This is a genomic window from Amycolatopsis mediterranei, assembly GCF_026017845.1.
Lineage (GTDB): Bacteria > Actinomycetota > Actinomycetes > Mycobacteriales > Pseudonocardiaceae > Amycolatopsis > Amycolatopsis mediterranei.
In genome coordinates this window covers 550,597-607,165 of record NZ_CP100416.1, presented here as the reverse complement: position 1 = coordinate 607,165, position 56,569 = coordinate 550,597, and the positions used below count along the sequence as shown (strand labels likewise).

Sequence of the window (56,569 nt, the reverse complement as noted above, 5' to 3'; positions counted from 1 at the left end):
CAGGTCCACCTTCGCGAACAGGTTGAAGTAGTCGCCCTTGACGCCGTTGACGGCCTGGTCGCTGAACGGGAAAGTCAGCAGGATCTCCAGCGCCTTCGGCAGGTCGTTGCCCGCCTCGCCGAGCTTCTGCAGCGTCGGCGTCAGCGCCTTCAGGTCGGCGACGAGGTCCTTCTGCGACTTGTTCACCGTGTCGGTGGCGACGCCGGAGAGGTTGTCCAGCGCCTGCAGCATGGTGACCAGCTGGCCGCGCTGCTGCTCCAGCACGCCGAGCCCGGGCCCGAGGTTGTCGACCGCGCCGACCAGCTTGTCCTTCTGGTCGTTGAGGGTCGAGGAGAGCCGGTTCAGCCCGTCGATGGCCCGGGTGATGTTCTTCGACTGCCGGTCGAGGTTCGTCACCAGCTGGTTCGCGTTGTCCAGCAACGCCTTGATGTCCGGCTCGCGGCCGGACGTGGCGTTGTTGAGCTCCTTGGTGATGGTGTTCAGCTGGTCGACGCCACCGCCGTTGAGCAGCAGGGACAGCGCCCCGAGCAGCTCTTCGACCTCGACGCTGCGGTTCGTGCGGGCCAGCGGGATGGTCGCGTTGTCGGCGAGCTTGCCGTGGGCCTGGTCGGCGCCGGGCGAGGCCAGCTCGACGTACTTCTCCCCGAGCAGGCTGGACTGCTTGACGTTGGCGATCGCGTTGGCCGGCAGCTTGACGTCGCCGTTGACCCGCAAGGTGACCAGCGCGTGCCAGCCGTCCTTGGTGAGCCCGACGTTCTCGACCCGGCCGACCGGCACCTCGTCGACCTTCACCCCCGCCTGCGGGGTCAGGTCGAGCACGTCCCGGAACTCGACGTTCACCGTGTACGGGTGGTCGCCGAGGTCGGCGCCACCGGGCAGCGGCAGGTCGTAGATGCCCTTGAAGGCACAGCCGGAGAGCGCCAGCGCGGACACGGTGGCCAGCACCCCGACGGTCAGGAGTTTCTTCACTGGCCACCTCCGTAGAGCTGCCCGGCGATGGGCAGCGGCAGCGGCGGCAGCTGACCGGACTGCAGGGCCTGCACGGTCTGCGCCACGGACGGCAGCGGGATCACCTTGTCGACCACGCCGGCGATGCTCTCGCAGGCGTTGCCGAGCACGTCCGGAATGCCCTTGCTGCCGACCTGCTTGAGCAGCCGGCAGATCATCACCAGCGGCGGCTGGGTCAGCTCGTTGAGGTTCGGCCGGGCGTCGAGCGTGCCCGCCGCGCCGTTGTAGGTGTTGACCAGGTTGCTCAGGCCGACCGGGGCGACGTCGAGGATCTCGGCGAGCGAGCTGCGCTGGTCGACGAGCACCTTGGTGATGCCGGCCAGCTTGTCCACATTGGACTTGAGCCGGTCGTGGTTGGCGTCGATGAACGCCTGCACCGCGGTCAGCGTCGTGCCGAGCTGCTGCACGGTCGCGGCCAGGTTGTCCTTTTCGGACGCCAGGTAGCCGCTGACGCCGGCGAGCTGGCTCTCGAAGCTGCGGACCTGCTTGTCGGAGTCGGCCAGCGTCTGCGAGAACTTGCCGAGGTTCTCGACGGTGGAGAACAGGTCGTCCTTGTTGCCCGACAGCGTGCCGGCCGCCTGGCCGAGCTTGGTGATCGTGTCGTGCAGGGCCTTGCCGTTGCCGTCGACGTTGGCCGCCGCGGTGTTCAGCAGGTTCGACAGCGACCCGGACTTGTTGGCGCCGTTCGGGCCGAGGGTCTCGCTGACCCGGGCCAGGCTGGCCGCCAGCTGGTCGACCTCCAGCGGCACCTCGGTGCGGTCGAGGCCGATGACCGCGCCGTCGGAGATCCGCGGGCCGCCGGTGTAGGCCGGGGCCAGCTGGACGTAGCGGTCGGACACCAGCGACGGCGCCACGATGAGCGCCTTCGCGTCCGCCGGGACGGCGACCGAGCGGTCGTACTCGAAGTCGACCTTCACCTGGTTGCCCATCGGGGTGATCTTGGTGACCGTGCCCATGTCGACGCCGAGCATCCGCACGCTGTTGCCCTCGTACAGGCCGACGGCGCCGGCGAAGTACGCGGTCAGGTGGTTGCGGCCGGCGTCCTTGAGGGTCCACCAGATCCCGCCGGCGACGACGAGCGCGAGGACGATCGCGATGGTGAAGCCCCGGGTCAGGGCCAGTCCGAAGCGGGTGTCACTCATTTCGTGTAGCACCCCTCTTCGTTGATCGGGCCGAACGACGGCAGCAGCAGGCCGCAGATGTAGTTGTCGAACCAGCGGCCGTTGCCGATGGTGTTGGTGAAGACGCGGATGAACGGCGCGAACTTCTTGAGCCCCTCGGCGAGGGAGTCCTGGTTGCGCTGCAGCATCGACGTCAGCTGGTCGAGCTGGGTCAGCACCGGGTCGAGCTGCTTTCCGTTGTCGTCGATCAGGCCCTGCAGCTGGGTGGCCAGCTCGCGGGAGCCGTCCAGCAGCGCGGTGATCGCGTCCTCGCGCTTGGCCAGCTCGGCGAGCAGGTCGTTGCCGTCGTCGAGCAGCTTCTGCACCTCGGCGTCGCGGTCGACCAGCGTCTGCGACACCTGGCGGGTGTTGGCCAGCAGGTTCGACAGCTGCTGGTCGCGCGAGGCGATCGTGTCCGACAGCTTCGACAGCCCCGACAGCGCGCCCTTCACGTCCTGCGGCGTGTTGGCGAAGGTCTGCGAGATCGTGTCGAAGCTCTGCGCCAGCTGCTTGGTGTCGATGTTGTCGACGGTCTGGGACAGCCCGCGGAAGGCGTCGAGCACGTCGTAGGGTGCCATCGTGCGGTCGCGCGGGATGCCGGTGCCCGGGTTCAGCGCGGTCTCACCCTGCGGGTCCAGCGACAGGTACTTCTGCCCGAGCAACGTCTTGATCTTGATCGCGGCACTGGTCCGGTCGCCCAGCCAGGCGTCCTTGACCTTGAAAGACACCTTCACCGACGCGCCGTCGAGCGCGATGTCGCTGACCTTGCCGACCTTGACGCCGGCGATCCGGACGTCGTTGTCCTTCTGCAGCCCGGAAGCCTCGCTGAACTCGGCGCTGTAGGTGGTGCCCCCGCCGATCACCGGCAGGTCGTCGGAGTTGAGCGCGGCGGTGAAGGCGAGCGCCAGCACGACGATCCCGACCAGCGCGATCGGCACGGGGTTGCGCTTCTGGAAGGACTTCATCCCTGGCACCTCGCCCGGTTCGCCGGGATCAGGGGCAGGGCGACGTCGTTGATCAGTGGCGGCAAGCTCACGCTCCCGGAGAACTCACAGGCGTAGAAGTTGAACCAGGAGCCGTAGTCCGCGGTGCGGGTCAGCGTGCTCACCTTGGTCGGCAGGAACTGGATGAAGTGCTCCAGCTCCGGCTCGTTCTTGTTGAGCGCGCTCGTCAGGTTCCCGAGCGCGTCGATGTCGTTCTTCAGCGGCTCGCGGACCTCGCCGAGCAGCCCGGACGTCGTCTGCGCCAGGTTGCCGAGGCTCTCGATCGCGTCGCCGATCGGCTTGCGGTCGGCGGCCAGCCCGGACACCAGCTGCTGCAGCTTCACGATCAGGTCGTTGAGCTGCGGCGTGTGCGCGTTGACCGTGTCGAGCACCGAGTTGAGGTTGTCGATGACCTCGCCGATCACCTGGTCCTTGTCGGCGATCGTGGTGGCCAGCGACGCCGTGTGCGAAAGCAGGCTTTCCACGGTGCCGCCCTCGCCCTGCAGGACCTGGATGACCTCGTAGGACAGCTTGTTGACGTCCTCGGGGTTGAGCGCGGTGAACAGCGGCTTGAAGCCGTTGAACAGCTCGGTCAGGTCCAGCGCCGGCGTGGTCCGCTCCAGCGGGATGGTGCCGCCGGGCGGCAGCGTCTTGCCGGCGCTGTCGTCGCCCTCGCCGAGCGAGACGTACCGCTGCCCGACCAGGTTGCGGAACTTGATCTGCGCGGTCACCCCGGCCGGCAGCGTCCGGCCGGCGTCGACCTCGAACTCGACCTCGGCTTGGCGCTTGTCGACGATGTGCACGTCCTTGACCTGCCCGACCCGGACGCCGGCGATGCGGACGTCGTCGTTGGGCAGCAGCAGCGTCGCGTCGGTGAAGCGCGCGTTGTAGGCGTTGGTGCTGGTGGTGTTGATGTTGGCGATGCTGATCCCGAGGATCGTCGTGAACAGCACGGTGACGACCACGAAGATGCCGAGCTTGATCAGCGGCGCGAGCAGGCCCCTCACTTGACCGTCACCTCCGCACCCCGGTACAGCGGGCCGACGAGCAGCGAGCTCCAGCCCGGGACGTCCGCGGCGCTCATGCCCAGCTGCGGGCCGAGCAGGTCGGCCAGGAAGCCCTGCTCCGCCGTCGAGTACGCCAGATCACCACCGCTGCCGCCGTTGCCGGCCGAGTCCGCCTTGAACTTGGCCGGGTTGAGGCCCTCGCCGACGCTCTTCGGCGCGGCCTGGTGCAGCGTGCCGTCCTTGAACGCGCCGTCCGGCGGCTCGGACGGGAACGGCTTCGGGATGTCCTTGATGTCGTAGCAGCGCGGGCCGCGCTTGTCGTCGAACCGCGGCTCTTCCTTGCCCGCCTGGTACGGCGCGCGCGGGACGATGATCTCGATGGTCGCGTGCAGGCCGGGCTGGTTGGTGCCCTTGCCGAGCGCCTGGTCGATCAGCGGCACGTTCTTGGCCATCTGGGAGATCACGCAGGGGTACTCCGGCGCGTACTTCGCCAGCAGTTCGGCCGTCGGCCGGGCGGTGTCGACGAGGGAGATGATGTTGTCCTTGTTGTTCTGCAGGAACGTCTGCAGGTCCACCGAGGCCTGGGTCAGGCTGCCGTAGAGGTTCGACAGGTTCTGCCGCTCGTCGACCACGGTGCGGGTTGTCGTGCTCAGGTTGTCCAGGCTCTGCACCAGGTCCGGGGCCGCGTCCTTGAGGTGGTCGGAGAACTCCGCGAGCGCCTTGAGGTTGTGCTGCAGCTCCGGCTCGTGCGGGTTCAGCTCGCCGATGTAGGTGCCCAGCTGCGAGAGCGTGTCGCCGAGCTGGTCGCCGCGGCCCTGCAGCGCGGTCGAGATCGCGGTGAGCGTCGCCGACAGCTTCTGCGGCTGCACCGCCTGCAGCACCGGCATCAGGTGCTCGAAGGCCTGGTCCAGCTCGATCGCGCTCGACGTGCGGTCCTGCGGGATGACGTCGCCGTCTGCGATCGTCTTGGCCGACGGGTCCTTCGGGATCTCCAGCGAGACGAACCGCTCGCCGAAGAGCGTCTTGGGCAGGAACCGCGCCGAGACGTTCTCCGGGATGAGCTTCGCGGACTCCGGCTGGAGCGCCAGGGTCAGCTCGGCGCCGTGGTCGGTGGCGACGATGTCCTGCACCGAGCCGACGATCAGGCCGCGCACCTTGACGTCGGACTGCTTGATCAGCTGGTTGCCGATCTTGTCGGCCTGCAGCCTGACCGTGACGACCGGGGTGAACGCCTTGTCGTAGAGCGCGATGGACAGCGCCACCCCGCCGACCATCACGGCGATGAGCAGCAGGCCGAGCAGCCTGCGTCGGAGCGTCCTCATCCCGCGATCCTTACCGTGACGTCGGTTCCCCAGATGGCGAACCCGATGAAGAAGTTCATGATCGACACCGTGACGATGGACAGCCGCACGGCCTTGCCGACCGCGACGCCGACCCCGGCCGGGCCACCGGTCGCCCGGTACCCGAAGTAGCAGTGCGACAGGATGATCAGGACGCTGAACAGCAGCACCTTGATGAACGAATACAGCACGTCCTGCGGGGGCAGGAACAGGTCGAAGTAGTGGTCGTAGGTACCGGCCGACTGGTGGTAGATGTAGATCACGACCAGTCTCGACGCGAGGTACGAGCTCAGCAGGCCGATGATGTAGAGCGGGATGACCGCGACGAACCCGGCGATGATCCGCGTCGTCACCAGGTACGGCAGGCTCGGCACACCCATGACTTCCAGTGCGTCGATCTCCTCCGAGATCCGCATGGCGCCCAGCTGCGCGGTGAACCCGGCGCCGACGGTGGCGCTCAGGGCGAGCCCGGCGACCAGCGGGGCGATCTCGCGCGTGTTGAAGAACGCGGTCAGGAAGCCGGTGAAGGCCGACGTCCCGATCGAGTTCAGCGCCGAATAGCCCTGGAGGCCGACGAGGACACCGGTGAACAGCGTCAGGCCGACCATCACGCCCACCGTGCCGCCGATGACCGCCAGCGAGCCGGACCCGAAGCTCACCTCGGCCAGCAGCCGGAGCACCTCTTTGGTGTAGCGGCGCAGCGTCCGCGGCGTCCACAGCAGCGCGCGGCCGTAGAACGACATCTGGTCACCCAAGGTGTCCAGTGTCTGGAGGGGTCGGTTGACGACGCGTTTCGCGCCCTGGAGGAACGTCATGGCGCTAGTCCAGCTTTCCGGGCACGATCTGCAGGTAGATCAGGGTGATCACGAAGTTCACGACGAACAGCAGCAGGAACGTGATGACCACCGACTGGTTCACCGCGTCCCCGACGCCCTTCGGGCCGCCGGAGGGGTTCAGGCCCCGGTAGGACGCGACGACGGCGGCGATGAACCCGAAGATCAGCGCCTTGAGCTCGCCGACCCAGAGGTCGGGCAGCTGCGCGAGGGCGGAGAAGCTCGCCAGGTACGCACCCGGCGTCCCGCCCTGCAGCACGACGTTGAAGAAGTAGCCGCCGAGCACGCCGATGACGCTGACCATGCCGTTGAGCAGGAGCGCGACCAGCATCATCGCGAGGGTGCGCGGCACGATCAGCCGCTGCACCGCGGAGACGCCGAGCACCTCCATCGCGGCGATCTCTTCGCGGATGGTCCGGGCGCCGATGTCGGCGCAGACGGCGGAGCCGCCCGCACCCGCCACCAGCAGCGCGGTGACCAGCGGACTGGCCTGCTGCACGGTGGCGAGCACGGAGCCCGCGCCGGTGTAGGACTGCGCGCCCAGCTGGCGGGCGAGCGACCCGAACTGCAGCGAGATGACGGCACCGAACGGGATGGCCACCAGGGCCGTCGGCAGGATCGTCACGCTCGCGATGAACCACGACTGCTGGATGAACTCCCGCAGCTGGAACGGGCGCTGGAACAGGCCGCGGACGATGTCCAGGCCGAGAGCGAACAGGTTCCCGGTCTCGCGGAGCATGCCGATCCCGGGGATCTTCGCCTGTGTTGCGGGAGAGCTCACCGGCCACCTGGCCCGTTGTTCGGTGGCATTCGGTGCGTGCCGGTTCTCGGCGGCTGGCCGCCGGGGATCCGCGCCACCTGGTCGGCGGGCAGCTGCCCGTGGTGCTGGTTCGGGACGCCGTCACCCTGCGGGCGGGCGCCGACCTGCTGCGGCTGCCCGCGGTGCGGCCGCACACCGTAGTGGCGCTGCTCCTCGGGGCTCAGCGACTCGATGATGCTTTCCTGCGCGGCCGGCGGCAGCCGGTGCATGATCTCCATGACCCGGTCCTTGCGGCGGACGGCACCCATCCGGGTGGGCACGCCCGGCGTCGGCTGCATCTGCGGCGGCACGCCGGAGACGTCCTCGACCCCGCCCGCGTGGTGGCCGGCTTCGAACATCGCCTGCTCGGCGGCCATCTGGGCGCTGTCCTTCTCCTCGGACATGCCGATCGGGCCCTGCATCTTGCCGTTGAGGAACTGCTTGACGACCGGCTCTTCGCTGGTCAGCAGCACCTCGCGCGGGCCGAACATGACCAGTTCCTTGCGGAAGAGCATGCCCAGGTTGTCCGGCACCGTGCGGGCCAGGTTGATGTTGTGGGTGACGATCAGGAACGTCGCGTCGATCTGCGCGTTGACGTCGAGGAACAGCTGCGAGATGTAGGTGGTGCGGACCGGGTCGAGGCCCGAGTCCGGCTCGTCGACCAGGATGATCTCCGGGTCGAGCACCAGGGCGCGGGCCAGGCCGGCGCGCTTGCGCATCCCGCCGGAGATCTCGCCCGGCAGCTTCTTGTCGGCGCCGTTCAGACCGGTCATGTCGAGCTTCTCGAGCACGATCCGGCGGATTTCCGTCTCGGACTTCTTCGTGTGCTCACGCAGCGGGAAGGCGACGTTGTCGTAGAGGTTCATCGAGCCGAACAGCGCGCCGTCCTGGAAGAGGACACCGAAGAGCTTCCGGATCTCGTACAGCTTGTGCTCGGAGCAGGTGACGATGTCCACCCCGTTGATCATGCAGCGGCCGCGGTCGGGCTTGAGCAGCCCGATCATCGACTTCAGGAAGACCGACTTGCCGGTCCCCGACGGGCCGAGCATGGCCGACACTTCGCCCGGGGGGAGCGTCAACGTGACGTCCCGCCAGATGGCCTGCTTACCGAAGGACTTCGTCAGACCTTCGATGACCACCTCGGCACCCATCGCACCTCCAGGAGCTGTTCCGCGTCATTGCGCCCGCTGCCACACCCTGCCACCCACGCCGGCGGCGAGTGTGGGCCGGTGGCGCCCACGAACCCGCGTCAACCAGGTGCAACGAGCTGAGTGCGAACAGGTTACTCACCAGTTTTCTTTTCTGGCCAGCCCCGGGTCCATCGTCACCCCGCCGTGATCGCCAACTGGCAGCACGGTAGCCCAAACGGGGCAACGGCGCAGGTCCGGGCGCCCCCGGATCCACGATTTAGGGACCCCGGGGAGATCCGGACAACGCTCCTAGGGGTTTCGGCGGGTCCGCAGCTCAGGAAGTCGCAGACACGGAAAGGGGCGGGCATCCGCAGTGGATGCCCGCCCCTTTCTCGAGGTGGTGCAAGGCGCTGGCGCGCCCGGAATCACTTGATGGAAATCTTGGCGCCCGCGGCCTCGAGCTTCTCCTTGGCGGCCTCGGCGGCCTCCTTGTCGACCTTCTCCAGGAGGGCCTTGGGAGCGGCCTCGACCAGCTCCTTGGCCTCCTTCAGGCCCAGGCCCGAGACGACCTCGCGGACGACCTTGATGACCTGGATCTTCTTGTCGCCGGCGCCCTCGAGGACGACGTCGAACTCGTCCTGCTCCTCGACCGGGGCGGCAGCGGCGGCGGCCGGGCCGGCGGCAACGGCGACCGGCGCGGCGGCGGTCACGTCGAAGACCTCTTCGAACTCCTTCACGAACTCGGACAGCTCGAGGAGGGTCAGCTCCTTGAAGGCGTCGATCAGCTCGGCGGTGCTCAGCTTCGCCATGATGGCTTCCTCTCAGAAAAACGAACTAGACGTTCGGGGTGGGGGTGGTTCAGCTCTCGGCGGGTGCTTCGGCTGCTTCGGTACCGGCGGCGTTGCGCTGCTTCTCCTCCAGCGCGGCAGCCAGGCGGGCGACCTGGGACGCCGGCGCCTGGAACAGCGCGGCGGCCTGGGAAAGCTTCGCCTTGAACGCGCCCGCCGCCTTGGCGAGCAGGACCTCACGGCTGTCGAGATCGGCAATCCGGTTGATCTCGTCCACGGACAGCGCTCGGCCGTCCATGTAGCCGCCCTTGATCACAAGCGCGTTGTTGTCCTTCGCGAAGTCGCGAATCGCCTTGGCGGCGTCGACTGCTTCACCCTCGACGAAGGCGATGGCGGTCGCGCCGACGAACAGGTCCTCGAGACCCTGGATGCCGGCGTCCTCGGCCGCCCGCTTGACCAGGGTGTTCTTCGCGACCCGGTACTTGGCACTGGTGCCGAGAGCGCGGCGCAGCTGGGACAGCTGGGACACGGAGAGGCCGGTGTACTGGGTAACGACGGTGGCCGAGCTGGTGCGGAAGCTCTCCGCGATCTCGGCGACGGCCGCCACCTTGTCGGGCTTCGCCATGGTCGCCTCCTCTCTTGGCTAGTGTTTCCACTGGCGTTCGAGGAGCCCCGAAACGACGAAACGCCCTCGCGCAGACAGGCGCGGGGCGTTGTTGGGCACTTTGGGGTGCCCGGCCTCGTTCCTCCTGCGCGGGCCGCCCGGCGAGTGCGGGACCTTCGTTCCCCGTGTTGGGCGGGGAAAACCAGCGGTCTTCGGTAGAACCGTCGTCCAGTGTACGTGATGGGTCCGGAGAGCTGTTCTCGCCCCCGGCCCTGACCTGCGTTTAGGACGCCTGGGGGTTCCCTGCGGTCCGCCGGAGGGCATCATGGTGACGTGGCGGAGCAGCGCGATGACGGAAAGCCGGGCTCGGACATCGAACCGGCGGGCCCGAACACGCCCACCCCGGGGTCTCCTCCCCAGCCGCCGGTGGACCCGGCGCAGCTCGAGCAGTTCCGCCAGTTCCAGCAGTTCCAGGACTACCTGCGGTTCACGCAGGCTCAGCAGGGCAACCAGCCGGCACCCACACCGGACGCCGGGATGGTCCAGGCGCCCGCTTCCCAGCCTGCCACCCAGCAGGGCGGGCAGCCTCCGGCCATTCCCCCCGGCTACCAGCTCGTCCCGACCGAGCGCCGTCGAGCGCCGCGATGGCTGAGCTGGCTGGGCAAGAAGGTGCTCGCGTGGGCCCTGGCGATCGTGATCCTCGGCGTCGCGGGCACGTGGCTGTACAACCACTTCTTCCCCAACGACTCGGGCAAGACCTCCGCCCAGCTCGCCCAGGAGGGCGGCGGGAAGTACCAGACCAACCACATCCTTTCGACGAGCCCGTACGAAGCCGTCCGCGAGGTCTACGACGCCATCGCGCAGAACCTCGTCCCGCAGGCGTGCGGGCGGATGGACGAGCCGATCCAGCAGAAGTTCGCCCAGGACCTGGGTTACGCGGACTGCCAGGTCGCGGTGCACGAGCTGAACCGCAAGGTCACCAACAAGAACCAGTACGCCGAATCGATGCCGTCGTACGTCTCGGAGCCGATCCCGGGCGACCGGTTCACGATCAGCTCGTGCCGGTTCGGCATCGAAGGCGGCCCGGCGCTCGGCGCGTTCACCGTGGCGAAGGTGCCGAAGGGCCAATGGCTGATCGTCGAGCACACCAACGAGCCCACGCCCTGCCCGCTGCCGACGCCGACCAGCCGCTAGCGCGGTTGCGGAGCCGCCAGGAACGACACCAGGGCCTCCGCGAACGCCGGTGACATCACCGCCGTCATGTGGTCGCCCGGGATCCGGACCAGTCTCGCCCCCGCGATCGCCGCCGCCAGGCGCTCCGGCTGGGCGGCCAGCTGGTCCTGCTCTCCCGCCAGCACCAACGTCGGCACCCCGATCGCCGACAGGTCCAGGCGCCCCTCCCGCGAAGCCGAAGCCACCGCTGCCAGCGCCCGGCGATCCCCGCCCACCGCGTCGGCCAGCAAGCGGAACGGCACCCCCGACGGCGGCACCGACGCCGGGTCCTCCGCCAGCAGCGCCGAAGCGATGTCCGCCGGCTTCACCACCCGCAGGTCGACGCCGCCGAAGTCCACGATGCCCGAACCCACGCCGCCCGTGGCCAGGCTGCGGATGCGCTTGTCCGCCGCCGTCACGGTCAGCGCGATGATCGCGCCCATCGAGTAGCCGACCATCGAGACCTCATCGAGGCCCAGCTCGTCGAGCAGGGCCGAGACGTCCCGCGCCATCGCGTCCTCGGTGTAGCGGGACTCGTCGTGCGGCTTCTCGGAACGGCCGTGGCCGCGGGCGTCCAGCGAAATCACCGTGAAGCCGGCCGACCGCAGGGCCGCGACGACCCCGGTGGAAATCCAGTTCGCGTTCGTGTCCGCGGCGAAACCGTGCTGCAGCAGCACCGGGCGGCGGGCGCCGTCGCCCTCCCAGACCGTGTAGTGCAACCGGAGCCCGTCGAACGACGCGAAAGTCGGCATGCTGTCAATAAGACACGAAGAAAGGGCGCCCCCGCAGCAAGCGGGGACGCCCTTTCTCGTGATCTCAGACTCAGACCGCAGCTTCGTCCGACAGAAGGTTGCGGGTCCGCAGCGGGTCGACCGGGATGCCCGGGCCCATCGTGGTGGTGAAGGTGACCTTCTTCAGGTAACGGCCCTTCGCCGACGACGGCTTGGCGCGGAGGATCTCGTCCAGCGCGGCCGCGTAGTTCTCGACCAGCTTCTCGGTGTCGAAGGAAGCCTTGCCGATCACCAGGTGCAGGTTGGCCTGCTTGTCGACGCGGAAGTTGATCTTACCGCCCTTGATGTCCTTCACGGCCTTCTCGACCGCGGGGGTCACCGTGCCGGTCTTCGGGTTCGGCATCAGGCCACGCGGGCCGAGGATGCGGGCGATGCGGCCCACCTTGGCCATCTGGTCCGGCGTCGCGATCGCGGCGTCGAAGTCGAGCCAGCCACCCTGGATGCGCTCGATCAGCTCGTCGGTGCCGACCGCGTCCGCGCCGGCAGCTTCGGCCTCGGCGGCCTTGTCGCCGACGGCGAAGACGATGACGCGGGCGGTCTTACCGGTGCCGTGCGGCAGGTTCACGGTGCCGCGGACCATCTGGTCGGCCTTGCGGGGGTCCACACCGAGACGCATCGCAACCTCGACGGTCGCGTCCATCTTGGTCTTGGAGGTCTCCTTCGCCAGCTTCGCAGCCTCGAGCGGCGCGTAGAAACGCGTCTTGTCGATCAGCTCCGCAGCCTGGCGGTAAGCCTTGCTGTGCTTGGTCATGCTTCTGTCCTTAACTTCGAAAACGGATCAGTGTGGTTGGAGCCAGCACGGGCTCTCCCACTCGAGCTAGCGCGAAATCGCGCCGATTTCTGGACTGAGCGATTCGATCGGCCCCCTGGGCCGAGCGGATCGGGAAGGAAGAAATCGGCTTCCAGGCGATTTCGCCGCCTCGACGGAGTCGAGGCAGAAGACTCAGTCGACGACCGTGATGCCCATCGACCGAGCAGTGCCGGCGATGATCTTCGCGGCCTGGTCGATGTCGTGCGCGTTGAGGTCGGTCTCCTTGGTCTTGGCGATCTCGCGGACCTGGTCCCAAGTGACCTTGGCGACCTTGGTCTTGTGCGGCTCGCCGGAGCCCTTCTCCACGCCCGCGGCCTTCAGCAGCAGCTTCGCGGCCGGCGGCGTCTTCAGCTTGAAGTCGAACGACCGGTCCTCGTACACGGAGATCTCGACCGGGACGACGTCCCCGCGCTGCGACTCGGTCGCGGCGTTGTAGGCCTTGCAGAACTCCATGATGTTGACGCCGTGCTGACCCAGCGCGGGGCCGACCGGCGGCGCGGGGTTGGCCGCACCCGCCTTGATCTGCAGCTTGATGATCGCCGCAAGCTTCTTCTTCTTGGGTGGCATTTCTTTTCCTGTCCTGTACTACGTTTCCCGCGTACCTGCCGTGGACACGGGAACTGCGGCCGACCGGGCGGCCGTCAGATCTTGGAGACCTGGTTGAACGACAGCTCGACCGGGGTCTCCCGGCCGAAGATCGACACCAGGACCTTCAGCTTCTGCCCGTCGATGTTGACCTCGGAGATCGTCGCCGGCAGCGTCGCGAACGGGCCGTCCATGACCGTGACCGATTCGCCGATCTCGAAGTCGACCTCGACGGCCGGGCCACCGAGCGGGGCCGCGGTCGCGGTGGACTCGCCCTTGCCCGACTTCGCGGGGGCTTCGCTCTCGACCTTCGGGGCGAGGAACTTCAGGACCTCGTCCACGGTCAGCGGCGACGGCCGCGAGGTGGCGCCGACGAACCCGGTGACACCCGGCGTGTTGCGCACCGCACTCCACGAGGCGTCGTTCAGGTCCATCCGGACCAGGATGTAGCCGGGCAGCACCTTGCGCTGCACCTGCTTGCGCTGGCCGTTCTTGATCTCGGTGACCTCTTCGGTCGGGACCTCGATCTGGAAGATGTAGTCCTCGACGTCCAGGGTCTGGGTCCGGGTCTCGAGGTTGGTCTTCACCTTGTTCTCGTACCCGGCGTAGGAGTGCACGACGTACCACTCGCCGGGCGCCGCGAGCAGCTCGGAGCGCAGCTTGGCGACCGGGTCCTCGTCGTCCGCGGCGGGCTCGGCCTCGTCGGCCGAAGCTTCGTCGGCAGCGGCCTCGTCGACCACGTCGTCGCCTTCGTCGGCGGAAGCGGCCGCGTCGGCACCGGATTCGGCGTCGTCGACCTCGGAGTCCGACACGTCGACGGGCTCGAGGTGCGCGGACTCCTCGTCACCGAGTGCCGCGTGCACCTGCTCGTCGGAAAGCTCGGTCAGGTCGTGACCGGCTGCTGTGCCGTTGTCGGAGGTCACGTTCCGTCCTCTCAGTTGATCATTGCGGGCCAAGGCCGGGACCTGGGCCCCAATCGGCGCGCGCCGGAGCGCGTCAGCCGAAGATCTTGCCGATGCCCCACTTGAATGCCAGGTCGAGCACACTCACCAGGCCGACCATGAACACCACGAAGGCGAGCACGACCACGGTGTAGGTGACCATCTGCTTGCGGTTGGGCCAGATGACCTTGCGCAGTTCCGCCCAGACCTCGCGGATGAAGCGCATCAGCCGCGCGAACACGGAAGTCTTCTTCGGCTTCTGGTCCCGCTTCGGCGTCGGAGCGCCCTTCGCGTCCGGGGCCGTCTTCTCCCCCGACTTCCCGGCCGGACGGGTCTTGTCGTCCGCACGTGCCGCGGACTTCCCCGCCGGGCGAGCGGTCGCACGGCGCTCACGCCGGGCAGCGGCTGTGACGGGACGGGACGGGCTCTCGGGCTTCTGCCCGGCGCCGTCCTGATCCTGCTCGCCGCCGCTGGCGTCGCTGTCGCTCACGACCACTCCTCCGCTCCACCAGTTCCGTTACGCAGGGGTGACAGGACTTGAACCTGCAACCTGCGGTTTTGGAGACCGCTGCTCTGCCAATTGAGCTACACCCCTGTGGAGCCCCGATCGCTCGGAGCCCCGGTGGACGCATTCCATCGTCCCCACCATCCAGGCGGGGATGACCGTAGTGCGTTCCAAGTCCCGAAGTCTACGGCAAGCCTCGCGAGAGGCCGCAACCGCGCCCCCCGATCGACCACCACACCCCGGCCGGCCTGCGGAAAACTCCCCGCCGACCTCCTGATCATGCCAGGATGTCCGCCATGACGACCACCCCCCGTCCGGCGGGGGTTCCGATGCGGCTCGGCCTCGCACTTCCCCAGTACGGCGCCCTCGCCGAACCCGCCGCCGTGGCGCGGTTCGCGACGGCCGCGGAGGACCTCGGGTTCACCTCGCTCTGGGTGGGCGACCGGATCCTGACGCCGCTCGAACCGTCGGACCTCTACCCGGGCGGCGGGACGCCGGAGCACCCGTACCCCCGGGAGTTCGACACCTTCGCCGACCCGTTCACGACGCTGGCGGCCGCGGCCGCGGTCACCCGCACGGCCCGCCTGGGGATGAGCGCGCTGACCGGCCCGGTGTATTCCCCGGTGCTGCTCGCCCGGGCGCTGACCTCACTCGATCTGGCCAGCTCGGGCCGGCTGGACGTCGGATTCGGGCTCGGCTGGCTGCGCGAGGAGTACTTCGCCACCGGGGTGCCGTGGGCGGGCCGGGGCAAGCGGCTCGAAGACCTGCTCGACGCGCTCGAGGCGCTCTGGACCGGCGACCCCGCGGAGCACGAGGGCCCGCAGTGGCGGATCGCGCCGTCGACGGTCGGCCTCCGCCCGGCGCAGGACCCGCACCCGCCGGTGCTGCTCGGCGGGTTCTCGCCGCCGGCGCTGGCCCGGGTGGGCCGGCGTGCGGACGGCTGGCTGGCCGGCTGGATGCCGAAGGAGTACCTGACCGGGCTCTGGTCGGTCGCGCTCGACGCGGCCGGGAAGGCCGGCCGCGACCCGGACACCCTGCGCCGCGTGCTGCGGATCAACCCGCGGCCGGGCACCGCCGTCGAGGCGGCCGCCGACGTCCTCCCCTGCCTCGACGTGGCCCGCGAGCTGGGCATCACCGAGGTGCTCGTCGACCTGCACTACGTCGCGAAGGACGTCGACCACGCCCTGGACCTCGCCGGCGACTTGATCACGACCGCGAACTGACCCACCGTCCGTGTGACGCAGCTCTCCCGCAGGCGCTCATTGTTCTATTATAGTTAGAACTATGCTCGTTCAAATCGATCCGAGCTCCACCGTCCCGCTCTTCGAACAGGTGGCTGCCTCGCTGCGCCGGTCCCTCGCCGACGGCCGTCCGGCCGCCGGGCAGCAGCTGCCGCCCGCCCGGGAGCTGGCGGCGGCCCTCGAGATCAACGTCCACACCGTGCTGCGGGCGTATGCGCTGCTTCGCGACGAAGGCCTCATCGACCTGCGGCGACGCCGGGGCGCCGTCGTCATCGGCGGCGCGCCCTCCCGGGCGCGGCTGGCCGAACTGGCCGAGGACCTGGTCCGCGAGGCGAAGCGCGCGGGCGTCGGCCTGGACGAGCTCACCGGGGTGTTGAAGGAGAAGTACTCATGACCAAGCTGATCCGGGTCCTGCTCGCCACGGCCGTGCTGCCGGGCGCCGCGCTCGCCGTCGCGGGCGTGCTCGAGAACGCGTGGGCGCACCGGCTGCCCGACCCCGTCGCGACGCACTGGAGCAGCGCGCCGAACGGCCACAACTCGCTCGCCGCGTTCACCGGCATCAGCCTGGGGCTCGGCGCCGTCGCCATCCTGCTCCTGGCCACGTCGGCGGTCACCGCGCTGCGCCGCGGACGGCCGCTGCCGCGCCCGACCGTCGGGGTGGGGGCCGGGTTCGCCGCCCTGCCGGCCGCCGTCCTGCTCTCGGTGGTCGTGGCGAACCTCGACGCCCCGGACTGGCACGCGGCCCGCAGCGGCGTCGTCGTCGTGCCCTTCTTGCTGGGCGCGGCCGTCATCGGGGTGGTGGCGGCCCTCGTCGGCGCCCTGCCGGCGCCGCCGCCCGGGGAGACCCCGGGGCACCGGCCGACCGTCGGTCTCCGGCCCGGGGAGCGCGCGTTCTGGTCGGGCCGCGCGGTGAACCCGGCGATGCTCTGGGCGCTGGCGCTGATCCCGGTGGCGATCGCCCTCCTGCCCGCCGGGCTCCCGTGGCCCACCGGCGCGTGGATCGCGCTGGTCGGCTTGCTGGTGACGGCGCTGACCTACCGGCTGTCGGCGACGGTGGACGCCAAGGGCGTCACGGTCCGCTTCGGCCTCTTGGGCGTCCCCTGGCGGCACTGGGCACTGGCCGCCATCCGCGAAGCGACCACGCGCGAGCTCACGACGTTCGGCGACGGCGGGCTCGGTCTCCGCTTCAACCCGGTCACCGGCACGACGGCGTACAAGGTCCGCGGTGGCCCGGCGCTGGCGCTCACCCTCGAGAACGGCCGGACCGTGCTGGTGAGCGTGGACGACCCGGAGACGGGCGCCGGGCTGGTCAACGACCTGCTCGCGCAGCGGATCACCCGGATTGACTAGGTCGGCGGCGCGGCGGGTTCGGTAGAAACGAAGAAGTGGCGAAGAAAAGCGGTGGCGGTGGCTGCCTTGCGGTCGTGCTCGTGGTCGGGCTCCTGGCCTTCGGGTACTACAAGTGGCAGCACGGCTCGTCGTCGGCGCCACCGGAGGGCGTCGACACCGGGGGCGGCTCCGGCCGCTACGTCGCCCTCGGGGATTCGTACACGTCCTCGCCGCGGACCGGGCGCCAGGCGGGGACCCCGGCCGGCTGCGACCGCTCGGACGACAACTACCCGCACCTCGTCTCGGCGAAGCTGAAGCCGGCCCAGTTCGCCGACGTCAGCTGCAGCGGCGCGACGACGGATCACCTGAGCCAGGCGCAGAAGACGGGGAACGGGACGAACCCGCCGCAGCTGGACGCGGTGACGGCGGAGACGACGCTGGTGACACTGGGCATCGGCGGCAACGACATCGGCTTGATCGCCTTCGCGTCGAGCTGCGCGACGACGCACCAGAACTCCGCACCGTGCCGGGACCGCCTCACGGCCGGCGGCCACGACCAGCTGGCCGAGCGCATCGACGCGACGGCCCCGAAGGTCGGTGCGCTCCTCGACCGGATCCACGAGAAGGCCTCGAAGGCGAAGGTCGTGGTGGTCGGCTACCCGACGGTGCTCCCGGACGGCAACGGCTGCTGGCCGTCCCTGCCGTTCGGCGCGGGCGACATCGAGTACTTCCGCGGCACGCTGGGCAAGCTGAACAAGATGCTGGAGGACCAGGCGGACGCGCACCGGGCGGGCTACGCGGACACGGCCACCCCCGGCAAGGGCCACGACGTCTGCTCGGCGTCGGACACGCGCTGGGTGGAGGGCCTGCTGCCCGCCTCGCCGGCCATCCCGCTCCACCCGAACGCCCGGGGGGAGCAGGGCATGGCCGACGCGGTATTGGCGGTGCTCAAGCTGCCGTAGCGGCGCTGCGGCTCAGCGGCGGACCAGGGCCTGCGGCTTCCCCAGCACCGTTTTGCCGTCGAACTTCACCACGAGGTCGATCCGCGTGACGCCGTCGTCCTTGACGTCGGCGACCTTCCCGGTGATCTCCACCAGCGCGCCCTCGGGCGTGTTCGGCACGACCACCGGGCGGGTGAACCGGGCGCTGAAGTCGATCAGCCGGGCCGGGTCGCCGAGCCAGTCCGTGACCACCCGGCCCGCCACCGCCATCGTCAGCATCCCGTGCGCGATCACGTCCGGCAGGCCGACGTCCTTCGCGAACGCCTCGTTCCAGTGGATCGGGTTGAAGTCCAGCGCCGCCCCGGCGTAGCGCACCAGCTGCTCGCGGGTGATCCGGACCTCGAGGGCGGGCAGCTCGTCGCCGACCGTGACATGCGGGGCTCCGCCGCCCGGACCCCCGTCAGCTGTGTTCACGCGTTCTCCCCTCGGACCACCAGCTGCGCGCGGGTGGTGCAGACCTTCTGGCCGGCGGCGTCGGTGATTTCGGCGCGCAGGTTGATGAAGTCGTTGCCCGCGCGGACCATGATGGCGTCGATGTGGGTGGTCACCTCGAGCACGTCGCCGGCGAACACCGGGCGCATGTGGGTGAAGCCCTGGTCGCCGTGGACCATCCGCGAATAGTCGAGGCCGAGCTCGGGGTCGGTGACGATCGCGTTGATCGAGGCGAGGTTGATGATCGTGAGGAAGGTCGGCGGGGCGATCACGTCCGGGTGGCCGGCTTCGCGGGCCGCCTCCGGGTCGCGGTAGACCGGGTTCGCGTCGCCGATCGCGTCGGCGAACTCCCGGATCTTCTCCCGGCTCACTTCGTAGCTGGTCTGCGGCGGATAACTCCGCCCGGTGAACGACTGGTCCAAGGGCACGGCGACGAGGCTACCAACAGCGAGAAGCCGCCCGGAGCAACTCCGGGCGGCTTCTTCGAGCTGGTGTGAACGCGCTACGTCGTCAGCGAGTTTCCTTGTGCGTCCGGTGCGTACCGCAGTTCGGGCAGAACTTCTTCATCTCCAGGCGATCCGGGTTGTTGCGCCGGTTCTTCTTGGTGATGTAGTTGCGGTGCTTGCACTCTTCGCACGCCAGCGTGATCTTGGGTCGCACGTCGGTGGCAGCCACAGCGTTTCCTTCTCTCTCAGGTCCCGGGGGCCAGCCCCGTCGTTACCGCGTAGCGGTGGCCGGACTTGAACCGGCGACACAGCGATTATGAGCCGCTTGCTCTGCCAACTGAGCTACACCGCCCTAGCATGCCCACCCCGGGGGTCCAGGGGGCTTGCCCCCTGGCGGGGGTCTGGGGGCTCGGCCCCCAGAGGACACCGCGAAGCGAGCTAGGCCTGCGCTTTATGCAAGCATAGCTCGCCCACTCGCGGAGCCCCTTTACGGAATCGAACCGTAGACCTTCTCCTTACCATGGAGACGCTCTGCCGACTGAGCTAAAGGGGCCTGGCCTCTCGCGAGGACTTGGAAAGATTAGCAAGTCCTGTCGCCCCGTCGTGCAACCGGGGTCCCCTTAGCACAAAACCTCAGGTCAGGAGGGTCAACACGGTCTCGGAGTGGCGTCCCGGTGAGCGTGCGGTGCGGGCCTGCAGCCACGCCTCCAGCCGGTCTTCCGGTAGCGGCCGCGAGATCAGGTAACCCTGGGCGACGTCACACCCCATCGCCTCGAGCTGGTCGCGGGCCACGTCCTCCTCGACGCCCTCGGCCACCACCGTCAGCCCGAGCGAGTGGCCCAGCTCGACGATCGACCGCACCACCGCGAGGTCGCCGAGGTCGGTCCCCATGCCGAGGACGAAGCTCTTGTCGATCTTCACCTGGTCGACCGGCAGCTGCCGCAGGTACGCCAGCGACGAGTAGCCCGTCCCGAAGTCGTCCACCGCGAGGGTGATGCCCAGCGAGTGCAGCTCGCGCAGGATCGGCAGCGCCTTCTGCGGGTCGGACATCACGCCGGATTCGGTCAGCTCGAACGTCAGCAGCTCCGGCGGGATGCCGTAGTGCTCCAGCTCGCGGGCCACCTTGTTCGGGAAGTCCTCGTCGGCCAGGTTGCGCACCGACAGGTTGACCGCGACCGAGATCCGCAGGCCCTCGTCGAGCCACTTGCGACAGCGCTTCAGCGCCTCGCCGAGCACGAAACCCGTCAGGACGCCGATCAGGCCGGCCGCTTCGATGGCCGGGACGAACTCGTCCGGGCCGAGCCTGCCGAACTCCGGGTGCACCCAGCGGACCAGCGCTTCGACGCCCTGCACCTGGCGGTTCGGCAGGGTGATCTTCGGCTGGTAGTGGACGCTGACCTGGCCGTCCTCGAGGGACTGCCGGAACTGCGTCACCATCTGGAAGCGGCGCAGGAAGATCTGGCCCATGCTCGGCACGTAGCCGCGGACCTCTTCGCCGCCCTTGGTCGCGCGGACGGCGACGTCGGCGCGCTGCAGCAGGCCTTCGATGTCGACGACATCGCCGGGCTCTTCCGCGGACGTCGTCGCGTAGCCGATCATCGCGTTCGCCTCGACCGACAGCCGGTCGACCGGGTACGGCGCCGACAGCTCTTCGCGCAGCCGTTCCGCCGCCCGGTGGGCGTCCTCCGGCGGGAGGCCGACGAGCAGCGCGGCGAAGGACGCGCCTTCGAGCCGGGCGAGCGGGACGTCGGGGCCGAGCGCGTCGCGGATGCGGCGGCCGGCCGCGACGACCATCCGGTCGGCCCAGGCGTAGCCGAGCGCGTCGCTGACCGTCGAGAAGACGTCGAGGTCGATCCGCAGCACCACGGCGTTGGCGAAGTCCCGCAGCGGTTCCTTCGCCACCTGCCGGAAGCCCGGCCGGTTGAGGTGCCCGGTGAGCGGGTCGTGGTAGGCGTCGTGGCGCAGGGTCGCCAGCAGGCGCCGGTTGTCCAGCGACGTCGCGAGGTGGCTGGCCATGGTGCCGAGCAGCTGGACGTCGTACTTGCCGAACCCGCGCCAGCGGGACAGCCGGTCGTGCGCCTCGACGACGCCGAGCAGCCGGTTCGCGCTGCGCAGCGGGACGACGAGCGCCTCCTGCGCGCCGCGGTCGAGCAGCGCCGCGCGGACGTCGGGGTTGGCCTCGGTGATCCGGAAGTGCCGGACGTGCGCGCCGGGCAGCCGCAGCAGCGGGTCGTCGGCGGCGGGGTCGGCGGCCGGCAGGTCGTCGCCCGCGACCACGATCCGCATGGTGTCCTTCGGCTCGAGCCGGAGCCTCAGCACGACGCGGCCGGCGGCGAGCTGGTCCTTGATGCGCTCGGCGATCGTCGCCCACTCGCGGACGTCGACACCGCCGACGAGCTCGTCCGCGCGGCTGGCCGGGCGCGCCGCGGCCTGCTGGCCCGAGCGGGCCACCATGAGGCTGACGTCCGAGAGCGCCTCCATGTCCCGCTGCTCGCGCAGCAGGTCGGAGTACGCCCAGTACAGCGCGGTCAGGCCGAGGAAGACGGCGAGCACCAGCGGCCACGCCTGGGGCGTGCTGGAGATGACGAGGTAGCCGGAGAGGCCGACGGAGGCGTTGACGAAGCCGACGACCAGGATCCGCCCGGTGAGCCGGACGGCGGTGCTGACCCGCATGCGGCGCCGCAGCACGCGGACCGCGGCCAGGGCGAGCAGCGTGCTCACCAGCGGCGCGGTCAGGGTGCCGGCCAGCGCGGCGAGCCACGGGATCTTGTCGGCCGTCCCGGCGCCGACGAGGTACTTCACCAGCCCGGCGACCGCGAAGGCGCCGGTGATCTCGAGCAGGAACGCGCCCGCGTTGTAGAGGACGCGCCCGGCGACCTTGCGGGCGAGCAGCGTGCCGATGCCGGCGATCAGGTGCGCGACCAGCACGACCTCGAACGGCGCGATGAAGAACCCGATGACGAGCGGGATCTCGGTGAAGGAGATCGTCCACGAGATGCCGCTGCGGACGTCGACGTTGATGCCGAGCTGTTCGGCGAGCAGGAAGGCGACCGCGAGCACGGGCCCGATCCACAGCAGCCGGTCGTCCCAGTGGAACGGCAGCCACGAACCGACCGCGAAGGCGGCGACGAGCCCGAGGCTCAGGACGGCGAAGGTGTAGACGCGGAACCGGCGCTCGTCGGTACGGGCTTCGGCGGAGACGGGTGGTGTCCCGGAAGCGGCTCCCGGCCCGGGCTGCGCCTGCGCGACGGCGTCGCCGTGGGCGTTGGTGTCCGGCATCCGACCTTCCCTCCCGGCTTGTCCACCGGTGCTGATCCGTGACTTCGGGTGTGGACAGGGGCCATACCGTACCCCGTAGGGCGTACCCGCGTCCCTTTCGAGACAGTAGGAGATCACCCCAGGGTTAACAATGCCTCGAACGCGCTGACCTGCGTGGACCAAGGGGTGAAACGGCAGGTGTCGTAACCGGGCCGGTTCTCTTCGCACGCGCGGCCGGGTAGCGCTTCAATGGGGCTCATGCACAGCGATGTGATTGCCACCGAGCACGCGGCGCGGCTCGCGGCGGTGGACTCCCTCCTCCCCGGATCTTCTCCCTTCGAAGCAGCGGAAAACGCGGTGGTCCTGGAGGTCGCGACGGGCGGCTCGGCGGCGTCCGGCCTCGCGTCCCGCGTCCAGGTCGACCGCGACGCCCCGAACGCGCCGTGGCGCGCGCTGACCGAGCACCGCCTCGACCTCCAGCTGGCCGGCCCGCAGCCGGCGGCCGTGCTTGATGCCCTCCTCACCCGATGGGATGAACATCTGCGCGCGGTCGCCGAGCCGGGTGACACCGAGACGGCGGCGATCGTGCCGCGGGCGAGCCGGGACGCCGCCGGCGCGCGCGAAATGCTGCACCACGGCTTCGCGCCGCTGCGGGTGGTCGCGGTCCGCCCCGCGCAGCGGCTGGTCCCGGCGACCCCGCTGGGGACGCCCGGGGTCAAGATCCGCCGCGCCGAGCCCGGCGACCTCGAGACGGCCGTGGCGCTCGGCATGGAACTGCACTCCTACGACGCCCAGTACGGCACGGTGAACTGGCGCACCGGCGTCGAGGAGATCCTGGCCAAGGACCTCGCCGAGCAGCTGAAGCGGCCGGAGCCGCCGTTGTGGATCGCCGAGCTGTACGGCCGTCCGCTCGGCATGGTGAGCGTCCAGCACCCGGGCGAAACCGGCTGGATCAGCGGCCGCGTCGCCGCTTCCCGGGTGGGCTACCTGTCGTCACTGGCCGTGGCGGAGGCCGCGCGGTCGTCCGGCGTCGGCACCGCGCTGGCGACGCACGCCCACCACGTCCTCGACGAGGAAGGCGCCGACGTCGTCCTGCTGCACCACGCCGCGGCGAACCCGCTGTCGACGCCGTTCTGGTACGCGCAGGGGTACCGCCCGCTGTGGACGTACTGGCAGCGTCGACCGGCTGTTCGGTGAACCACTGGTGGATTACCCCGGGTGCGCTGGGCTTATAGGCTGAACCCCGCCGCCAGCGAGGGGAGCCTCAAGTGACCGACCAGCGGGATTCCGCGCCGAGAGCGCCGGAAGGTGTCGATACCGAGAAGCCGTCCGCGGCCCGGATCTACGACTGGTACCTGGGCGGTACCCAGAACTGGGCCGTGGACCGCGAGTTCGGCAGGCGCATGGAGCAGCAGTGGCCGCTGGTGCGCCCGGGGTCGAAGCAGAACCGCGAGTTCATGAACCGCGCGGTGCGGGCGGCGCTGCGGGCCGGGATCCGGCAGTTCATCGACCTCGGGTCGGGGGTGCCGACGGCCGGGAACGTGCACGAGGTCGTCGAGGCGGAGCTGCCCGAGGACCACGACGCGAAGGTGGTCTACGTCGACTACGAGCCGGTCGCCGCCGCCCACGCGACGCTGATCCTCGAGGAGGAATTCGCGACCGACTGGGCCGGCATCGTCCAGGCCGACATGCGGGACGCGAAGTCGGTGCTGCGCGCCTCGGAAACGCAGCGCCTCATCGACTTCTCCCAGCCCGTCTGCCTGATCATGGCGGCGGTGCTGCACTTCGTCGGGCCCGACGACGATCCGGACGGGCTGCTGGCGGCGTACCGGGACGCCCTCGCGCCCGGCAGCTGGCTGGCGATTTCGCAGATGAGCGAGGGCGACGGCGACGGCCCGTACCTGGACGGGCTGCGCTGGTTCGTCGAGCAGTACCGGAAGACGAGCAACCCGGTCTGGCTGCGCAACCGCGAAGAAATCGAGCCGCTCTTCGGGGACTGGCCGCTCCTGGAGCCGGGCATCGTGCACCTGCCGGACTGGCGGCCGGACCGGAAAATCAACGCGCTGGAGGCGGAGGCCCGCCCGTTCGCGTGGTGCGCCGTCGCGGAGAAGCCCGCCTGACCTGCGGTTTCCCTGATCGCTGTCGGCGAACGCACCATCGGAAACAAACACACCCATCGGAGAGTTGAGCTAGGCAGACTCAACTACCCGAGGAGTGCACATGTCCGACACCCGCCTCCTGCCCGTGCTCCCGCTCGATGACGACGTCGTGCTGCCGGGCATGGTCGTCCCGCTCGACCTGACCGACACCGAGACGCGGGCCGCGGTGGAGTCCGCCCAGGCCAAGACGCCGAGCCAGGCGTCCTTCCCCGGTATCCGCTCTTCCGCGGCGACCAAGGCCGAAGTCCTGATCGTCCCGCGCGTCCACGGCGAGTACGCCGAGTTCGGCACCGTCGCGACGGTCGAGCGCATCGGCCGCGTGCCCGGCGGCAAGGCCGCCGTCCTGCTGCGCGGCACGGCCCGCGCGCTCGTCGGCCGGATCGCCGACGGCCCCGGCGCGGCCCGCTGGGTGCACGCCGAGGACGCCCCCGAAACCACGAACGACCGGACCGCGCAGCTCGCGGCCGAGTACAAGGCCGTCGTCATCTCGATCCTCCAGCAGCGCGGCGGCTGGCAGCTGATCGACGCCGTCCAGCAGGTCGAAGACGCCTCCGCGATCGCCGACCTGTCCGGCAACGCGCCGTACCTGTCCACCGAGCAGAAGCTCGAGCTGCTGTCTACTTTGGACGTCGCGGCCCGCCTGGAGAAGTCCCTCGAGTGGAGCAAGGAGTACCTGGCCGAGCTCGAGGTGACCGACACGATCCGCAAGGACGTCGCCGAGGGCATGGAGAAGCAACAGAAGGAGTTCCTGCTGCGCCGCCAGCTCGAGGCGATCCGCAAGGAGCTCGGCGAGCTCGACGGCACCGCGCAGGACGACGACTACCGCGCCCGCGTCGAGGCCGCCGAACTGCCCGACGCCGTCAAGAAGGCCGCACTGGCCGAAGTGGACAAGCTGGACCGCACGTCCGAGCAATCCCCCGAAGGCGGCTGGATCCGCACCTGGCTGGACACCGTCCTGGAGCTGCCCTGGAACGAGCGCACCGAGGACAGCTACGACATCGCGGCCGCGCGGGCCGTCTTGGACGCCGACCACGCCGGTCTCGACGACGTCAAGGAACGCATCATCGAGTACTTGGCCGTGCGCAAGCGTCGTGCCGAGTCGGGTCTCGGCCCGGTCGGTGGCCGGCGTTCGGGTGCGGTGCTCGCCCTCGCGGGCCCTCCCGGGGTCGGCAAGACGTCGCTGGGTGAGTCCGTCGCGAAGGCCATGGGCCGGAAGTTCGTCCGGGTGGCGCTGGGCGGCATCCGCGACGAGGCGGAGATCCGCGGCCACCGCCGCACCTACGTCGGCGCGCTGCCCGGCCGGATCGTCCGCGCCATCAAGGAAGCCGGCTCGATGAACCCGGTGGTGCTGCTCGACGAGATCGACAAGGTCGGCGCCGATTACCGCGGCGACCCGACCGCGGCGCTGCTCGAAGTGCTGGACCCGGAGCAGAACCACACGTTCCGCGACCACTACCTCGAGGTCGAGCTGGACCTGTCCGACGTCGTGTTCCTGGCGACGGCCAACGCGCTGGAGACCATCCCCGGCCCGCTGCTGGACCGCATGGAGCTCGTCACGCTGGACGGCTACACCGAGCACGAGAAGGTCACCATCGCCCGCGACCACCTGCTCCCGCGGGAGCTGGAGCGCGCCGGGCTGAGCACTTCGGACGTGGTTTTGACGGACGCGGCGTTCAGCCGGATCGCCGCCGAGTACACCCGCGAGGCGGGCGTGCGCGACGCGAACCGGACCATCGCGAAGGTGCTGCGGAAGATCGCGACCAAGGTCGCGTTGGACGAGGTCTCGCTGCCGCTGACCGTGGACGCTCCGTCCCTGGAGACCTACCTCGGCCGCCCGCGGCACATCCCCGAGTCGTCGCTCCCGGCGTCGACGCAGCGCACGGCGACCCCGGGCGTGGCGACGGGCTTGGCGGTGACGGGTGCCGGTGGTGACGTCCTGTACATCGAGGCGTCGCTGGCGGACCAGGAGTCCGGCGCGTCCGGGCTGCAGCTGACCGGCCAGCTCGGTGACGTGATGAAGGAGTCGGTGCAGATCGCGCTGTCCTACCTCAGGTCGCACGGCGCGGAGCTGGAGCTGCCGGTGGGCGACCTGAAGAACCGCGGCATCCACGTCCACGTCCCGGCGGGCGCGGTCCCGAAGGACGGCCCTTCGGCCGGTGTCACCATGACGACGGCGCTCGCGTCGCTGCTCTCGGGCCGCGTGGTCCGGGCGGACGTCGCGATGACCGGCGAGGTGTCCCTGACCGGCCGGGTCCTGCCGATCGGCGGCGTCAAGCAGAAGCTGCTGGCGGCCCACCGGGCGGGGATGAAGACGGTGATCATCCCCCAGCGCAACGAGCCGGACCTGGACGACGTCCCGGCCGAGGTGCTGGCCCAGCTGGACGTCCACGCGGTGGCCAACGTCCGCGAGGTCCTCGACCTCGCCCTGACCCCGGCTTCGACGCCGGTTTCCCAGGCGGCGTAACCCCGAGCGCCGCCCCCGGACGGCCGGTTTCCCTCTCCCCAAGGGAAACCGGCCGTTCTCTTCGGTGGTCAGAGCCGCTGGGCGGCGACCAGGTAGCCGGTGCCCAGCCAGCGCTTCGCCCCGCGCGCGATCGTCGTTTCCGGACGCTCCCGCCACGAGCGGTCCCGGCGGCGGACCAGCCGGTCGACCGGCGGCACCCACGCGGTGACGTCGTAGGCGATGACCGCCCCCGGCTGCAGACCGGCGCGCCACAGCAATTCCCGCAGGCGCCGCGGGGTCAGCGCGACGATCCCGGTGCGGCGGGCACCGTGCCGTCTCGACGGCGGGACGCCGACAACGCGCTCCAGCGCCCCGAGCGTGCGGCGGGCGGGCCAGAAGACGCCCCATTCGAAGAGCCGGTACGGGCTCTTCGGGTTGAGCATCGTCGTCACGACGAGCCCGCCGGGCCGGGTGACCCGGGCGACTTCGTGCAGCGCCTGCGCGGCGTCGGCGTACTCGAGGACGCCCATCGCGAGGACGACATCGAACTCCCGGTCGCCGAACGGCATCTCTTGGATGTCGCCCACGGCGAGCTTGACGCCGGCATCGGCGTCGACGCGCGCCGCAACGGCATCGATCATGGCCGGCGACTGGTCGCACGCGGTGATGCGGAAGTCGCCGGGCCGGGTGTCGAGCAGGTGCCGCACCATCATCCCGGGCCCGCAGCCGACGTCGAGCAGGTCGCCACCGGGGCAGCCGGCCAGGACCTGATCGATGGCGTAGCGCCGCGAATGGTGGTAGCGCGCGGTGGGTCCCCATCCGGCGTGGTCGTCCGCGTAGCCGGCGACGAGCGCGGGTTCGGCGTACTGCACCCGCACCAGCTCCTCGCGAACCGGTCGCGACGTCACGGGAATGGACATGTGTTCCTCCAGCGGCTCGGTGGAATTTCCGGCACCCCCATGCCGGGTCGAGTCGCTCAAGAAATGCGTTACGATGTTTTCTGAAACAGGTCGAAAGGCGGAGCGACCCTTCGCCCGAATCGGCGAGCAGAGTCCGCCGACCTGCGGATTCACCGGATAATACGCCCGATATCGCCCATCCGGCACATAGCTGACCACCAGGTCTTATACGGCGTCCAGCGCACGGGAATCAATTCCCGGTCACCTCGAAATACCGAGGTGACCACGTCCGGAGGTCAGGGGACGGAGCACTTGGCGGGGATTGGGGGGATCGACCCCCGAAAGGCACAACGAAAGAGAGCTCTGCCTGCGATTTCCGCAGACAGAGCTCTCTGACGAACGAACGTGGCGGGTGAGGGATTCGAACCCCCGTAGGCGTAAGCCAACTGGTTTACAGCGTGTCCACGGACGCTCTGTACATCGGGCAAGCCCCCCGCTTCGAGATCTCGCTCAAGTCAGGCGGTGGCGGTCAGGTGGGTTTGCGGACGAGTCCGGTGTAGGCGGCGATGGCGAGGGTGGCCAGGCCCCAGAGGAGGGCTTGGAGTACCCAGAGGGCGGCGGTGAAGGTTTGTCCCCAGCCGGTGGTGGTGTCGAGGTCGCAGTGGGTGCGGATGCCGGTGGTGCCGAGGGGAGTCCGCGGTCGATGCCGAGGCCGATGAGTTCGACGGGTGAGCAAGGTGTGCCAGGGGCGTTGGGATTTGCGGTGGCGGGTGGGACGCGTTCGGCGGCGTGGTGGCCGGGGTGGGTGGTGACCTGTCCGGCAAGCAGGCTGAGTCCGGCGGCGAGGGTGAGTATGACGACGAGTGCGGCGACAAGGCGGTGGGCGCGGTAGCCGTAGCGGCCAAGCCAGCCCCATAGTCCGTGTCGCCATTGTGCGAGCCGGTTGCCCAGAGCCTCAGGGGTGCGGCGGCGGAGTTCGTCTTGTTGGGTGATGAGTACTTCGCGGGCGTTGTTGTCGTGGCCGGCGGCGCGTTCGGTGGCGGCGAGTTGCTGGAAGGGTTGGGGCCAGTAGGTGGGGGTGTGGTGGACCAGCAGGTGCAGCCATTGACGCCACGAGATCTCCCGCAGAGTCGAGTAGGTCAATCCGTGGACTGTGATGGTGCGGTCGCTGTAAGGACAGCCACGACGGCTTGTTCCATGTGGGCTGGCCGGGCACACGACCTCCGGCGGGAACAGCAACGCCCCGGTGATCTGCGCCTCCGGCAGTTCCAGGAGCGGACCTGAGCTGTTGTACAGCCTGAACGACCATAGGCTAGCTTGGCCGCCAATGTGGGCACCGGACAGCCGGAGCGCCCCAAGTTCACCGGCGCCGGTGATGGTGGCGGCGCGCATGAACAGCTCGCTATCGGCGCGGAGGCCGTCGGCGTTCAGCGCAGGGCCCGTGGTGTTTGTGATGGCAGCTTGATCGAGTTCGAATGCACCGCCAATGTGGGCACCGGACAGCCGGAGCGCCCCAAGTTCACCGGCGCCGGTGATGGTGGCGGCGCGCATGAACAGCTCGCTATCGGCGCGGAGGCCGTCGGCGTTCAGCGCAGGGCCCGTGGTGTTTGTGATGGCAGCTTGATCGAGTTCGAATGCACCGCCAATGTGGGCACCGAGCAGCCGGACCGCACCACGTGCTCCGGCACCGCTGAAGGTGACGCCCCCCATGAGCAGGTTATCGTCGGCGCGGAGGCCGTCGGCGTTCAGCGCAGGGCCGGCGGTGTTTGTGATGGTGGCTCGCTCTAATTCGAGTGGGCCGCCAATATGTGCACTGAGTAGCCGGAGTGCCCCAAGTTCACCGGCGCCGGTGATGGTAGCGCCCCGCAGGAACAGGCCGCCGTCGACGCGGAGGCCGTCGGCTGAAAGGTAAGCGAGCAGACTTCTGTTCAGCGACAGGTAGCGAAGGTGCGCCTGTTCGCAACGGATGCCGTCGGGGAGCGCACACCGGGACAGGTTCAGCCCAGTGACGGCGGTGACCTGAATAAGGTCAAGCTGTCCGACGACTCGCACGCCCTCTATCCGGACTCCGCGCGGGTCGAGGCCACCGCGCAGGCCGCGGAGCAGTTCGCGGATCAGATCGGCTCGCACCCGCAGGTCGGGGTCGTCGGTGACCGCCAGCTCCTCCACCGTCATCGTGATGGCGGGTTTGGCGACTTCCCCGCGGCGGGCGGTGTCGACCACCTGTTGCTCAAGCTCGGTCACATCGATCAGCATGGGTGGGGGCTTCGTCTCGTCCACCCCACCATAGTCGATGACGTGCTACGGAATGTGACATCTGATAACCCACCCCGTCGCGGTGGGCGGCCGGCTTGGACGGGGCCGCGTCCGAGCCGGCCGGACTTCAGGGATGAGAGCCGCCCCGTGCGTTACGCACGTCCGCCCCAATGGGCCCCATCGAGCCTGCTGGGGCTCGCTGTGACACCTCCGGGGTGTCGAGGCTGTCACACCTGTCACCCTGTCACTCCACCCCTTATGACCTGCGGGTTTGGGTGTGACAGATGGGTGACAACTTCGGTAAATTCTCTCTCCCCACTCTAATTCTATGTCTCTGTAGTCACAGGAAGAACGAAAGCGGCTGAAACACGGTTAGTGGCCACTACCGCGTGTTTCAGCCGCTTGTGCCCCGCGTGCCCTTCGCGTGCCCCGTTGCCGGGGAGTGCGCGGGGAACCACGGGGAACGGCAGGCCGTGCAGAGCGCTGACCGGGGAGCGAACGTTCCGCTGGTCGGCGGCGAGACGGGTTCGCACCTTTGCAAGGCGGTGATCGACCGCTGGCCAAGTAGTCAGCCCCGGCGCCTGCCCACGGATGGCCGCACACGGCTGCACACCACCGCATCCGGCCGCACACACGAAGAAGCCCCGCGCCCGGCATACGCCGTGGTCACGGGGCTTCTTTACTGGTGTGGCGGGTGAGGGATTCGAACCCCCGTAGGCGTAAGCCAACTGGTTTACAGCCAGTCCCCTTTGGCCACTCGGGTAACCCGCCAAGACCGGTCTCACCGGCCGGGGGAAAGCTTACCCAACGGGTCCGAGCAGGGGTCAACCGGGATACCCCTCCCCCGGTGGGGGCTAGGCTGGGAGGCCCCTGACAAGCGAGTACGAGGTGTGAGGACACGTGGCGGATCCCTCTTTCGACGTCGTGAGCAAGGTCGACCGCCAGGAGGTGGACAACGCGCTCAACCAGGCGAGCAAGGAGCTGGGCACGCGGTTCGACTTCCGCGGCACCGGCACGACGATCAACTGGGCCGGCGAGGAGGCGCTCACGATCGAGTCCGAGACCGAGGAGCGCGCGCTGGCCGCGGTCGAGGTGTTCAAGGAGAAGCTGATCAAGCGCAACATCTCCCTGAAGGCCTTCGAAGCCGGCGAGCCGGCGCTGTCGGGCAAGATCTACAAGATCTCCGGCAAGATCCTGCAGGGCATCGCCTCGGACAAGGCGAAGCAGATCGCCAAGTACATCCGCGACGAAGGCCCCAAGGGCGTCCAGGCCCAGATCCAGGGCGACCAGCTGCGGGTGTCGGGCAAGAAGAAGGACCAGCTGCAGGAGGTCATCGCCCTGCTGAAGGGCAAGGACTTCGAGATCGCGCTGCAGTTCACCAACTACCGGTGACGCCGCCGCGGGCACCCGCGCCCCGGGTGCCCGCTCAGGACGGTGTCAGCGTCCAGCTCGTCTCATACCCCTCCACCTGCAGGTACGCCGGCCCGCGGACGTCCCGCTCCACCTGCAGGTCGCCGATCTGGTTGAGGATCAGGTCGCGGTCCTTCGGGGACATCACCCACAGCGCGACGTTCCCTCGGGTCTTCACCGTGAAGCGGATGCGGGTCACGCCCGCCGGGAGCTTCAGGACCGCCTCGCTCTTGCCCGGGGTGTCCTTGCCGCTCTCGGCCGTCGGGATGCTTCGGTAATCCGAGATCGTTGCCGTCCAGGGGGCGTTCGCGTGGACCGTCACCCGCTTCACCGGGCGGTCCGGCTCCGTGTTCATCCACTTCGTGCCCTTGTACGCGCCGATCGCGTTGACCAGGCCGTGCTCGCCGCCGTCGGTGTCGACGATCACGTTGGACGTGCACTTCGGGCACTCGAACGTCAAGAAGCCCAGCTGGTCCGCCGGCCATGACGTCTGGAACTCGCCGCTCTCCTTGCCCGTGTGCGTCTCCGTCGGCACGTCACGCGGCACCGGCGGCGCCGACGAGGTCGGCGAAGGAGGCGAAGCAGGCAAAGCGGGCGCCGATTGCGCGACGATCTCGCCGTAGCCGGTCGCCGGCGCGCACGCCGAGGCCAGGACCAAGAGCGGCAGCAGGCCGCCCAGCCGGATCTTCATCTTTCCCCCTCGGGGCCACCGCAGCCCCTCCCGTGATCTTTCGACACGCAGCGCAAGAGCGTTACCCGAACGCGTGAATGCGTCCCGTCGCCGCCGCTCAGCCGTGCTGTAATCGCGCGGTCACCGCGTGGAGGGGGTCGAGTTGCGCCGTTCGCTGGTCTTCGTGCTGACGCTCGCCGCCGTCGCCTCGCTGCTGACGCCGGCGCGCGCGGCCGAGCGCAAACAGCTCGTTCCCGGCTTCGGCGCGTACGCGCGCCTGATCCGTCTCGAACACGGCCACGGGCGCATCATCGCCACTCTGACCAGCGAAGACGCCGACGGCAAGTTCACGCCCGTACTGGAGAGCACCGACGAAGGCGAGTCGTTCCACGAGATCGGCGCGATCCACGACCCCGACGGCCGGGCCGGCATGTGCTGCGGCACCGTCTACGAGCTGCCGGAACGCGTCGGCAAGCTCCGCGCCGGCACGCTGCTGTGGGCCGCGTCCTACCGGCAGGACGCCGGGCCGCGGCGCCGCATCGGGATCCGCATCTGGGCCAGCAAGGACGGCGGCCGCTCGTGGAGCTTCCTGTCCGAGGCCGCGCGGTCGCACAACATCGACGGCATCTGGGAGCCCGAGTTCACCGTCGACGCCGGCGGCACCCTCTGGCTCCACTTCGCCGACGAGACGCAGGCGCCGAAGTACGCGCAGGTGCTCAACCGGGTCGCCTCGACCGACGGGGTGAACTGGGGCACCAAGCAGCTCACCTTGGCGATCCCGCCGGACCGCGTCCGGCCCGGCATGCCGATCATCCGGCGGCTGCCCGACGGCCGTTACTACTTCGCGTACGAGATCTGCAACTTCCGCGACCGCTACTGCGACCCGTACTTCAAGATCTCCGCCGACGGCGCCAACTGGGGCGACCCCGCCGACCCCGGCACCCGCGTCGACACCGCCACCGGCAACTACTTCCAGCACGCGCAGACGATCGCGCTGTTCCCCGGCGGCCCGAACGGGGTGCGGATCGTCATGGTCGGGCAGATCTACACCGACGCGAAGGGCGTGCCGCAGCCGCAGAACGGGCAGGTGCTGCTCGCGAACGACGACTTCGGCAGCGGCCACTGGTACGAACTGCCCGCCCCCGTGCACATCACCGGCATCTGGAACAACTTCTGCCCCAACTACTCCTCGACCCTGCTGCCGGTCGACGACGGCCGGAACGTGCTGGAGATCGCCACCGAGGACGACGCCGGCTGCAAAGCCTACTTCGGTAAGGGATCCGCCTTCGAGGAGCGGCCCGTAGGGTGAGGAGGTCTCAGCCACGGGAAAGGGAGGCCGTCCATGAAGGGCATCGTGCTGGCCGGAGGCAGCGGGACACGCCTGCACCCGATCACCCAGGCGGTGTCCAAGCAGCTGCTGCCGGTCTACGACAAACCGATGGTCTACTACCCGATCTCGGTGCTGATGCTCGCCGGGATCCGCGAGATCCTCGTCATCTCCACCCCCACCGACCTGCCGATGTTCCGCAGGCTGCTGGGCAACGGCGACCAGTTCGGCGTCTCGTTCTCCTACGCAGAGCAGGCGAGCCCGAACGGCCTGGCCGAGGCCTTCGTGATCGGCGCGGACTTCATCGGCGACGACGACGTGGCGCTCGTCCTCGGCGACAACATCTTCTACGGCCAGGGCTTCTCCAGCCGCCTGCAGCAGGCCGTGCGCGAGCTCGACGGCTGCGTCCTGTTCGGCTACCCGGTCAAGGACCCCGAGCGCTACGGCGTCGGCGAGGTCGACGCGGCGGGCAAGCTGGTCACCATCGAGGAAAAGCCGCTGAAGCCGCGCTCCAACAAGGCGATCACCGGCCTGTACTTCTACGACAACCAGGTCGTCGAAATCGCCCGCGCGCTGAGGCCGTCGACGCGCGGTGAGCTCGAGATCACCGACGTCAACCTGACCTACCTGCGCCAGGACCGCGCCACGCTGGTCGAGCTCAGCCGCGGGTTCGCCTGGCTCGACACCGGCACGCACGACTCGCTGCTCGAAGCCGGCCAGTTCGTGCAGGTGCTGGAGCACCGCACCGGCGTGCGCATCGCCTGTCTCGAGGAGATCGCGCTGCGCATGGGCTTCATCACCCCCTACGAGTGCTACGCGCTCGGCGAGAAACTCGCGAAGTCCGGCTACGGCGACTACGTGAAGGCAGTCGCCGTAGCGGCGGGAGCGTCGGCCTAGAAGAGCTGCTCGCGCAGCGTCGGCCCGGCGTACTCGGTGCGGAACACCCCACGTTCCTGCAGGTGGGGGACGACTTTTTCGACGAACTCGTCGAGCCCGCCCGGGGTCAGGTGCGGCACGAGCACGAACCCGTCGGCCGCGTCCGATTGGACGTACTCGTCGATCGTCGCCGCCACCGTCGACGGCGTGCCGACGAACTGCTGGCGCGCAGTGGCCTCGATCACCAGCTCGCGGATCGAGAGCTTCTTCTCCTCCGCTACGGCCCGCCACCGGCGCGCCGTTTCCAGCGGGTCCTTCTCGTGGCGGACGCGGCCCCAGGTCAGCGGCTCGGCGTCCGGGTCGGGGTCGACCTCGGGCAGCGGCCCGTCGACGTCGTAGTCCGACAGGTCGCGGCTCCACACCTGCTCGAGGAACTGGATCGCGGTGGCCGGGCGGACCTGCTGGAGCCGGATCTCGCGGGCGTTCTCCTCGGCTTCGGCGTCGGTGTCGCCGAGGACGAACGTCGCGGCCGGCATGATCAGCAGCTCGCCGTGGTCGCGGCCGTACGCGGCCAAGCGGCGCTTGACGTCGTGGTAGAACGCCTGGCCGTCTTCGAGGGTGCCGTGCCTGCTGAAGATGACGTCCGCGGTCTTCGCGGCGAACTCCCGGCCTTCGTCGGAGTCGCCGGCCTGGATGACGATCGGCTGTCCCTGCGGCGTCCGCGGCAAGGTGAACTCGCCAGCGATGTCGAACTGAGGTCCACTGTGGACGAACCGGCCCGGATCACGCGCGAAGACGCCGTTCTCCTTGTCCCCCACCAGGGTCCCGGGCGCCCAGCTGTCCCACAGCTCGCGCACGGTGGCCAGGAACTCCTCGGCGCGCGCGTACCGGTCCTCCCGTTTGAGGAAGCCGCCGCGGCGGAAGTTCTGCCCGGTGAAGGCGTCCGGCGACGTCACGACGTTCCACGCCGCGCGCCCGCCGGAGAGGTGGTCGATGCTCGCGACCTGGCGGGCCACCTCGTAGGGCTCGTTGAACGTCGACGACAGCGTCCCGGCCAGGCCGAGGTGCGTCGTGACGGCGGACAGCGCGGCCAGCACGGTGGTCGTGTTGGGCCGTCCGACGACGTCCGAGTCGAGGATCTTGCCCGCGTGCTCGCGCAGCCGCAGCCCCTCGGCGAGGAAGAGGAAGTCGAACTTGCCGCGCTCGGCCGTGCGGGCCAGGTGCTCGAACGACGCGAAGTCGATCTGGCTGCCCGAAGCCGGGTCACTCCACACCGTCGTGTTGTTGACGCCGGGGAAGTGGGCGGCGAGCTTGATCTGCTTGGTCATCTCACGCCCCCTGGTATTGGTTGACGGCGACGCCGAGGCCGAGGTGCTCGCGCAGGGTGGTCCCCGCGTACCCGCTCCGGAACGCGCCCGCGGCCCGCAGGGCGGGCACGACCTCGCCGGCGAGCAGGTCGAGGTCGTCGGGCAGGACGGCGGGCCGCAGGTGGAACCCGGCGACACCGGTCTCGGCCGCCCAGCGCGGCAGTTCGGCGGCCAGCTGCGCGGGCGTGCCGGTGAACGACAGGCCCGCGGGTTCGAACGGCATCAGGGCATCGAGCTCGCGCTGCCGGTCGCGGGCGCCCTGCTCGGTCTCGGCCAGCACGATCGACACCGTCGCGAGGACCTTCGCACCCGGGTGGCGGGCGGCCGTGGCGCGGACCGCGTCGAGGTGGTCCGCCCTGGTCACGACCACGTCGGCGGCGCGCGCGTGCGGCGAGTCGCCGTAGACCGCGGTCACCGGGTGGCCCTGGGGCGGGCGCGGCGTGATCGATGGTCCCTTCACGCTGAAGAACCGGCCCTCGAAGTCGACGTAGTGCAGCTTGTCGCGGTCGATGAACCGGCCGGTCGCCGCGTCGCGGACGATCGCGTCGTCCTCCCAGCTGTCCCACAGCCGGGTGCTGACCTCGAGGACCTCGGCCGTCTCGGCGTCGCCGTCCTCCGGCGAAGGAGCCGGGCGGCGGGCGAAGTGCGCGGCCTCGGCGGCCGTGAGCGACGGCACCGCGAGGACGCCCGCGCGGCCGCGGCTCGCGTAGTCCAGCGTCGCGACCGACGTCGAGACGTGGAACGGCTCGGTGTGCGTGGTGGTGACGGTCGGGACCAGGCCGATCCGGCTGGTCACCGGCGCGATCGCGGACAGCGTGAGCAGCGCGTCGAGCCGTCCGCGAACGACCCCCTCACCACCGGGCTGCAGCGCGAGCGAGTCGTCGAGGGTGACGAAGTCGAGCGAAGCGGCTTCGGCGAGCTTCGCGTACCTCAGGTAGTGGCCGGCGGTGAACAGGGCGGCGGGCTCGACCGCGGAAATCCGCCACGCGGCCGGGTGGTACCCGGCCCCGTCGATGGCGACGCCCAGGTGCAGCTGTGCGGAGACCATGCTGGCGCAACTCCGGCCGCGGGCCCGGGATTCCCGCTCCCACCAGCTGGGATCAGAACGGGCGGCGGGCCATCTCTTCGAGCCGGGCGATGCGGTCGGAGATCGGCGGGTGGGTCGAGAACAGCTTGCTCAGGCCCTCACCCGGGCGGAACGGGTTCGCGATCATCAGGTGCGACTGCGACACCAGCTGCGGCTCGGCGACCAGCGGCCGCGCCCGCGTGCCGGCGTCCAGCTTCCGCAGCGCCGAGGCCAGGCCCAGCGGGTCACCGGTCAGCTCGGCCCCGGACGCGTCGGCCTGGAACTCCCGCGACCGGCTGACACCCATCCGGATGATGGCCGCGGCGATCGGCCCGACGAAGATCAGCAGCAGGCTGAGCAGCGGATTGCCGTCGCGGTTGTTGCCGCCGAAGAACAGCGCGATGTTCGCGAGCACGCTGATCACGCTGGCCAGCGCGCCGGCCACGCACGAGATCAGGATGTCGCGGTTGTAGACGTGCGAAAGCTCGTGGCCGAGCACGGCCCGCAGCTCGCGTTCGTCGAGCAGCTCGAGGATGCCGGTCGTGCAGCACACCGCCGCGTGCCGCGGGCTGCGGCCGGTCGCGAACGCGTTGGGCGCGACCGTCGGGCTCAGGTACAGCTGCGGCATCGGCTGCCGGGCGACCTGCGCGAGCTCGCGCACGATCCGGTACATCGCGGGCTGCTCGACCTCCGACACCGGCCGCGCCCGCATCGCCCGCAACGCCAGCTTGTCGGAGCTGAAGTAGGCGAACGCGTTCATCCCGAGGGCGACGACCAGCCCGATGAGCAGCGCGCCCCGGCCGAAGAGCCCGCTGATCGCGACGATGATCGCCGACAGCAGGCCGAGCAGCAATGCCGTCTTGAGTCCGTTCTGGTGCCCGTGCACGCGCGCTCGCCTCCGTCCGCTCTGGAAGTCGGTTACCCAGTGGAAACAACGCGATCGGGGGACGCGAAGTTCCTTCAGGTGGGGATGGCGCGGGTTACGCTCGGGCGGCGGGATGATCAGGAGCGGAGGCGCCGATGCGCGGTGGGCGGCTACCCCGGCGGACCCTGTTCGCCCTGGTCACCGCGGGTGCCGGGGCTCTGGTCCTGCCCGGGACCGCACGCGCGGAGGACGTCCGGTCCCTCGACCTCGGCGGCGCGCCGGGCGGGGTCGCGGTGAACCCGGTCACCGGCCTCGGGTACGTCATCGATGCCCAGGCCGGGACGGTCTCCGTGGTGGATCCGCGCAGCGCGTCGGTCGTCGACGTGATCCAGGTCGGCGGCGCGCCCGGCGACGTCGCGGCCGACCCGAAGGCCGGCCGGATCTACGTCGCTAACCCCCCGGCGGGCACCGTGGTGGTGCTGGACAGCCGGACCCACGACCTGGTGAGCGTGATCGGCGCGGGAGCCGGCGCCTCGGCGCTGGCGGTCGACGAGGAGGCCAACCGCGTCTACGCGGCCAGCGGCACCACCGGGACCCTCGCCGTGCTCGACGGCGTCAGCTGCACGCTGGCCGCGCTCGTGCCGGGCCCGAAGCAGGGGTTCGCCGGCATCGGCGTCGACCCCGGCCGCAAGCTGGTCTACTGCGCGAGCACGGCCACCGATTCGGTCGAGGTGTTCTCGATCGACAGCGGGAAGTTCGTCGCTTCGGTGAAGGTCGGGCGCGACCCGACCGGCGTCGCGGTGCACCACGCGAGCGGCACGGTCTACGTCGCGAACTCCGGCATCCACCACATGTCCATTGTGGACGCGGCCACCCGCACCGAGCGCAAGACCGTCTTGCTGCGCAGCGAATCCTCGGCGCTGACCGTGCACCAGGGCACGAACACGGTGTACACCAACGGCGGCCAGAACGGCCTCACCCGCGTCGACGGCACGGCGGGCACGCTGAGCGGCGAGCTGTCGCTGGGCGTCAACCCCGGTGCCGTCGCCGTCGACCAGCGGACGCGCACGGTGTGGGTCACCGACCCCCTGCACGGCCGGGTCTTCCTGGTCCGCGATTTCTGACCGGGCAGCTGGGGCCACTCCAGGTATACCGTCGGAAAGCATGAAACTCGGACTGCAGATCCCCGACTTCACCTGGCCGAACGGGGCGTCCGCGCTGGGCGCCGACCTGGCCGCCGTCGTCCGTGCGGGCGACCAGGCGGGCTTCGACTCCATTGCCGTGATGGACCACTTCTTCCAGATCGGCGCCGTCGGCCCGACCGAAAACGACATGCTCGAGGCGTACACGACCCTCGGCTTCATCGCCGCGCACACCGAGCGCGCCAAGCTGCTCACCGTGGTCACCGGCGTCCTCTACCGCCACCCCGGACTGCTGGCCAAGGCCATCACGACGCTGGACGTGCTCTCCGGCGGCCGCGCGATCCTCGGCATCGGCGCGGGCTGGAACGAGGAGGAGTCCCGCGGGCTCGGCTTCCCGTTCCCGTCCGTGGCCGAGCGCTTCGAGCTGCTGGAGGAGAACCTCCAGTACGTGCTGCAGATGTGGGCCGATGGCGACGCGCCGTTCAAGAGCAAGCACTTCGACGCCACGCGGTTGCTCAACGTGCCGCAGGCGCTGTCGGAGCCGCGGCCGCCGATCATGATCGGCGGCGGCGGCGAGAAGAAGACCCTGCGGCTGGTCGCGAAGTACGCCGACCTGTGCAACCTCTTCAACGGACCGGACCTGGAGCGCAAGCTCGACGTCCTCAAGCGGCACTGCGAGACCGAGGGCCGCGACTACGACTCGATCACCAAGACCGTCTACCACATCCTCGACGTCGGCGAGAACGGTGAAAAGTCCGGCGAGCTGCTGGCCGAGCTGGAGCGGCTGAACGGGCTCGGCATCCAGGTCGCGCTCGGGGTGGTGCCGCACGTCCACAAGCCGGCGGTGCTGGAGAAGTTCGCCACCGACGTCATCCCGGCGGCGAGCAAGATCGGCTGACCCGCCCCTGCCCACGAGCCCTCTCTGCCGGACGGCGGGGAGGGCTCAGCCGTCTTTGGCGGCCACCCGGGTGAGGGTCGCGACGCCGATCCCGGCCACCGCCAGCACAATGCCCACGACCAGCCAGCCCACCAGCGCGAGCACCACGCCGGTGACCGCGAAGAGGGCGAATTCCAGCAGGAAGCGGGCCGGTTCCGGGAGGCGGCGGCGCGCCCGCGGCGCGACGAACAGGCCCCAGAGCGCGGCCGCCGCCACCGGCAGCAGCACGGCGTCGACGATCGCCAGCGCCACCCCGCCGCCGAGCCGGGTGCCCGCCAGGGCCAGACCGCCCAAGAGGGCCAGCTCGGTGAGGAAGCGGACCGTCAGCACCACGCCCGTGAACCCGCTCAGGCGGGGAGTCGGCTGGGAAGTCATCCGGCCAGCCTAGGAGCAGGTCCACTGTGGACCTTACGGGTTCGCTCGGGTACCGTTCGTGATTCCCGCCACAGCTGGGCCATTCAGGTTGCGTTTCCGAATCGGTCCACCAGCCGCTCCCGCGTCGCTGTAACGACCTCCCGGCGCCGGTCGACGTGTCAGGTGCACATCGCGACCGCGAGCCAAGGAGCCTGGTAGATGACCACATGTCGACTCTGCGGTTCGACAAACACGGCCAGTGTCGTCGACCTCGGCGCGACTCCCCCGTGTGAGCGATTTTTGCCGGCGGAGCAGCTCGACGAGCCGGAAGCCACCTTCCCGCTCCACCTGAAGGTCTGCACCGACTGCTGGCTCGCCCAGATCCCGCCGCTGATCGACCCCGACGACACGTTCACCGAGTACGCGTATTTCTCGTCCTTCTCGACGTCGTGGGTCGAGCACGCGAAGCGGTTCGTCGATGGCGCCGTCGACCGGCTCGGGCTCGGCGAGAAGTCGTTCGTCGTCGAGGTGGCGAGCAACGACGGATACCTGCTCAAGCACGTCGTCGGGCACGGGATCCGGTGTCTGGGCGTGGAACCTTCGGTGAACGTCGGGCAGGCGGCGCGCGACGCCGGCGTGCCCACCCTGACGGCCTTCCTCTCCGAGGAAACCGGCCTGAAGGTGCGCGAAGAGCACGGGCCGGCCGACCTCGTCGCCGCGAACAACGTCTACGCGCACATCCCCGACGTCCTCGGCTTCACCAAGGGCCTGCGGGCGCTCGTCGCCGACGACGGCTGGGTCTCCATCGAGGTCCAGCACCTGCTCACGCTGATCGAGAAGAACCAGTACGACACGATCTACCACGAGCACTTCCAGTACTACACGGTCGAATCCGCGCGCCGGGCCCTGGCGACCGGCGGGCTGACCGTGGTCGACGTCGAACTCCTGCCGACGCACGGCGGGTCGATCCGGCTCTGGGCGCGGCCCACCGAGGCTTTTGGGGGGTTCCGGGTGGCGGAGCCCCCGGCCCGGGGCGGAGCCCCGGTTGTCACAGTGGCCGGCGAGCCCAGCGAGCGGATGACCGACGTGCTGGAGCGCGAAAAGGCCGCCGGGCTGCACGAGCTGTCCGGGTACACCGAGTTCGCCGAGCGCGTCACCCGCGTGCGGCTGGACCTGCTGAAGTTCCTCATCGAGGCGCGCAACGACGGGAAGACCGTCGTCGGTTACGGCGCCCCGGGCAAGGGCAACACCCTGCTGAACCACTGCGGCATCCGGACGGACCTGCTGCAGTACACGGTCGATCGCAATCCGTACAAGCACGGCCGGTTCACCCCTGGCACGCGCATCCCGGTGCTGCCGCCGGAACGGATCGAAGCGGACCGGCCCGACTACGTGCTCGTCCTCCCGTGGAACCTCCGGGAGGAACTGACCGAACAGCTCTCCTACATCGGGGCCTGGGGCGGCAAGCTCGTGTTCCCGATTCCCCACTTGGAAATCGTCGAGGTGCAGTGACGTGAAGGTCGTTCTCTTCTGCGGTGGTTACGGGATGCGGATGCGCAACGGCGCGGCCGACGACGTCCCGAAGCCGATGGCGATGGTCGGTCCGAGACCGCTCATCTGGCACGTGATGCGTTACTACGCGCATTTCGGCCACACCGAATTCATCCTGTGCCTCGGCTACGGCGCGGCACACATCAAGAACTTCTTCCTGAACTACCAGGAAACCATTTCCAACGACTTCGTCCTCCGCAACGGGCAGGCGGAGCTGCTGTCCACCGACATCGCGGACTGGACGATCACCTTCGTGCAGACCGGCATCGAGTCGCCGATCGGCGAGCGGCTGCGCCGGGTGCGCCCGTACCTCGACGGCGACGAAATGTTCCTCGCGAACTACGCCGACGTCCTGTCCGACGTCCCGCTGCCCGACATGATCGAGCGGTTCTCGAACTCCGACTCGGGCGCCTCGATGATGGTCGTGCCGCCGCAGTCGTCGTTCCACTGCGTGGAAATGGACGAGGGCGGCAAGGTCGGCTCGATCACCGCGGTGAGCGAAATGCCGCTGTGGGAGAACGGCGGCTACTTCGTGCTGCGGCCGGAAGTGTTCGACCACATCCCGGAGAACGGCGACCTGGTCGCCGACGGCTGCGGCGAACTCGCCAAGCGCGGCCGCCTGCTGGCCTACCCCTACCGCGGGTTCTGGAAGCCGACCGACACGGTCAAGGAACGGGCGGCGCTGGACTACGCCTACAGCCACGGCGACCGGCCCTGGGCGCTGTGGGAGCGCGCCGCCGCGAGCATCGCGTGATCGGGCTCCGGCCGGATCGGCTCGACCGGGTCGTCGCCCTCGGCGCGCACTGCGACGACATCGCGATCGGCGCCGGTGGCACGCTGCTGACCCTCTGCACCGGGCGCCCCGGCCTGCGGGTCGACGCCCTGGTCCTCTCCGGCGGCGGCACGCCCCGCGAGGACGAGGAGCGGGCGGCGCTGGCGGCGTTCTGCCCGGGCGCGGACGTCGACGTCACGGTGCTGAAGCTGCCGGACGGACGCTTCCCGGCGAACTGGGAAGAGGCCAAGAACGCCCTGGAGGACCTGCGGCGGCGGACCGACCCGGACCTCGTCCTGGCGCCCCGCACCGACGACGCGCACCAGGACCACCGCGGGCTGGCGAAGCTGGTGCCGACGACGTTCCGCGACCACCTGGCGCTCGGCTACGAGATCGTCAAGTGGGACGGCGACCTCGGCAGCCCGTCGGTGTACCAGCCGCTGTCCGACGAGCTCGCGGAAGAGAAGGTCCGGCTGCTGCAGGAGCACTACGCCTCGCAGCGGCAGCGGCCCTGGTACGACCGCGAGGCCTTCCTCGGGCTGGCCAGGATCCGCGGGATCGAAGCCGCCGCGAAGTACGCCGAAGCGTTTTTCGTCAAGAAACTCACTCTCGATCTGAAGGGCTGAATCCGATGCGGGTGTTGCTGACGGGGCACAAGGGCTACCTGGGGACGGTGATGGCCCCGGTGCTCGCCGCCGCCGGCCACGAAGTCACCGGCCTGGACTCCGGGCTGTTCGAGGACTGCCTGCTCGGGCCCGCCCCCGCCGACCCGGCCGGGCACGCCGTCGACCTGCGGGACGTGGAGGCCAAGCACGTCGAGGGCTTCGACGCGGTGATCCACCTGGCCGCGCTGTCGAACGACCCGCTGGGCTCGCTCGCGCCCGACCTGACCTACGACATCAACCACCACGCGTCGGTGAAGCTCGCGAAGCTGGCGAAGGACGCCGGCGTCCAGCGGTACGTCTACGCGTCGACCTGCTCGGTGTACGGCGCCGGCGGCGACAACCTCGTCGACGAGGACGCGCCGCTGCGGCCGGTGACGCCGTACGCGGAGTCGAAGGTGCGCGTCGAGGCCGACGTCCACGAGCTCGCCGACGACGACTTCACGCCGGTGTACATGCGCAACGCGACCGCGTTCGGCTACTCGCCCCGCCTGCGCGGCGACATCGTGCTGAACAACCTGACCGCGCACGCTCACCTGTCCGGCGAGGTGCTGGTGCTCTCCGACGGCACGCCGTGGCGGCCGCTGGTGCACGCCCAGGACATCGCGCGCGCGTTTGCCGCTGCGTTGACGGCGCCGAAGGAGGCCGTGCACAACAAGGCCTTCAACATCGGTACCGAGGAGAACAACGTCACCGTCGCCGAGATCGCCCAGGAGGTCGTCGAGGCCGTGCCGGGCTCGACGCTGAACATCACCGGCGAGGCGGGCGCCGACCCGCGCTCGTACCGGGTCGACTTCTCGCGCTTCCGCGCGGCGATCCCCGGCTTCGCCTGCGACTGGTCGGTCAAGGACGGCGCCGTCGAGCTCATCGAGGCCTACCGCAAGTTCGGGCTCACCCGGGACTCGTTCCAGCAGCTGTTCACCCGGCTGGCCTGGCTGAAGAGCGAGGGCGAAGCCGGTCGCGTCGACACCACCCTGCGGCGGAAGTAGTGGCGGGCCCGCAGCTGCGGACCGGGGCGGAGCTGCACGCCCTGGTCGAGCGGCTGTACCCGATCTGCCGCAGCATCACCGGCGACGGCGTGCGGCAGACCTTGGACATCATCGGCGAGCACATCTCCCTCGAGCGGCACGAAGTCCCGACCGGTACGCAGGTGCTGGACTGGACGATCCCGCAGGAGTGGAACATCCGGGACGCGTACGTCGCCGCTCCGGACGGCTCGCGGGTCATCGACTTCCAGGAGCTGAACCTGCACGTCGTGGGCTACAGCGTCCCGGTGTCGCGGCGGATGCCGCTGAGCGAACTGCGGGAGCACCTGCACACGCTGCCCGAGCAGCCGTCGTGGGTGCCCTACCGGACCAGCTACTACGCCCCGGCCTGGGGCTTCTGCCTCGCGCAGGAGAAGCTCGACGCGCTCCCGGACGGCGACTACGACGTCGTCATCGACTCGACGCTGTCCGACGGCTCGTTGACCTACGGCGAGCACGTCGTCCCGGGGCGCGTCACCGACGAGGTCATCGTGTCCTGCCACGTGTGCCACCCGTCGCTGGCGAACGACAACCTCGCCGGCATCGCGGTGGCCATCTCGCTGGCCCAGCAGCTGGCGCTCGCCCAGCCCCACTACACCTACCGGTTCCTGTTCATGCCGGGTACGATCGGCTCGATCACCTGGCTGGCCCGCAACGCCTCGCGGATCGAGAAGGTGCGTCACGGGCTGGTGCTGGCGTGCGCGGGCGACCCGGGATCGTTGACGTACAAGAAGTCCCGCCGCGACGACGCCGAGATCGACCGCGTCATGCAGCACGTGCTGCGGTCGCGGGAGCATCGCATCGCCGACTTCTCGCCGTACGGCTACGACGAGCGCCAGTTCTGCTCGCCGGGCTTCAACCTCGGCGTCGGCTCGCTGACGCGCACGCCGTACGCGGGTTACCCCGAGTACCACACCTCCGCCGACAACCCGGATTTCGTGTCGCCCGCGGCCATGGAGGACACGCTCGGTGTCTTGAAGGACGCGTTCGGCGTCCTGGACCGCAACCGCCGGTACGTCAACCTCAGCCCGTACGGCGAGCCGCAGCTCGGCAAGCGCGGGCTGTACGACTCGCTCGGCGGCCGCAGCGACGCCAAGCAGGCCCAGATGGCGATGCTGTGGGTGCTCAACCTCTCCGACGGCGAGCACTCGCTGCTGGACATCGCCGAGCGCGCCGGGCTGCCCTTCGACATCGTCGACGTCGCGGCCCGTGCCCTGCACGACGCCGGTCTGGTCAAGGAGTGAGCGACGTGGCCAACCATCGCCGTGCGCCGCGCTCGATCTTCCGGTCGGGCGCGGCGCGCGCGATGGCCGGACGGCTGAGCTGGGGCCTCGGCGACCAGGCCGTGTCCAGCCTGACCAACTTCGCCGTGGGGCTGTACGTGGCCCGCTCGCTCGGCACGTTCGCGTTCGGCATCTTCAGCCTCGCCTGGGTCACCTACGGCGTGGTGCTCAACATCTCCCGCGGCCTCGCCACCGACCCGCTGATGGTGCGGTTCAGCGCCGTACCGGAGGACCGGTGGCGGTCGGGCGTGGCGAGCGCGTCCGGCACCGCGATCGGCGTCGGCTGCGTGACCGGGGTGGTCAGCCTGCTGGCCGGGCTGGCCGCGGGCGGCCCGCTCGGCAACGCGTTCGTCGCGCTGGCCGTCGTCCTGCCGGGCTTGCTCCTGCAGGACGCCTGGCGCTTCGCGTTCTTCGCGCGCGGCGCGGGCAAGAAGGCGTTCGTCAACGACTGCGTGTGGGGCGTGGCCATGCTCCCGGCGCTCTACGTCGCCGCGCAGATCCACACGGTGGTCGCGTTCGTGCTGGCCTGGGGTCTGTCCGGCGCGGTCGCGGCCCTGTACGGCGGGTTCCAGACCGGGATCCTCCCGCACCCGCGGGAGATGGCGGGCTGGCTCCGGACGCAGCGCGACCTCAGCGTCCGGTACCTCGTCGAGAACGTCAGCAACAGCGGCGCGTCACAGCTGCGCGCCTACGGCCTCGGCGCCATCGCCGGCATCACCGCCGTCGGCGCGGTCCGCGGCGCCGAGCAGCTCCTCGGCCCGTTCCTGGCCCTGCTCATGGGGCTGTCCCTGGTCACCGTCGCCGAGGGCGCGCGGGTGCTTCAGCGGGCGCCGCACCGGCTGAAGCACTTCTGCGTGATCCTCGGCGGCGGCCAAGCGGGCGCCGCCCTGTGCTGGGGTCTCGGCCTGCTGCTCCTGGTGCCCGACCGCGCCGGCCGCTGGGTGATGGGCTCGGTGTGGGACTCGTCGTCCCCGCTGATCCTGCCGGTCACCCTCGCCGTGGTCGGCGCCAGCTTCGCCACCGGCGCCGCCGCCGGGCTCCGAGCTCTGGGCGCAGCCAAGCGGAGCCTGCGGTCGCAGCTGATCGCCTCCCTGTTCTACGTCACGTTCGGCATCACCGGCGCCTTCCTCGGTGGTGCGGCCGGGTCCGCGTGGGGCGTCGCGACCGCGACGCTCGGCGGGTCCGTCGTCTGGTGGCTGCAACTGCGGATCGGGCTGCGCGAGTACGTGCCGCCGGGGGCCGACGAGCCCACCGTGGTGTTCGAGCCGATCAAAGAGCCGATCAAGGAATGAGGACTCCATGACCACCGTCCCGCGGCTGAGCCTCGGCCTCCCGGTGTACAACGGCGAGGAGTACCTCGCCGAGTCGCTGGACGCCCTGCTCGGCCAGACCTACGAAGACTTCGAGCTGATCATCTCGGACAACGCCTCCACCGACGGCACCGACGAGATCTGCCGCCGCTACGCCGAGAAGGACTCGCGGATCCGCTACGTCCGCCAGCCGAAGAACGTCGGCGCGACGCCGAACCACAACTTCGTGTTCGACGTCTCCCGCACCGAGCTGTTCAAGTGGGTCTCCCACGACGACCTGTACGCCCGCGACCTGCTCAAGCGGTGCGTCGAGGCCCTCGACGAGCGACCGGACGTCATCCTCGCCCACTGCGACCAGGCGATCATCGACGGCGACGGCCGCATCGTCCAGCCGCTCCAGTACACCCTGGACACCGCGTCCCGGCACGCGCCGGACCGCTTCCGCAGCATCCTGTTCGAGCCGGGCGGCGACGACTTCTACGGCGTCATCCGCGCCGACGTCCTCCGCCGCGTCAAGCCGCTCGACAGCTACCACCACGCCGACCGGACGTACTCGGCCGAGATGGCCATGCACGGCCCGTTCCACCAGGTGCCCGAGCTGCTCTACTTCCGCCGCGACCACCCCGGCCGCGCGGAACGGGCCAACCCGACCATCCGGAGCCGGTGCGCGAATCTGGACCCGCGGCGCGCGAACCGGCTCCGGAATCCCACCGTCCGCCTGCTCGGCGAGTACGTCTACGGGTTCGCGGACCTGATCCGCCGCGCGCCGATCTCGGCCGCCGACAAGCGCGAGTGCTTCGGCCACCTCGGCGCTTGGCTGACCAACCGGGCCCGCTCCGGCCACGGCGAGCGCGTCGAGGACCGCGCGCCGACCGCCTCGGACGTCGCCACGGTCAACGAGATCGTGGCCGGCCGGGAAGGCAGGCTCGCGTGAAGCGTGCGCCACGCGTCGGCGTGTTCGGCCTGCTCGGCTCGGGGAACCTCGGCAACGACGGTTCCCTCGAAGCCGTGCTCGGCTACCTGCGCGCCGAGTACCCGGACGCCGTGCTGAGCGCCCTGGTCGGCGGCCCGGAGCTCGTCCGCGAGCGGTACGGCCTCGACGCGACGCCCCTGCACTGGAACCAGTCCGAGTACGAGACGGCGTCCGGACTGCGCTCGGTCGCCCTCAAGGGCTTCGGCAAGCTGGTCGACATCGCGCGGACCGCGGCCTGGGTCCGCAAACAGGACGTCGTCATCGTGCCCGGCATGGGCGTGCTCGAAGCGACGCTTCCGCTGCGTCCGTGGGGTTTCCCGTATTCGCTCTTCCTCCTCTCCGCCACCGGCCGCCTCTTCGGCACCAAGGTGGCGCTCGTCTGCGTGGGTGCGAACCACATCGGCGCCCGGGCGACGCGGACGCTGGTCCGCTGGTCCGGCCGGCTCGCCGCCTACCGCTCCTACCGCGACGACATCTCGCGCGACGCCATGCGCGCCATGGGCGTCGACACGAGTGCCGACCAGGTCTATCCCGACCTCGCGTTCTCCCTCCCTACCCCGGCCGCCGTCGCCAAGCCGGGCACCGTCGGCGTCGGCGTGATGGCCTACTACGGCGGCAACGACGACCGCGCCGAGGCCGACCGCATCTACCGCCACTACGTGGACACGATGAACCGTTTCGTCGCGTGGCTCGTTGACCAGGACAGACCCGTCCGGCTGTTCATCGGCGACCGGATCGACCGGCAGGTCGTCGACGAGATCATCGAGAAGACCGCTTCCCCGCTGGTGACGGCGGCTCCGGCGGAGACCCTGGACGAGCTGATGCACGAGATGGCCGCGGTGGACAGCGTGGTGGCCACGCGCTACCACAACGTGCTCTGCGCCCTGAAGGTCGCGAAACCGACCGTGGCGATCGGCTACGCACCGAAGAACGACGTCCTCATGGCGGAGATGGGCCTCGATGGCTTCACCCAGCGGGCGAAGACCGTCGGCTTCGACCGGCTCGTCGAGCAGTTCACCGAACTCGAGAACCGCTCGGCCGAACTGCGCCGGACGCTCCAGGAACGGAACGAGATGAACGCGCAACGGCTCAAGGACCAGTTCGCCGCCCTTTCGGCGGCCCTCTTCGGGGGTGGGCGATGAAGGCCATTCCGGTGCCCGAGATCGACGGTGCGTATCTGTTCGAACCCACACCGCACGCGGACCAGCGCGGCTTTTTCAGCCGGACGTTCGACCGTGACGTCGTCGCGTCGGTGGGCATCGACCCGGACGGCTTCGTCCAGGACAGTCTTTCCCGCTCCCGCAAGGGGGTCGTCCGCGGGATGCACCTGCGCGGCGGGGCCGGTGAGGCGAAGCTGGTGCGGTGTTCGCACGGCGCGATCTTCGACGTCGTGGTGGATCTCCGACCGGATTCGCCGACATTCCGGAATGTGAAAACCTTCGAACTATCCGGTGAGAACCAGGTTTCCGTGTACATCCCGGCGGGGTGCGCGCACGGATTCCAGTCACTTACGGATCCCTCGGATGTTTCGTACCGTATCGATCGGGCACACGATCCTGAAGAAGACATTACGATTTCGTACAAAGACCCTGAATTGGACATTTCTTGGCCACTGTCGGTCACAATGGTCAGTGATCGGGACGAACGGGCGCCCTCTCTGGAAGAGGCGTTGAAACCAACGAGGTGAGCCACGACATGGGAACGAACCTGCCCCGCTCCACACAGGTGGACGAGCGGCTGCACCGGGTCATCCCGGGCGGTGCGCACACCTACGCCAAGGGCTCGGACCAGTATCCCGAAGGGATGGCCCCGGTCATCTCCCACGGCCGCGGCGGGCACGTCTGGGACGTCGACGGCAACGAGTACGTCGAGTACGGCGCGGGTCTGAGGGCGGTCAGCCTCGGCCACGCCCACCCGCGGGTCATCGAGGCGGTGCGCGGCGAGCTGGAGAAGGGCAGCAACTTCATCCGGCCCTCGATCATCGAAGCCGAGGCCGCCGAGCGGTTCCTCGAGAACGTGCCGACGGCCGACATGGTGAAGTTCACCAAGAACGGCTCGGACGCGACGACCGCCGCGGTGCGGCTGGCCCGCGCCACCACCGGCCGCAAGCTCGTCGCCAAGTGCGCCGACCACGCCTTCTTCTCGACCGACGACTGGTTCATCGGCACCACGCCGATGAACGCGGGCATCCCGGACGAGACGACCGAGCAGACGGTGTCCTTCCCGTACGGCGACCTGCAGGCCGCGGAGCAGCTGCTGCAGCGCCACGACGGCGAGATCGCGTGCATGATCCTGGAGGCGGCCGCGGCGGCGGAACCGCCGCCGGGGTACCTGCAGGGCCTGCGCGAGCTCACCACCCGGCACGGCGTCGTCCTGATCTTCGACGAAATGATCACCGGCTTCCGGTGGTCCGCCCACGGCGCGCAGGGCCTCTACGGCGTCACGCCCGACCTCTCCACGTTCGGCAAGGCGCTCGGCAACGGCTTCGCGGTGTCGGCGCTGGCGGGCAAGCGGGAACTGATGGAGATCGGCGGCCTGCGCACCGGCCGCGAGCGGGTGTTCCTGCTCTCGACCACGCACGGCGCGGAGACCCACTCGCTGGCCGCCGCGATGGCGGTCATGGACGTCTACCGCGACGAAGACGTCATCGGCCGCATGCACGCACTCGGCGACCGGCTCGCCGCCGGCGTCCGCGAGGTGGCGGCCGGGATCGGCGTCGAAGACCACGTCGTCGTCCGTGGCCGGGCCAGCAACCTCGTCTTCGGCACGCTCGACGAGCAGGGCCACCCCTCGCAGCCGTACCGGACGCTGTTCCTGCGCGAGCTGATCAGCGGCGGGGTGCTCGGACCGTCCTTCGTGGTCAGCGCCGCGCTCACCGAGGCGGACATCGACAAGACCATCGACGTCGTCGCCCAGGCCTGCACGGTGTACCGCAAGGCCCTCGACGCGAACGACCCGGCGCCGTGGATGGGCGGCCGCCCGGTGCAGCCCGTGTTCCGCAAATACGCCTGATCCCCGCACGTGCGGGCCGGATTCACCCGTTGGGTCCGATGAGGACACTTGAGGGTGACTGTTTTCCGGCCCGTTCGTGCGTAACTTCCTGCCATGGGCAGATCTCGTGTGGTACTCGTCGCTGCTTGCTCGCTCCTGATCGCCGTGGCGTGCCCGGCGGTCGCGGGCGCCGCCGACGGGCCCGGTCCGGTGTGCGGTCACCAACCCGCCGGATACGAGCAGCCACCGTCCGGAGCCGTCACAGTGGAGCCGGCCGTCGACGGCGACCTCGCGGCGAAGACGGCGGCGAACCCGGCGGGCACGACCTTCTGGCTCGGGCCCGGCACCCACACGCTCGGCAATGACGAGTTCGGCCAGGTCGTCCCCAAGGACGGCGACGTCTACCTCGGTGCGCCGGGCTCGGTCGTCGACGGCCGCGGCGTCAACCGGGCGGCCTTCACCCAGCGGGCCCGCAACGTGGAGATCCGCGGCCTCACCGTCCGCGGGTTCGCCGCGCTGCAGGACCAAGGCGTGGTCAACCACGACTCCGGCGACGGCTGGCTCATCGAGAACACCACCATCGAGGACAACGCGGGCGCGGGACTGATGGCCGGCGCCGGCCAGGTCGTGCGGCACAGCTGCCTGCGCGACAACGGCCAGTACGGGCTCAACGCGTACCAGGCGGGCGACGGGATCACCGGGCTCGTGCTGGAGGGCAACGAGATCACCGGCAACAACACCGGCGACTGGGAGGCCAAGGTGCCGGGCTGCGGGTGCAGCGGCGGCGCCAAGTTCTGGGCCGTGAACGGGGCCGACATCCGCGGCAACTGGGTCCACGGCAACCACGGCGCCGGGCTGTGGGCCGACACGAACAACAACGACTTCCTCGTCGAGGACAACCTGTTCGAGGCCAACGACGCCGAGGCGCTGTTCTACGAAACCAGCTACAACCTGGTGCTGCGCGGCAACACCTTCCGCGGCAACACCCTCGTCCAGGGCCGGGCCTTCGCGGCCCGCGGCGACAACTTCCCGGTGGCGACGGTGTACCTCTCGGAATCGGGCGGCGATCCGCGCGTGCGGGCCCGGACGTCGGCCGTCGACATCAGCGGCAACACGTTCGAGGACAACTGGGCCGGGATCACGTTGTGGGAGAACGCCGACCGCTTCTGCAACAGCCCGGCGAACACCTCGACGGGCTACTGCACCAAGGCGGCGGCAAAGCCTTCGTGCGCCGCGGGCACGATCGAGCAGGCCCCGGCGTACGACGACTGCCGCTGGAAGACGCAGCGGGTGGAGGTCCACGGGAACACCTTCCGCTTCGACACCGGCCGCGTCGGCTGCACGAGCCTGTGCGGGCGGATGGCTCTGCTGTCGAACTACGGGACGTTCCCGGACTGGTCGCCCTACAAGGGAACGGTGATCGAAGAGGCCATCACCTTCCACCAGGCCAACCGGTGGCACGACAACTCCTACTCCGGGCCGTGGACTTTCGTGGCGCATGACACCTCCAAGACGGTCGACGCTGCGGGCTGGCAGGCCAAGCCCTACTCGCAGGACGAGTGCTCTTCGTTCGGCGGTGGGCCCGCCGGCTGCTGATCAAAAGCTTGCCGGAGAGGTCCGACAGTTTTTGACCGACCGAGCGCCGATGTTCGCGTTTTCCCTTGAAACCAAAGGGAAAAGTCGCGAACGGAGAGTTTCGGACAGCGCCGGGTTCACCCTTTTCAGCGATGGCGCTCGCACGTGTGTTCGGTACCGTCGGAGACATGACCACTCCGACCGCCACCCTCGTCCACAGTGGACGATTTGTTCAGGCCCTGGTGAACCGTGCGCTCGGTTCGCCCCGAAGACGCCCGGCGGGCAACCGCCGATTGCCGAGAACGAGGAGGAGGTCCTGGGCCGCCCCGGTGAGCGGGGTACCGGTGCCGTACGACCAGTCGAGGTCATCGGCACGCAGGGCAATGCCGGTCAGATCGGTGCCGAAGTACTTGATCTGCTTCGGCTTCATCGCGGCGAAGATGACCTCAAGGCGTACCGGCGGAACCCGGCGCTCCAGCTGCAGGGCGGTCGTGATGTCGAGGCCGTGGATCACGTCGTGGCTCAGAGCGCCCTCAGCGCCGCCACCCGGCGGCCGCCACGGGTGGTCGGCGTTGTCGCGCAGCGAAGCGACCAGCGCCTCGCGGGAGAGTTCGGCGGCCTCGCGCCGGGCGACGCGGTCGGCCATGGCGTTGAAGCGCCCACCGGACTTCGCCAGTTCCCGCACGAACCGCCCGGTGGAGAACCGGAACGGCATGGTCATGTGGGCCACCACCTCGGCCACCCGCCAGCCGGCGCACAGCGAAGGCGAGGTCCACGCCGACGGCGGCAGCGATTCGAACAGGGCGGCAAGCTCCCGCCGCTCGGCGGCGATCAGGTCCTGGATCACGGGGGTCTCCTTCACAGGTCGGTCCCCCACCGACGAACGGAACCGGCCCGGACCGACACCGCCCCTCGAAACCCCTCCCCCGGCGAAGGCGGCTCCGAACAGTCCGGCAGCGAGCCCCGGCCTCCTCAGAGCGCTCGGCGGCGCAGTCAGCGACCTGTCGGCCGCCCCGACACGCAACCCCACCACACGGCCAGGCCGACCGGCACACGAGGCGGTCGGCGCCTCTGCCACCGCTGCGAGGCCCCGCCGTACAACCAACCAGCCGCCACCACCGGTCCGAGCCGGTCGGCGACCAAGCACCCCGCGGGCGCCCCCTCAGAGGCGATCGGCCACGCGGTCCAGCGCCCAAGCGGTCGCCGGAACCGCGGCCAGCGCGGCGCAGAACCCACCCACAGCATCCGTCGGGTAGTGCGCGCCCAACGCCACCTCGGCCCATCCCATCGCCAAGCCGGCCACCAAGGCCACCCCCAACGCAAGGGAAACCCCGGCCGCGCGCCCCAGCGCCCAGCGCTCGGTGAGCACCAGCCCGATGACCAGCGCGAGCGCCGTCGCCATGGCCGTGTGCCCACTCGGGTACGACAGGAACTCGCCGTGGATGGTGCGGCCGACCAGCGGCTTCAGCACTGTCGTCACCGCCACCGTGACCACCACGCCCAGCACCGTCAGCACGGCGGCCCGGACACGGTGGACCAGCCAGCACACCCCCGCAAGGAGCGCGATCAGGATCGCCGAGCCCACCGGTTCGCCACCGAAGTCGAAGACCAGGGCGACGTACCGCCACGGCGGCCGGACCCCGTCGATCGAAGGGAGGAGTGCGGCGTCGAAGCCGGTCAGGCCCGAGTCGTGGAAGTGGAGGATGCCGAGCGCGACCAGCACCGCCGTCGCCAGGGCGGCCGAGATCGACAGCGGAGCGCGCAGCACGGCCGGCAGGGCCGGGGGCGCCGTCCGGACCAGCTGCCTCACGCCTTGATCGCCGCCTCGTACCCGGCGATCAAGCGGTCCAGGCCGACCGCCGGCGTGAAGTCCTTCTCGTACCGGACGCGGGCCGCGTCGCCCATTTCGCGATTGTGGTCACCGACGACCGCGCGCAGGCGGTCGGCGAGCGAGGCCTCGTCGTCCGGGACGTGCAGGAGACCCGTGACACCGTCGTCGACCAGCTCGGGGAACGCGCCGTGCGCGGCCGCGACCGTCGGCACGCCGGCGGCCATCGCCTCGACCACCACCAGGCCGAAGGCCTCCAGCCACGTCGACGGCGCGACCACCGCGACCGCGTCGGCGGTCAAGGCGCGGCACTCCGCCTTGTTCTGGAGGCCGACGTACGAGACATCCGGGCGGCCGGCCGCCCAGGCCGCGACCTCGTCCTGCATCGGGCCGGTGCCCGCGATGACCAGCGGCACGCCCAGGGCGCCGCCGAGACGCTCCCACGCCCGCATCAGCAGGCCGACCCCCTTCTCCTCGGTGATGCGGCCGAGGAACAGCACGTGCCGGCCGGCGCCGGTGCGGCGGACACCGGGGTCGGTGACGAAGTTGTGCTTCACCGCCATCCGCTCGCCGGGCATCCCGGCCGAAACCAGGAGGTCACGTTGGGCCGCCGAAATGCAGAAGAACCGGGAAACGCCCGTCCACCACCGGCGCCGGTTCGCGACCATGCTCGCCGCCATCGGGAGCGTGGCCGCGCTCGAACCGCGGTAGCAGCCGTGCTTCACCGCCGGCAGCGGTGAGCCGCCGACGCACTCGGTGCAGATGCGGCCGTCGCGGTGGAGCGTGCCGGGTGGGCAGACCATCGTGTAGTTGTGCAGCGTCGCGACCGCGGGCACCCCCGCGTCCGCGCACGCGGCGACCACCGAAGGCGACAGCAGCGGGAACGTGTTGTGGATGTGCACGACGTCCGGGCGCGAAGCCCGCAGCCGAGCGGCGAGCTCCTTCCGCACCGCCGGGTTCCACGGCACCATCAGCGGCACCGCGGCCTTGCGGGGCAGCGGCATCGCCGCGATGTCGTCGCTGCGGCGTTCGAACAACGACACCTGATGGCCGCCGTCGGCGAGCAGCGTCACCTCGGCGTCGACCACGTTGTTCTCGCCGCTCGGCTGCTCGGACCGGTACCGGTTGTGCACCACGAGCACCTTCACGCGCCTGCACCTCGCACGTCTGCCCCCTTCGTCGGGATGAATGCCTGTTCGTCGGACTGCGGCACCCCGCGGACCAGCAGCGACGCGGCGACCGCCAAGTGCAGCAGGTACGGCGACGCGTCGCCGAGCCCCGCTTCGGTGTAGGAGGCCGATATGCAATAGGTGATCAGGAAGATCGCGCACGCACGAGCCAATGACGGTGGCCGCAGCACAGCCACCACGACCAGCGTGAGGAGGAATGCCGCCACCAGCGCGATCCCGACGAACCCCTGCTCGTGGTAGATCGCGAGCCAGCTGTTGTCGATCGGGAGGCCGTCGTAGGACTTGTCGGTCAGCCCGACCCCGAAGATGTAGTCCGCCGTCGACCGCGGGGCCTCCAGCAGGGCGTCCCACACCTTCGCGCGGCCGGTCAGGCTGGAGAAGTTGTCCGCGCTCTGGCCGCGGAGGAACCACGTCTGCAACGCACCCGCGAGCACCACGCCGGCGACCCCGCCGACACCGACCGTCCACGCGAACACCTTCCGGGCGCGGGCGCTGGTCAGCATCATCGACAGGAAGGCCACCGCGAGGCCGGCGACGAGGCCGAGCGTCGCCGTGCGGGTGTGGGTAAGCATCAGCAACCCCAGCACCGGCACGACGATCACCAGCGCGCTGCGCCAGGTCGTGCGGCGCCCGAACCAGAGGAGGAGCGTGAGCCCGGCGATGACGGCCGCGTACTGGCCGATCTGCGGCGGGGTCAGCGGCCAGATCGCGCCCGAGAGCCGGCCGCCGTACTCCTCCGGCATCGCTTTGCCGGGCGAGATCACCAGGCCGACCGCCACCGATGCGAGCACGACCGCGTACGTGCGGATGTGGTACCGGACGAACGCGAACCCGCCGTCCCACCAGCGGGTCAGCAGCCAAAGCGTGGAGACGAACATCGTGAGCCGGAAGCAGCGGAACAACGCGCCGAGACCCTCTTGCAGGTCGGCGCTGGAGAGGATGCTCGTCCCCAGCAGCGCCGTCAGCAGCAGCAGGTACGCGCTCGGGCGGATCCGCAGGTGCTTGTTCAGCGCCAGCGCGATCACGAACGCCGTCATCAGCGAGCCCATGGTGACCAGCTGGCTGACCGACCGCGGCAGCGGGAGGACCGTCTTCGCGCCGGTCGAGCCGAGCGTGTTGAGGATGAGCAGCGCCCACGCCACGCCCGCCCACTTCGGCGTCGAGGAGGCGGGTTCGGGCGCAGCGTCGCCGCGAAGGCCGGCCAATCCTGTCTGCGCTGTCTGCCCGGTCGGCCCGGTCTGCGCTGTCATGTCAGCCCCCGCCCTGCGCGGTGAAGGTGCTCCCGCTGTCCTGCGAGTACGGCGCACCTTCCCACTCGCCGATCTCGATGACGCGGTCGGCCGAGTACGCGATGAAGGTCCACGGGCCGGCGTAGCTGTTGTCGTGCCAGCGGTTGTCCTGCTTGTAGGTGATCGATTCCTGGACGGCGTCGCC

General features: G+C 69.9%; 55 protein-coding genes and 4 tRNA genes (2 of these 59 running past the window's edge). 24 read left to right on the top strand and 35 right to left on the bottom strand.

Annotated features, from left to right (window positions below):
* From ISP_RS03130 to rplJ, 10 genes are all read right to left on the bottom strand, one after another.
* Positions 1-969: the 5' portion of an MCE family protein gene (locus ISP_RS03130; RefSeq protein WP_013222538.1), read on the bottom strand. Its footprint begins 204 nt before the window's first position; only the first 969 of its 1,173 coding nucleotides appear in the window; its start codon is at positions 967-969; its stop codon lies beyond the left edge, outside the window.
* On the bottom strand, positions 966-2,150 hold the full coding sequence (locus ISP_RS03125) for an MCE family protein (RefSeq protein WP_013222537.1): 1,185 nt from the start codon (positions 2,148-2,150) through the stop codon (positions 966-968). The genes ISP_RS03130 and ISP_RS03125 overlap by 4 nt, the downstream gene beginning before the upstream one ends.
* The gene (locus ISP_RS03120) at positions 2,147-3,133 is read right to left on the bottom strand and encodes an MCE family protein (protein WP_013222536.1); all 987 of its coding nucleotides are present in this window, start codon (positions 3,131-3,133) and stop codon (positions 2,147-2,149) included. The genes ISP_RS03125 and ISP_RS03120 overlap by 4 nt, the downstream gene beginning before the upstream one ends.
* The gene (locus ISP_RS03115) at positions 3,130-4,158 is read right to left on the bottom strand and encodes an MCE family protein (RefSeq protein WP_013222535.1); all 1,029 of its coding nucleotides are present in this window, start codon (positions 4,156-4,158) and stop codon (positions 3,130-3,132) included. Before ISP_RS03115 ends, ISP_RS03120 begins: the two co-directional genes overlap by 4 nt.
* Positions 4,155-5,480: an MCE family protein gene (locus ISP_RS03110; protein WP_013222534.1), complete on the bottom strand. Its 1,326-nt coding sequence runs from the start codon at positions 5,478-5,480 to the stop codon at positions 4,155-4,157. Before ISP_RS03110 ends, ISP_RS03115 begins: the two co-directional genes overlap by 4 nt.
* Positions 5,477-6,313: an MlaE family ABC transporter permease gene (locus tag ISP_RS03105; protein ID WP_013222533.1), complete on the bottom strand. Its 837-nt coding sequence runs from the start codon at positions 6,311-6,313 to the stop codon at positions 5,477-5,479. The genes ISP_RS03110 and ISP_RS03105 overlap by 4 nt, the downstream gene beginning before the upstream one ends.
* 4 nt (positions 6,314-6,317) lie before the next feature.
* On the bottom strand, positions 6,318-7,070 hold the full coding sequence (locus ISP_RS03100; protein ID WP_013222532.1) for an MlaE family ABC transporter permease: 753 nt from the start codon (positions 7,068-7,070) through the stop codon (positions 6,318-6,320).
* A gap of 38 nt (positions 7,071-7,108) precedes the next feature.
* On the bottom strand, positions 7,109-8,281 hold the full coding sequence (locus ISP_RS03095) for an ABC transporter ATP-binding protein (protein ID WP_013222531.1): 1,173 nt from the start codon (positions 8,279-8,281) through the stop codon (positions 7,109-7,111).
* A gap of 404 nt (positions 8,282-8,685) precedes the next feature.
* The gene (rplL, locus tag ISP_RS03090) at positions 8,686-9,069 is read right to left on the bottom strand and encodes a 50S ribosomal protein L7/L12 (protein WP_013222530.1); all 384 of its coding nucleotides are present in this window, start codon (positions 9,067-9,069) and stop codon (positions 8,686-8,688) included.
* A gap of 49 nt (positions 9,070-9,118) precedes the next feature.
* Positions 9,119-9,673: a 50S ribosomal protein L10 gene (gene rplJ / locus ISP_RS03085; protein ID WP_013222529.1), complete on the bottom strand. Its 555-nt coding sequence runs from the start codon at positions 9,671-9,673 to the stop codon at positions 9,119-9,121.
* Positions 9,674-9,985: 312 nt separating this feature from the next.
* Between rplJ and ISP_RS03080 the strand changes: the two genes are divergently transcribed.
* The gene (locus tag ISP_RS03080) at positions 9,986-10,846 is read left to right on the top strand and encodes a hypothetical protein (protein ID WP_013222528.1); all 861 of its coding nucleotides are present in this window, start codon (positions 9,986-9,988) and stop codon (positions 10,844-10,846) included.
* On the opposite strand, the gene ISP_RS03075 is transcribed toward ISP_RS03080, so the two are convergent.
* The 6 genes from ISP_RS03075 to ISP_RS03050 all read right to left on the bottom strand — a co-directional run bounded on the left by ISP_RS03075 (position 10,843) and on the right by ISP_RS03050 (position 14,587).
* Positions 10,843-11,616, bottom strand: coding sequence for an alpha/beta fold hydrolase (locus tag ISP_RS03075; RefSeq protein ID WP_013222527.1), 774 nt, complete (start codon positions 11,614-11,616; stop codon positions 10,843-10,845). The two genes, ISP_RS03080 and ISP_RS03075, sit on opposite strands and share 4 nt — an antisense overlap.
* A gap of 70 nt (positions 11,617-11,686) precedes the next feature.
* On the bottom strand, positions 11,687-12,406 hold the full coding sequence (gene rplA, locus ISP_RS03070; RefSeq protein ID WP_013222526.1) for a 50S ribosomal protein L1: 720 nt from the start codon (positions 12,404-12,406) through the stop codon (positions 11,687-11,689).
* Between the two features lie 192 nt (positions 12,407-12,598).
* Entirely contained in the window at positions 12,599-13,033 is a 435-nt protein-coding gene (gene rplK, locus ISP_RS03065) for a 50S ribosomal protein L11 (protein ID WP_013222525.1), read from the bottom strand.
* Positions 13,034-13,107: 74 nt separating this feature from the next.
* Positions 13,108-13,974, bottom strand: coding sequence for a transcription termination/antitermination protein NusG (gene nusG / locus ISP_RS03060; protein WP_013222524.1), 867 nt, complete (start codon positions 13,972-13,974; stop codon positions 13,108-13,110).
* Positions 13,975-14,047: 73 nt separating this feature from the next.
* Positions 14,048-14,488: a preprotein translocase subunit SecE gene (gene secE / locus ISP_RS03055; protein ID WP_013222523.1), complete on the bottom strand. Its 441-nt coding sequence runs from the start codon at positions 14,486-14,488 to the stop codon at positions 14,048-14,050.
* A 26-nt stretch (positions 14,489-14,514) separates the two neighbouring features.
* Positions 14,515-14,587, bottom strand: a tRNA-Trp gene (locus tag ISP_RS03050).
* A gap of 206 nt (positions 14,588-14,793) precedes the next feature.
* Between ISP_RS03050 and ISP_RS03045 the strand changes: the two genes are divergently transcribed.
* The 4 genes from ISP_RS03045 to ISP_RS03030 all read left to right on the top strand — a co-directional run bounded on the left by ISP_RS03045 (position 14,794) and on the right by ISP_RS03030 (position 18,029).
* Entirely contained in the window at positions 14,794-15,720 is a 927-nt protein-coding gene (locus tag ISP_RS03045) for a TIGR03619 family F420-dependent LLM class oxidoreductase (RefSeq protein ID WP_013222522.1), read from the top strand.
* 61 nt (positions 15,721-15,781) lie between these two features.
* Complete coding sequence (locus tag ISP_RS03040) at positions 15,782-16,132, top strand: GntR family transcriptional regulator (RefSeq protein WP_013222521.1); 351 nt, start codon at positions 15,782-15,784, stop codon at positions 16,130-16,132.
* Positions 16,129-17,088, top strand: coding sequence for a hypothetical protein (locus tag ISP_RS03035; RefSeq protein ID WP_013222520.1), 960 nt, complete (start codon positions 16,129-16,131; stop codon positions 17,086-17,088). The genes ISP_RS03040 and ISP_RS03035 overlap by 4 nt, the downstream gene beginning before the upstream one ends.
* A 35-nt stretch (positions 17,089-17,123) precedes the next feature.
* Positions 17,124-18,029 (top strand): SGNH/GDSL hydrolase family protein, encoded by a 906-nt coding sequence (locus ISP_RS03030; RefSeq protein ID WP_013222519.1) that lies wholly within the window; start codon positions 17,124-17,126, stop codon positions 18,027-18,029.
* Positions 18,030-18,041: 12 nt separating this feature from the next.
* Here the strand turns inward: ISP_RS03030 and ISP_RS03025 are convergent, their stop codons facing one another.
* From ISP_RS03025 to ISP_RS03000, 6 genes are all read right to left on the bottom strand, one after another.
* The gene (locus tag ISP_RS03025) at positions 18,042-18,482 is read right to left on the bottom strand and encodes a MaoC family dehydratase (protein ID WP_013222518.1); all 441 of its coding nucleotides are present in this window, start codon (positions 18,480-18,482) and stop codon (positions 18,042-18,044) included.
* Complete coding sequence (locus tag ISP_RS03020) at positions 18,479-18,928, bottom strand: MaoC family dehydratase N-terminal domain-containing protein (RefSeq protein WP_034285884.1); 450 nt, start codon at positions 18,926-18,928, stop codon at positions 18,479-18,481. Before ISP_RS03020 ends, ISP_RS03025 begins: the two co-directional genes overlap by 4 nt.
* Before the next feature lie 82 nt (positions 18,929-19,010).
* A complete protein-coding gene (gene rpmG / locus ISP_RS03015) occupies positions 19,011-19,175 on the bottom strand; it encodes a 50S ribosomal protein L33 (protein ID WP_005152047.1) in 165 nt (54 codons plus the stop codon).
* 50 nt (positions 19,176-19,225) lie between these two features.
* Positions 19,226-19,298: transfer RNA gene (locus ISP_RS03010), tRNA-Met, on the bottom strand.
* Between the two features lie 128 nt (positions 19,299-19,426).
* Positions 19,427-19,499 (bottom strand) — tRNA-Thr (locus ISP_RS03005).
* 80 nt (positions 19,500-19,579) lie between these two features.
* Entirely contained in the window at positions 19,580-22,225 is a 2,646-nt protein-coding gene (locus tag ISP_RS03000) for a putative bifunctional diguanylate cyclase/phosphodiesterase (RefSeq protein WP_013222516.1), read from the bottom strand.
* A 228-nt stretch (positions 22,226-22,453) separates the two neighbouring features.
* On the opposite strand from ISP_RS03000, the gene ISP_RS02995 reads away from it, so the two are divergent.
* The 3 genes from ISP_RS02995 to lon all read left to right on the top strand — a co-directional run bounded on the left by ISP_RS02995 (position 22,454) and on the right by lon (position 26,827).
* Positions 22,454-23,401, top strand: a complete 948-nt coding sequence (locus ISP_RS02995) for a GNAT family N-acetyltransferase (RefSeq protein ID WP_013222515.1) — start codon at positions 22,454-22,456, stop codon at positions 23,399-23,401.
* 71 nt (positions 23,402-23,472) lie between these two features.
* Positions 23,473-24,324, top strand: a complete 852-nt coding sequence (locus tag ISP_RS02990; protein WP_013222514.1) for an SAM-dependent methyltransferase — start codon at positions 23,473-23,475, stop codon at positions 24,322-24,324.
* A 100-nt stretch (positions 24,325-24,424) separates the two neighbouring features.
* A complete protein-coding gene (gene lon, locus ISP_RS02985; protein ID WP_013222513.1) occupies positions 24,425-26,827 on the top strand; it encodes an endopeptidase La in 2,403 nt (800 codons plus the stop codon).
* 68 nt (positions 26,828-26,895) lie between these two features.
* On the opposite strand, the gene ISP_RS02980 is transcribed toward lon, so the two are convergent.
* From ISP_RS02980 to ISP_RS02970, 3 genes are all read right to left on the bottom strand, one after another.
* A complete protein-coding gene (locus ISP_RS02980) occupies positions 26,896-27,726 on the bottom strand; it encodes a class I SAM-dependent methyltransferase (protein ID WP_013222512.1) in 831 nt (276 codons plus the stop codon).
* 489 nt (positions 27,727-28,215) lie between these two features.
* A complete protein-coding gene (locus ISP_RS02975) occupies positions 28,216-29,985 on the bottom strand; it encodes a hypothetical protein (protein ID WP_230468692.1) in 1,770 nt (589 codons plus the stop codon).
* Between the two features lie 664 nt (positions 29,986-30,649).
* A tRNA-Tyr gene (locus ISP_RS02970) sits at positions 30,650-30,732 on the bottom strand.
* A gap of 129 nt (positions 30,733-30,861) precedes the next feature.
* Here ISP_RS02970 and ISP_RS02965 point away from each other — a divergent pair.
* Positions 30,862-31,353 carry a YajQ family cyclic di-GMP-binding protein gene (locus tag ISP_RS02965; protein WP_013222510.1) on the top strand — a complete coding sequence of 164 codons (492 nt, stop codon included), beginning with the start codon at positions 30,862-30,864 and terminating at the stop codon, positions 31,351-31,353.
* A 34-nt stretch (positions 31,354-31,387) separates the two neighbouring features.
* Here ISP_RS02965 and ISP_RS02960 read toward each other — a convergent pair whose 3' ends face one another.
* Positions 31,388-32,062 (bottom strand): hypothetical protein, encoded by a 675-nt coding sequence (locus ISP_RS02960; RefSeq protein ID WP_013222509.1) that lies wholly within the window; start codon positions 32,060-32,062, stop codon positions 31,388-31,390.
* Positions 32,063-32,189: 127 nt separating this feature from the next.
* Between ISP_RS02960 and ISP_RS02955 the strand changes: the two genes are divergently transcribed.
* Positions 32,190-33,350, top strand: coding sequence for a sialidase family protein (locus tag ISP_RS02955; protein ID WP_013222508.1), 1,161 nt, complete (start codon positions 32,190-32,192; stop codon positions 33,348-33,350).
* 33 nt (positions 33,351-33,383) lie between these two features.
* Positions 33,384-34,265, top strand: a complete 882-nt coding sequence (gene rfbA, locus ISP_RS02950) for a glucose-1-phosphate thymidylyltransferase RfbA (RefSeq protein WP_013222507.1) — start codon at positions 33,384-33,386, stop codon at positions 34,263-34,265.
* Here the strand turns inward: rfbA and ISP_RS02945 are convergent.
* The 3 genes from ISP_RS02945 to htpX are packed head-to-tail and all read right to left on the bottom strand — an operon-like array spanning position 34,262 to position 37,563.
* Entirely contained in the window at positions 34,262-35,572 is a 1,311-nt protein-coding gene (locus ISP_RS02945) for an NtaA/DmoA family FMN-dependent monooxygenase (RefSeq protein ID WP_013222506.1), read from the bottom strand. The two genes, rfbA and ISP_RS02945, sit on opposite strands and share 4 nt — an antisense overlap.
* 1 nt (position 35,573) lies before the next feature.
* A complete protein-coding gene (locus ISP_RS02940; RefSeq protein ID WP_013222505.1) occupies positions 35,574-36,659 on the bottom strand; it encodes an LLM class flavin-dependent oxidoreductase in 1,086 nt (361 codons plus the stop codon).
* A gap of 52 nt (positions 36,660-36,711) precedes the next feature.
* A complete protein-coding gene (gene htpX / locus ISP_RS02935; RefSeq protein WP_013222504.1) occupies positions 36,712-37,563 on the bottom strand; it encodes a zinc metalloprotease HtpX in 852 nt (283 codons plus the stop codon).
* A gap of 134 nt (positions 37,564-37,697) precedes the next feature.
* Between htpX and ISP_RS02930 the strand changes: the two genes are divergently transcribed.
* Together ISP_RS02930 and ISP_RS02925 are read left to right on the top strand one after the other, a co-directional pair.
* Positions 37,698-38,666 carry a YncE family protein gene (locus ISP_RS02930; protein ID WP_013222503.1) on the top strand — a complete coding sequence of 323 codons (969 nt, stop codon included), beginning with the start codon at positions 37,698-37,700 and terminating at the stop codon, positions 38,664-38,666.
* A gap of 40 nt (positions 38,667-38,706) precedes the next feature.
* Positions 38,707-39,582 carry an LLM class F420-dependent oxidoreductase gene (locus ISP_RS02925; protein ID WP_013222502.1) on the top strand — a complete coding sequence of 292 codons (876 nt, stop codon included), beginning with the start codon at positions 38,707-38,709 and terminating at the stop codon, positions 39,580-39,582.
* Between the two features lie 45 nt (positions 39,583-39,627).
* Here ISP_RS02925 and ISP_RS02920 read toward each other — a convergent pair whose 3' ends face one another.
* On the bottom strand, positions 39,628-39,996 hold the full coding sequence (locus ISP_RS02920) for a YrdB family protein (protein ID WP_014466570.1): 369 nt from the start codon (positions 39,994-39,996) through the stop codon (positions 39,628-39,630).
* 198 nt (positions 39,997-40,194) lie between these two features.
* Here ISP_RS02920 and ISP_RS02915 point away from each other — a divergent pair, with 198 nt between their 5' ends.
* The 11 genes from ISP_RS02915 to ISP_RS02865 all read left to right on the top strand — a co-directional run bounded on the left by ISP_RS02915 (position 40,195) and on the right by ISP_RS02865 (position 52,138).
* Positions 40,195-41,487, top strand: coding sequence for a class I SAM-dependent methyltransferase (locus ISP_RS02915; RefSeq protein ID WP_034285879.1), 1,293 nt, complete (start codon positions 40,195-40,197; stop codon positions 41,485-41,487).
* Between the two features lies 1 nt (position 41,488).
* Complete coding sequence (locus ISP_RS02910; protein ID WP_013222499.1) at positions 41,489-42,280, top strand: glycosyltransferase family protein; 792 nt, start codon at positions 41,489-41,491, stop codon at positions 42,278-42,280.
* Positions 42,277-42,924, top strand: a complete 648-nt coding sequence (locus ISP_RS02905; protein ID WP_013222498.1) for a PIG-L deacetylase family protein — start codon at positions 42,277-42,279, stop codon at positions 42,922-42,924. The genes ISP_RS02910 and ISP_RS02905 overlap by 4 nt, the downstream gene beginning before the upstream one ends.
* 5 nt (positions 42,925-42,929) lie before the next feature.
* Complete coding sequence (locus ISP_RS02900) at positions 42,930-43,949, top strand: NAD-dependent epimerase/dehydratase family protein (protein ID WP_013222497.1); 1,020 nt, start codon at positions 42,930-42,932, stop codon at positions 43,947-43,949.
* A complete protein-coding gene (locus tag ISP_RS02895; RefSeq protein ID WP_013222496.1) occupies positions 43,949-45,229 on the top strand; it encodes a DUF4910 domain-containing protein in 1,281 nt (426 codons plus the stop codon). The genes ISP_RS02900 and ISP_RS02895 overlap by 1 nt, the downstream gene beginning before the upstream one ends.
* Before the next feature lie 5 nt (positions 45,230-45,234).
* Positions 45,235-46,560, top strand: a complete 1,326-nt coding sequence (locus ISP_RS02890; RefSeq protein ID WP_013222495.1) for an MATE family efflux transporter — start codon at positions 45,235-45,237, stop codon at positions 46,558-46,560.
* A gap of 7 nt (positions 46,561-46,567) precedes the next feature.
* Positions 46,568-47,512, top strand: coding sequence for a glycosyltransferase family 2 protein (locus tag ISP_RS02885; protein WP_013222494.1), 945 nt, complete (start codon positions 46,568-46,570; stop codon positions 47,510-47,512).
* Positions 47,509-48,693, top strand: coding sequence for a polysaccharide pyruvyl transferase family protein (locus ISP_RS02880; RefSeq protein ID WP_013222493.1), 1,185 nt, complete (start codon positions 47,509-47,511; stop codon positions 48,691-48,693). The genes ISP_RS02885 and ISP_RS02880 overlap by 4 nt, the downstream gene beginning before the upstream one ends.
* Positions 48,690-49,238 carry a dTDP-4-dehydrorhamnose 3,5-epimerase gene (rfbC, locus tag ISP_RS02875; RefSeq protein WP_013222492.1) on the top strand — a complete coding sequence of 183 codons (549 nt, stop codon included), beginning with the start codon at positions 48,690-48,692 and terminating at the stop codon, positions 49,236-49,238. The genes ISP_RS02880 and rfbC overlap by 4 nt, the downstream gene beginning before the upstream one ends.
* A gap of 8 nt (positions 49,239-49,246) precedes the next feature.
* A complete protein-coding gene (locus ISP_RS02870) occupies positions 49,247-50,563 on the top strand; it encodes a glutamate-1-semialdehyde 2,1-aminomutase (protein ID WP_013222491.1) in 1,317 nt (438 codons plus the stop codon).
* Between the two features lie 93 nt (positions 50,564-50,656).
* Positions 50,657-52,138, top strand: coding sequence for a right-handed parallel beta-helix repeat-containing protein (locus ISP_RS02865; RefSeq protein WP_230468691.1), 1,482 nt, complete (start codon positions 50,657-50,659; stop codon positions 52,136-52,138).
* Between the two features lie 211 nt (positions 52,139-52,349).
* Here ISP_RS02865 and ISP_RS02860 read toward each other — a convergent pair whose 3' ends face one another.
* The 5 genes from ISP_RS02860 to ISP_RS02840 all read right to left on the bottom strand — a co-directional run.
* Positions 52,350-52,964 carry a maleylpyruvate isomerase family mycothiol-dependent enzyme gene (locus tag ISP_RS02860; protein WP_013222489.1) on the bottom strand — a complete coding sequence of 205 codons (615 nt, stop codon included), beginning with the start codon at positions 52,962-52,964 and terminating at the stop codon, positions 52,350-52,352.
* A 315-nt stretch (positions 52,965-53,279) separates the two neighbouring features.
* Complete coding sequence (locus tag ISP_RS02855) at positions 53,280-53,927, bottom strand: phosphatase PAP2 family protein (protein WP_013222488.1); 648 nt, start codon at positions 53,925-53,927, stop codon at positions 53,280-53,282.
* Positions 53,924-55,093: a glycosyltransferase family 4 protein gene (locus ISP_RS02850; protein WP_013222487.1), complete on the bottom strand. Its 1,170-nt coding sequence runs from the start codon at positions 55,091-55,093 to the stop codon at positions 53,924-53,926. The genes ISP_RS02855 and ISP_RS02850 overlap by 4 nt, the downstream gene beginning before the upstream one ends.
* Entirely contained in the window at positions 55,090-56,277 is a 1,188-nt protein-coding gene (locus tag ISP_RS02845) for a membrane protein (protein WP_013222486.1), read from the bottom strand. The genes ISP_RS02850 and ISP_RS02845 overlap by 4 nt, the downstream gene beginning before the upstream one ends.
* A gap of 109 nt (positions 56,278-56,386) precedes the next feature.
* On the bottom strand, positions 56,387-56,569 hold the 3' portion of the coding sequence (locus ISP_RS02840) for a right-handed parallel beta-helix repeat-containing protein (protein ID WP_013222485.1). 1,344 nt of this gene lie beyond the right edge of the window; the window shows 183 of its 1,527 coding nt (coding positions 1,345-1,527); its start codon lies off the right edge, out of view — the gene reads right to left on this strand; it ends in the stop codon at positions 56,387-56,389.

Excerpts from the sequence above, each read along its gene's own strand:
- ISP_RS03125 (WP_013222537.1), bottom strand. The coding sequence starts at position 2,150 with ATGAGTGACACCCGCTTCGGACTGGCCCTGACCCGGGGCTTCACCATC.
- ISP_RS03120 (WP_013222536.1), bottom strand. The coding sequence starts at position 3,133 with ATGAAGTCCTTCCAGAAGCGCAACCCCGTGCCGATCGCGCTGGTCGGG.
- ISP_RS03110 (WP_013222534.1), bottom strand. The coding sequence starts at position 5,480 with ATGAGGACGCTCCGACGCAGGCTGCTCGGCCTGCTGCTCATCGCCGTG.
- ISP_RS03105 (WP_013222533.1), bottom strand. The coding sequence starts at position 6,313 with ATGACGTTCCTCCAGGGCGCGAAACGCGTCGTCAACCGACCCCTCCAG.
- ISP_RS03100 (WP_013222532.1), bottom strand. The coding sequence starts at position 7,070 with ATGCTCCGCGAGACCGGGAACCTGTTCGCTCTCGGCCTGGACATCGTC.
- ISP_RS03095 (WP_013222531.1), bottom strand. The coding sequence starts at position 8,281 with ATGGGTGCCGAGGTGGTCATCGAAGGTCTGACGAAGTCCTTCGGTAAG.
- rplL (WP_013222530.1), bottom strand. The coding sequence starts at position 9,069 with ATGGCGAAGCTGAGCACCGCCGAGCTGATCGACGCCTTCAAGGAGCTG.
- rplJ (WP_013222529.1), bottom strand. The coding sequence starts at position 9,673 with ATGGCGAAGCCCGACAAGGTGGCGGCCGTCGCCGAGATCGCGGAGAGC.
- ISP_RS03075 (WP_013222527.1), bottom strand. The coding sequence starts at position 11,616 with ATGCCGACTTTCGCGTCGTTCGACGGGCTCCGGTTGCACTACACGGTC.
- rplA (WP_013222526.1), bottom strand. The coding sequence starts at position 12,406 with ATGACCAAGCACAGCAAGGCTTACCGCCAGGCTGCGGAGCTGATCGAC.
- rplK (WP_013222525.1), bottom strand. The coding sequence starts at position 13,033 with ATGCCACCCAAGAAGAAGAAGCTTGCGGCGATCATCAAGCTGCAGATC.
- ISP_RS03045 (WP_013222522.1), top strand. The coding sequence starts at position 14,794 with ATGACGACCACCCCCCGTCCGGCGGGGGTTCCGATGCGGCTCGGCCTC.
- ISP_RS03040 (WP_013222521.1), top strand. The coding sequence starts at position 15,782 with ATGCTCGTTCAAATCGATCCGAGCTCCACCGTCCCGCTCTTCGAACAG.
- ISP_RS03035 (WP_013222520.1), top strand. The coding sequence starts at position 16,129 with ATGACCAAGCTGATCCGGGTCCTGCTCGCCACGGCCGTGCTGCCGGGC.
- ISP_RS03000 (WP_013222516.1), bottom strand. The coding sequence starts at position 22,225 with ATGCCGGACACCAACGCCCACGGCGACGCCGTCGCGCAGGCGCAGCCC.
- ISP_RS02995 (WP_013222515.1), top strand. The coding sequence starts at position 22,454 with ATGGGGCTCATGCACAGCGATGTGATTGCCACCGAGCACGCGGCGCGG.
- lon (WP_013222513.1), top strand. The coding sequence starts at position 24,425 with ATGTCCGACACCCGCCTCCTGCCCGTGCTCCCGCTCGATGACGACGTC.
- ISP_RS02980 (WP_013222512.1), bottom strand. The coding sequence starts at position 27,726 with ATGTCCATTCCCGTGACGTCGCGACCGGTTCGCGAGGAGCTGGTGCGG.
- ISP_RS02960 (WP_013222509.1), bottom strand. The coding sequence starts at position 32,062 with ATGAAGATCCGGCTGGGCGGCCTGCTGCCGCTCTTGGTCCTGGCCTCG.
- rfbA (WP_013222507.1), top strand. The coding sequence starts at position 33,384 with ATGAAGGGCATCGTGCTGGCCGGAGGCAGCGGGACACGCCTGCACCCG.
- ISP_RS02945 (WP_013222506.1), bottom strand. The coding sequence starts at position 35,572 with ATGACCAAGCAGATCAAGCTCGCCGCCCACTTCCCCGGCGTCAACAAC.
- ISP_RS02940 (WP_013222505.1), bottom strand. The coding sequence starts at position 36,659 with ATGGTCTCCGCACAGCTGCACCTGGGCGTCGCCATCGACGGGGCCGGG.
- ISP_RS02930 (WP_013222503.1), top strand. The coding sequence starts at position 37,698 with ATGCGCGGTGGGCGGCTACCCCGGCGGACCCTGTTCGCCCTGGTCACC.
- ISP_RS02925 (WP_013222502.1), top strand. The coding sequence starts at position 38,707 with ATGAAACTCGGACTGCAGATCCCCGACTTCACCTGGCCGAACGGGGCG.
- ISP_RS02920 (WP_014466570.1), bottom strand. The coding sequence starts at position 39,996 with ATGACTTCCCAGCCGACTCCCCGCCTGAGCGGGTTCACGGGCGTGGTG.
- ISP_RS02915 (WP_034285879.1), top strand. The coding sequence starts at position 40,195 with ATGACCACATGTCGACTCTGCGGTTCGACAAACACGGCCAGTGTCGTC.
- ISP_RS02900 (WP_013222497.1), top strand. The coding sequence starts at position 42,930 with ATGCGGGTGTTGCTGACGGGGCACAAGGGCTACCTGGGGACGGTGATG.
- ISP_RS02885 (WP_013222494.1), top strand. The coding sequence starts at position 46,568 with ATGACCACCGTCCCGCGGCTGAGCCTCGGCCTCCCGGTGTACAACGGC.
- rfbC (WP_013222492.1), top strand. The coding sequence starts at position 48,690 with ATGAAGGCCATTCCGGTGCCCGAGATCGACGGTGCGTATCTGTTCGAA.
- ISP_RS02870 (WP_013222491.1), top strand. The coding sequence starts at position 49,247 with ATGGGAACGAACCTGCCCCGCTCCACACAGGTGGACGAGCGGCTGCAC.
- ISP_RS02865 (WP_230468691.1), top strand. The coding sequence starts at position 50,657 with ATGGGCAGATCTCGTGTGGTACTCGTCGCTGCTTGCTCGCTCCTGATC.